General features: G+C 46.8%; 42 protein-coding genes and 1 pseudogene (1 of these 43 only partly in view). 20 read left to right on the plus strand and 23 right to left on the minus strand.

Translation table 11 applies throughout. The features are described from left to right. On the plus strand, positions 1-60 hold the 3' portion of the coding sequence (locus tag A1OO_RS17745; protein WP_016959826.1) for a hypothetical protein. The gene continues 723 nt to the left of window position 1, outside the view; 60 of the gene's 783 nt are visible here — the last part of the coding sequence; the start codon falls outside the window, past its left edge; the stop codon is at positions 58-60. Positions 61-113: 53 nt separating this feature from the next. Beyond that, on the plus strand, positions 114-794 hold the full coding sequence (locus A1OO_RS17750) for a flagellar brake protein (protein ID WP_016959827.1): 681 nt from the start codon (positions 114-116) through the stop codon (positions 792-794). A gap of 85 nt (positions 795-879) precedes the next feature. On the opposite strand, the gene hppD is transcribed toward A1OO_RS17750, so the two are convergent. The 3 genes from hppD to A1OO_RS17765 form a co-directional block, all read right to left on the minus strand. Further along, positions 880-1,983 (minus strand): 4-hydroxyphenylpyruvate dioxygenase, encoded by a 1,104-nt coding sequence (gene hppD / locus A1OO_RS17755; protein ID WP_017003885.1) that lies wholly within the window; start codon positions 1,981-1,983, stop codon positions 880-882. 188 nt (positions 1,984-2,171) lie between these two features. Continuing rightward, positions 2,172-2,531, minus strand: coding sequence for a DUF2750 domain-containing protein (locus A1OO_RS17760; RefSeq protein WP_016959829.1), 360 nt, complete (start codon positions 2,529-2,531; stop codon positions 2,172-2,174). A 113-nt stretch (positions 2,532-2,644) separates the two neighbouring features. After that, positions 2,645-3,547 carry a helix-turn-helix domain-containing protein gene (locus tag A1OO_RS17765; RefSeq protein ID WP_026023936.1) on the minus strand — a complete coding sequence of 301 codons (903 nt, stop codon included), beginning with the start codon at positions 3,545-3,547 and terminating at the stop codon, positions 2,645-2,647. Positions 3,548-3,735: 188 nt separating this feature from the next. On the opposite strand from A1OO_RS17765, the gene A1OO_RS17770 reads away from it, so the two are divergent. Continuing rightward, positions 3,736-4,635 carry a DMT family transporter gene (locus tag A1OO_RS17770; protein ID WP_016959831.1) on the plus strand — a complete coding sequence of 300 codons (900 nt, stop codon included), beginning with the start codon at positions 3,736-3,738 and terminating at the stop codon, positions 4,633-4,635. A 301-nt stretch (positions 4,636-4,936) separates the two neighbouring features. On the opposite strand, the gene A1OO_RS17775 is transcribed toward A1OO_RS17770, so the two are convergent. The 4 genes from A1OO_RS17775 to A1OO_RS17790 all read right to left on the minus strand — a co-directional run bounded on the left by A1OO_RS17775 (position 4,937) and on the right by A1OO_RS17790 (position 8,514). Next, positions 4,937-5,296, minus strand: coding sequence for a hypothetical protein (locus A1OO_RS17775; RefSeq protein WP_016959832.1), 360 nt, complete (start codon positions 5,294-5,296; stop codon positions 4,937-4,939). Positions 5,297-5,496: 200 nt separating this feature from the next. Next, positions 5,497-6,729: an ABC transporter substrate-binding protein gene (locus tag A1OO_RS17780; RefSeq protein WP_017003891.1), complete on the minus strand. Its 1,233-nt coding sequence runs from the start codon at positions 6,727-6,729 to the stop codon at positions 5,497-5,499. 31 nt (positions 6,730-6,760) lie between these two features. Continuing rightward, positions 6,761-7,612, minus strand: coding sequence for a carbohydrate ABC transporter permease (locus A1OO_RS17785; protein ID WP_016959834.1), 852 nt, complete (start codon positions 7,610-7,612; stop codon positions 6,761-6,763). Then, positions 7,612-8,514, minus strand: coding sequence for a carbohydrate ABC transporter permease (locus A1OO_RS17790; RefSeq protein ID WP_016959835.1), 903 nt, complete (start codon positions 8,512-8,514; stop codon positions 7,612-7,614). The genes A1OO_RS17785 and A1OO_RS17790 overlap by 1 nt, the downstream gene beginning before the upstream one ends. 235 nt (positions 8,515-8,749) lie before the next feature. Between A1OO_RS17790 and A1OO_RS17795 the strand changes: the two genes are divergently transcribed. The 8 genes from A1OO_RS17795 to modF all read left to right on the plus strand — a co-directional run bounded on the left by A1OO_RS17795 (position 8,750) and on the right by modF (position 22,592). After that, a complete protein-coding gene (locus A1OO_RS17795; RefSeq protein WP_017003893.1) occupies positions 8,750-9,877 on the plus strand; it encodes an ABC transporter ATP-binding protein in 1,128 nt (375 codons plus the stop codon). A 90-nt stretch (positions 9,878-9,967) separates the two neighbouring features. Then, positions 9,968-10,999 (plus strand): substrate-binding domain-containing protein, encoded by a 1,032-nt coding sequence (locus A1OO_RS17800; RefSeq protein WP_017003896.1) that lies wholly within the window; start codon positions 9,968-9,970, stop codon positions 10,997-10,999. A gap of 63 nt (positions 11,000-11,062) precedes the next feature. Beyond that, positions 11,063-13,207, plus strand: coding sequence for an alpha-galactosidase (locus A1OO_RS17805; RefSeq protein ID WP_017003898.1), 2,145 nt, complete (start codon positions 11,063-11,065; stop codon positions 13,205-13,207). A gap of 44 nt (positions 13,208-13,251) precedes the next feature. Continuing rightward, positions 13,252-16,365, plus strand: a complete 3,114-nt coding sequence (locus A1OO_RS17810) for a beta-galactosidase (RefSeq protein ID WP_026023937.1) — start codon at positions 13,252-13,254, stop codon at positions 16,363-16,365. Between the two features lie 172 nt (positions 16,366-16,537). Beyond that, the gene (locus tag A1OO_RS17815) at positions 16,538-16,801 is read left to right on the plus strand and encodes a glutaredoxin family protein (RefSeq protein ID WP_016959840.1); all 264 of its coding nucleotides are present in this window, start codon (positions 16,538-16,540) and stop codon (positions 16,799-16,801) included. A gap of 431 nt (positions 16,802-17,232) precedes the next feature. After that, the gene (locus A1OO_RS17820; protein ID WP_241819166.1) at positions 17,233-18,066 is read left to right on the plus strand and encodes a substrate-binding periplasmic protein; all 834 of its coding nucleotides are present in this window, start codon (positions 17,233-17,235) and stop codon (positions 18,064-18,066) included. A 10-nt stretch (positions 18,067-18,076) separates the two neighbouring features. Then, positions 18,077-20,140 carry an EAL domain-containing protein gene (locus A1OO_RS17825; protein ID WP_017003904.1) on the plus strand — a complete coding sequence of 688 codons (2,064 nt, stop codon included), beginning with the start codon at positions 18,077-18,079 and terminating at the stop codon, positions 20,138-20,140. A 997-nt stretch (positions 20,141-21,137) separates the two neighbouring features. Beyond that, positions 21,138-22,592 carry a molybdate ABC transporter ATP-binding protein ModF gene (gene modF / locus A1OO_RS17830; protein WP_017003906.1) on the plus strand — a complete coding sequence of 485 codons (1,455 nt, stop codon included), beginning with the start codon at positions 21,138-21,140 and terminating at the stop codon, positions 22,590-22,592. A gap of 18 nt (positions 22,593-22,610) precedes the next feature. On the opposite strand, the gene A1OO_RS17835 is transcribed toward modF, so the two are convergent. Together A1OO_RS17835 and A1OO_RS17840 are read right to left on the minus strand one after the other, a co-directional pair. Beyond that, positions 22,611-23,081 (minus strand): hypothetical protein, encoded by a 471-nt coding sequence (locus tag A1OO_RS17835; protein WP_017003909.1) that lies wholly within the window; start codon positions 23,079-23,081, stop codon positions 22,611-22,613. Between the two features lie 173 nt (positions 23,082-23,254). Then, positions 23,255-23,461 carry a hypothetical protein gene (locus A1OO_RS17840; RefSeq protein ID WP_016959846.1) on the minus strand — a complete coding sequence of 69 codons (207 nt, stop codon included), beginning with the start codon at positions 23,459-23,461 and terminating at the stop codon, positions 23,255-23,257. 470 nt (positions 23,462-23,931) lie between these two features. Here A1OO_RS17840 and yghU point away from each other — a divergent pair, with 470 nt between their 5' ends. Beyond that, positions 23,932-24,792, plus strand: a complete 861-nt coding sequence (yghU, locus tag A1OO_RS17845) for a glutathione-dependent disulfide-bond oxidoreductase (protein WP_017003911.1) — start codon at positions 23,932-23,934, stop codon at positions 24,790-24,792. Positions 24,793-24,906: 114 nt separating this feature from the next. Here the strand turns inward: yghU and A1OO_RS17850 are convergent, their stop codons facing one another. Next, positions 24,907-25,173, minus strand: a complete 267-nt coding sequence (locus A1OO_RS17850; protein WP_017003914.1) for a hypothetical protein — start codon at positions 25,171-25,173, stop codon at positions 24,907-24,909. A gap of 99 nt (positions 25,174-25,272) precedes the next feature. Here A1OO_RS17850 and A1OO_RS23635 point away from each other — a divergent pair, with 99 nt between their 5' ends. The 4 genes from A1OO_RS23635 to A1OO_RS17865 all read left to right on the plus strand — a co-directional run bounded on the left by A1OO_RS23635 (position 25,273) and on the right by A1OO_RS17865 (position 29,613). Continuing rightward, complete coding sequence (locus tag A1OO_RS23635) at positions 25,273-25,446, plus strand: hypothetical protein (RefSeq protein ID WP_198928792.1); 174 nt, start codon at positions 25,273-25,275, stop codon at positions 25,444-25,446. Between the two features lie 363 nt (positions 25,447-25,809). Then, positions 25,810-27,633, plus strand: coding sequence for an Lnb N-terminal periplasmic domain-containing protein (locus tag A1OO_RS17855; RefSeq protein WP_241819167.1), 1,824 nt, complete (start codon positions 25,810-25,812; stop codon positions 27,631-27,633). A gap of 5 nt (positions 27,634-27,638) precedes the next feature. Continuing rightward, the gene (locus A1OO_RS17860; RefSeq protein WP_016959850.1) at positions 27,639-28,082 is read left to right on the plus strand and encodes a DUF3015 family protein; all 444 of its coding nucleotides are present in this window, start codon (positions 27,639-27,641) and stop codon (positions 28,080-28,082) included. A gap of 226 nt (positions 28,083-28,308) precedes the next feature. Then, a complete protein-coding gene (locus A1OO_RS17865; RefSeq protein ID WP_017003918.1) occupies positions 28,309-29,613 on the plus strand; it encodes a hypothetical protein in 1,305 nt (434 codons plus the stop codon). 43 nt (positions 29,614-29,656) lie between these two features. On the opposite strand, the gene A1OO_RS17870 is transcribed toward A1OO_RS17865, so the two are convergent. Beyond that, positions 29,657-29,908 carry a VOC family protein gene (locus A1OO_RS17870; protein WP_017003920.1) on the minus strand — a complete coding sequence of 84 codons (252 nt, stop codon included), beginning with the start codon at positions 29,906-29,908 and terminating at the stop codon, positions 29,657-29,659. A gap of 151 nt (positions 29,909-30,059) precedes the next feature. Here A1OO_RS17870 and A1OO_RS17875 point away from each other — a divergent pair, with 151 nt between their 5' ends. Next, the gene (locus A1OO_RS17875; protein WP_017003922.1) at positions 30,060-30,518 is read left to right on the plus strand and encodes a RidA family protein; all 459 of its coding nucleotides are present in this window, start codon (positions 30,060-30,062) and stop codon (positions 30,516-30,518) included. A gap of 186 nt (positions 30,519-30,704) precedes the next feature. On the opposite strand, the gene A1OO_RS23640 is transcribed toward A1OO_RS17875, so the two are convergent. Further along, positions 30,705-30,875, minus strand: coding sequence for a hypothetical protein (locus A1OO_RS23640; RefSeq protein ID WP_017003924.1), 171 nt, complete (start codon positions 30,873-30,875; stop codon positions 30,705-30,707). 156 nt (positions 30,876-31,031) lie between these two features. Here A1OO_RS23640 and A1OO_RS17880 point away from each other — a divergent pair, with 156 nt between their 5' ends. Further along, entirely contained in the window at positions 31,032-31,904 is an 873-nt protein-coding gene (locus A1OO_RS17880; protein WP_241819169.1) for a helix-turn-helix transcriptional regulator, read from the plus strand. A 47-nt stretch (positions 31,905-31,951) separates the two neighbouring features. Here the strand turns inward: A1OO_RS17880 and A1OO_RS17885 are convergent, their stop codons facing one another. The 4 genes from A1OO_RS17885 to A1OO_RS17900 all read right to left on the minus strand — a co-directional run bounded on the left by A1OO_RS17885 (position 31,952) and on the right by A1OO_RS17900 (position 33,780). Further along, entirely contained in the window at positions 31,952-32,251 is a 300-nt protein-coding gene (locus A1OO_RS17885) for a type II toxin-antitoxin system RelE/ParE family toxin (RefSeq protein WP_017003928.1), read from the minus strand. Beyond that, on the minus strand, positions 32,239-32,496 hold the full coding sequence (locus tag A1OO_RS17890) for a type II toxin-antitoxin system Phd/YefM family antitoxin (RefSeq protein WP_016959857.1): 258 nt from the start codon (positions 32,494-32,496) through the stop codon (positions 32,239-32,241). The genes A1OO_RS17885 and A1OO_RS17890 overlap by 13 nt, the downstream gene beginning before the upstream one ends. A 147-nt stretch (positions 32,497-32,643) precedes the next feature. Next, entirely contained in the window at positions 32,644-33,297 is a 654-nt protein-coding gene (locus A1OO_RS17895) for a DUF4386 family protein (protein ID WP_016959858.1), read from the minus strand. Between the two features lie 108 nt (positions 33,298-33,405). Continuing rightward, on the minus strand, positions 33,406-33,780 hold the full coding sequence (locus tag A1OO_RS17900) for a VOC family protein (RefSeq protein WP_017003929.1): 375 nt from the start codon (positions 33,778-33,780) through the stop codon (positions 33,406-33,408). A 421-nt stretch (positions 33,781-34,201) separates the two neighbouring features. Between A1OO_RS17900 and A1OO_RS23840 the strand changes: the two are divergent. Further along, positions 34,202-35,163: pseudogene (locus A1OO_RS23840) on the plus strand (transposase). A 289-nt stretch (positions 35,164-35,452) separates the two neighbouring features. Here the strand turns inward: A1OO_RS23840 and A1OO_RS17910 are convergent. The 4 genes from A1OO_RS17910 to A1OO_RS23480 all read right to left on the minus strand — a co-directional run bounded on the left by A1OO_RS17910 (position 35,453) and on the right by A1OO_RS23480 (position 37,446). Further along, positions 35,453-36,175: a hypothetical protein gene (locus tag A1OO_RS17910; protein WP_017003937.1), complete on the minus strand. Its 723-nt coding sequence runs from the start codon at positions 36,173-36,175 to the stop codon at positions 35,453-35,455. A gap of 145 nt (positions 36,176-36,320) precedes the next feature. Beyond that, the gene (locus tag A1OO_RS23975; RefSeq protein WP_017003939.1) at positions 36,321-36,602 is read right to left on the minus strand and encodes a TonB family protein; all 282 of its coding nucleotides are present in this window, start codon (positions 36,600-36,602) and stop codon (positions 36,321-36,323) included. 121 nt (positions 36,603-36,723) lie between these two features. Next, the gene (locus A1OO_RS17920) at positions 36,724-37,215 is read right to left on the minus strand and encodes a rod shape-determining protein (RefSeq protein WP_035008647.1); all 492 of its coding nucleotides are present in this window, start codon (positions 37,213-37,215) and stop codon (positions 36,724-36,726) included. Positions 37,216-37,236: 21 nt separating this feature from the next. Continuing rightward, entirely contained in the window at positions 37,237-37,446 is a 210-nt protein-coding gene (locus A1OO_RS23480; RefSeq protein ID WP_017003943.1) for a hypothetical protein, read from the minus strand. A gap of 1,229 nt (positions 37,447-38,675) precedes the next feature. On the opposite strand from A1OO_RS23480, the gene A1OO_RS17935 reads away from it, so the two are divergent. Next, positions 38,676-39,638 (plus strand): TerC/Alx family metal homeostasis membrane protein, encoded by a 963-nt coding sequence (locus A1OO_RS17935; RefSeq protein ID WP_017003947.1) that lies wholly within the window; start codon positions 38,676-38,678, stop codon positions 39,636-39,638. A 139-nt stretch (positions 39,639-39,777) separates the two neighbouring features. Here the strand turns inward: A1OO_RS17935 and A1OO_RS17940 are convergent, their stop codons facing one another. The 3 genes from A1OO_RS17940 to A1OO_RS17950 all read right to left on the minus strand — a co-directional run. After that, positions 39,778-40,578 (minus strand): outer membrane lipoprotein-sorting protein, encoded by an 801-nt coding sequence (locus A1OO_RS17940; protein ID WP_241819170.1) that lies wholly within the window; start codon positions 40,576-40,578, stop codon positions 39,778-39,780. 1 nt (position 40,579) lies between these two features. Continuing rightward, a complete protein-coding gene (locus tag A1OO_RS17945) occupies positions 40,580-42,934 on the minus strand; it encodes an efflux RND transporter permease subunit (RefSeq protein ID WP_017003951.1) in 2,355 nt (784 codons plus the stop codon). Continuing rightward, positions 42,927-43,977 (minus strand): SDR family oxidoreductase (locus tag A1OO_RS17950; protein ID WP_035008648.1); only part of this gene is annotated, 1,051 nt, incomplete at its 5' end. The genes A1OO_RS17945 and A1OO_RS17950, both read right to left, overlap by 8 nt.

Below are 43,977 nucleotides of genomic sequence, written 5' to 3' on the forward strand. Positions count from 1 at the left end.
CGTCTAACGCAATTGGTTGAAAACAATGAGATCAGCATGATTGTAGACAAATATCAGTAGAGATATTCATGCACTGGTTTATCGCATAACCCAACAAGTAATGGAAAATGGCTATGCAATCACTAAAAACTGAGGGTTCCGATAGCTTCTACAAACTGATGGAGATCGGTGCCCGACTCAATATTGAGCTTTCTGATGATCCAAAGAAAATGCAGGTTGCTTCTCGGCTAGTGGGTTATCGAAAAGAGCAGTTTCTTTTGATTGACTGCCCAACGGGAAAAGACCCTTTTATCGAACGATTCTATATTCCCAACAACGAAATCATCGTTCGTGCTATCACGGATAGTGAATTTCGGGATGTCATCGCGTTTCGTTGTTTAGTCATGGGCGTCATACAAAAGCCCATCCGGCTGCTTATCGTTTCCATTCCTGAGAACATTGCACACCGACAAATCCGCCAAGAGCCCCGCATAGACACAAACATGTCTATTCGCATCCAAGGCGGTGAAGGTATCTTTAGCGGAAGAATGACTGACTATTCAGTGTCAGGGTGCTGCTTAGAAATCACTGCCGATGAGCATTTGCTGTTTGAAGATGAAACGTTAGAAATCATCATTGATTACGGTAGTGATTTGAGCGGTAAAATCAAAGGCACTGTTGTAGCAGTCAATAACGAGAAAGACCCACCCACGGCAGGTCTTCGGTTTGACGAAAGCGGCGCCTCACTGCGAAAAGAGTTTTTCTATCAACTGCTGTTTGATATCCGTAAAAACGACAAATCGCTGGACGTCTGACTAAGCACTTGCAAACAAATACCGTCCAACAGGCTGTCACTCTCGGCAAGAACGACTGCCTGGTTCGATCTCTATTATCTCGTCATCATCCTGCGTCCAACACGCCTCGACGTATCTGGTCCATTTCAATCGATTCAAACAATGCCTGAAAATTCCCTTCGCCAAACCCTTGGTTACCTTTGCGCTGAATAATTTCAAAGAACACAGGACCAATGACGGTATCGGTAAATATCTGTAACAGAATACCGGTACTCTCATTGCCATCAATCAATACACGCAGTTCGCGAAGTTGATTCAGGCTTTCATCGTGTCCTTCTACTCGCCCATTGACGTTCTCGTAATACGTATCGGGCGTATCCATAAAACGCATTCCACGCGAGCGCAAAGTGTGAACGGTTTGGTATATGTCGTCAGTGCTCAATGCGATATGTTGAATACCTTCGCCATTATAGGCATCAAGGTATTCCGCAATCTGCGATTTATCATCACTCGATTCGTTAATGGGGATACGGATTTTTCCACAAGGGGCGGTTAACGCGCGAGATTTCAATCCCGTCAGCTTCCCTTCGATATCAAAAAAGCGGATTTCTTTAAAATTGGCGATACGATCGTAAAAATCCGACCACACATCCATGTTACCTTTTTCGACATTGTGCGTGAGATGATCAATCACCTTCAACCCCGCATCCGCTGCCTTAAGCGTTTCCTGCCAATTAGGGTAGTAACTAAAATCAATGTCGTATATCTCACTGTCACCGTATCGATCGACAAGATAGAGATACGAACCGCCAATACCATGAATGGCTGGGATGTTCAGCTCCATCAAACCGATGCGAGGTTCACAAGCTTCTGCGCCTTGCTTCACCGCATAGCTCATTGCGTGGCTAGAATCATTGACCCGAAACGCCATGGCATTCACGCTGGCGCCATGTTGCTTCGCAAAACCTTCCGCTTGTGAATCATGTTCGCCGTTAACGATGAAATTGATGTCACCCTGACGATAAAGCCACACGTCTTTATGTTTGTGTTTGGCGATCTCCGCGAAGCCCATCAGCGAAAAAAGGGTTTTCAGATCGGCAATGCCTTTTGCATTGGGCGCCGTGTATTCAACAAACTCGAAGCCATCTGTCCCCATTGGATTGATTGTTGTCTCTGCCATCTTCATTCCTCCTGCCAAGCCATCAGCCATTGGCGTCCCTCTTAAATGCACCAAACCATGTGCAGACCCTCCCAAATCAATGATGCTGAGTCTGGGGTATGCCTTTAAAGGGATAGCAGTCTGTAAGCAGAAACAGCAACGCAAGCGTGCCTTCACAAGGAAGCACACTGTAAAGGAAGTTGTGTACAAGGAGATTGACAGTACGTGATGGCGCGCTGTTAATTGGGCAAGCTGACCTGTAAATATCGTGCAACCATTTCAGCGGCTTCAACTTCTTCTCCACAAAGATCAGCCCCCCAATCTGGCCCCAACATCACGGCATCTTTCGCGAGATCCACCAGCCATTCGTCAACAAATTCGGGAATGGTAATGGCCATTGGCGCAAAATCCTCCCACTCGTCAACACAATGAATGGCCGCCGCTTCTCTTGAAGACCAGAACGGCATGACATCAGTATCTTCATAAATGGATGAATCACAGATCACCCACCCTGTTTTACATTGTAAACCCCAGACCTCACCGTGATGGCGGGAATTGGCAACGAACCGCTCTACGGGTGTCGCTTCAATGGTTGTCATGCCCTTTCTCCTGATTTGCGCAAAGTCTTCTATGACGCCAACATATGGCAAGCTAACACTTCAATTTATGCAGTAGAAATGGGGCGTTGTGTATCAAGATTGAGGATTTGGTATTAGTGACCGCGGGCTTGCTCTCGACGGAACGCGGCAGGCGTAGCGCCCACTCTCAATTTGAATTGTTGAGAGAGGTGTTGTTGAGATGAAAAACCACATGCAGAGGCGACATCGACCAATGACAGGCTATTTTGGGTAAGCAAAATTTTCGCCAGTTCCACACGTCGAAACAGCACGTATTGATGCGGGGTACAGCCGAAACTGGTTTTGAACATACGAGCAAAATGGAATTCACTCAACTGCGTCAAGGTCGCCAAATCACTGAGCGAAAAAGACACGGATAAGCTTTCTTCTACATATTCAATCACTCGCCGCTGGTTTTGTGGCGACAAGCCCCCTGAAGCGACCGTAAGTTTCAACGGTTGATGACAATATTGTCTGACCATGTGTAGCAGCAACATTTGCTGTGCGTGAGACAACATGAGCCTGTCGGTGCTTTGCGACCAATCCAGTTTCAACATGGTTTGACGCACCAGTTGACTGACAAACGGATCATCAACAAAGGTACATTCTTTTAGCTCAATATGACGGCCTTCTTTATCGAACACCTGCTCAGCAAAGCGCTGCAGGTGCGCTTGCTCAAAATAGAAATGAAAGAAACGGAAAGGGTCAGAAAACGCCCAGTCGGAACGATGATCTTTCGGCATCAAACACAGCTTGTCTTCACCGCCATACAAATCACCTGCGCCTGAACATCGTTTGGTGTTTTGTCCACCCGCGACATAGAAACTCAGGGTGTGATGACCCGGTTTGTCATAGCTCGCGCTGCCGTGGCTGTTGCTCCACACCGCCGCCCCCATGCCATTGTCTAGCCAGATATCGCCATGCAGCTTTGCCGTATTCTCTCGCAATACGTTGTAAACACGCTGCCTTTTCATTCCCTGAGGTGAATCCTTGTCCATACCACTCCTACTCCTGTCTCTTTTCAATATATCCCGAGTGAGAGGTTGTGGGTACTAGGTGCAGGAGAAAAGCGCAAGAATCTATAAAATCAGCAGGAATATGAAAGTCAGCCGACAATCTTCGGAATAAGGTGTGGACATAAAAACAACAATGTCATCTGGCTAGTAAGAAAAAGGAGTAGTGGCACATGAATGCAATATTATATGCAGTAACTGTGTTTATTTGGGGGTCAACTTGGCTGGCTATCGCATATCAGATCGGCGACACACCTGTTGTCGTCTCTGTTGGCTGGCGCTTTGGGTTGGCATCCCTCGCCCTATTTTTCATATTAATAGCGCGTAACGCGCTGCCCAAATTAACCCGTGAAAACCACAAAATGGCAGCGCTGCTGGCCTTGTGTCTGTTTTCCAACAATTTTCTGTGCTTTTACGCCGCAACACAATACCTGCCCAGTGGGCTAAACGCCGTGGTGTTTTCACTTGCTCCCATCTTGAACGCATTGAATCTTTGGTGGCTTGATAAACGTCGCCCGACAGGCACCTTCGTCCAAGGCGCATTGATGGGTTTTACCGGGGTTGTCTTTCTTTTCGGCTCGCAGTTCTTAAATGCCGATATGGATATCACCATTTTCCTTGGCCTTGGCTTGTCTTTGGTGGGCACTTACTTCTTTTCGATGGGCAATTTGGTCTCAGCCCGCGCTCAGAAAAAAAACATGCCGCTGTTGCCGACCACGGCGTGGGCAATGGGATACGGCGCAATCTACCTATTTGCTATCGCACTGTTCATGGGGCATTCATTCGCCATTTCTACCACACCTTTGTACGTTTCTGCACTGGTCTATCTCGCGATTATTGGCTCTGTGGTTGGCTTCAACACCTACCTTGCCTTAGTCGGCCGCATAGGGGCGGCCAAAGCGGCTTACTGTACCGTGCTGTTCCCTTTGGTTGCCCTATCACTTTCCACCGTGTTTGAAGGCTACGAATGGACGTGGATGTCTGCCCTTGGCGTAATGTTAGTGATTGCCGGAAACCTTCGTGTGTTTGGCGTACCCGAACCCGTTAAGCGCTGGTATCTCGCGCACCGATAACGATTCCTTAATAATCTCACGTAGCTCGCACAGAGCGAGCTACTCCGCCGCAAGTTGAACCACCCACACAATGCAGACCAACACCGGCCATAACCAACTGGGTATACCGAGTGAAAATCGATTAATCGCGTGGGGATTTTGTTTATTATTGTTGTCCATGAGTTTGTCCTCGTACTGTTCACTAAGGACAATTAAACCCCATCAAATGGGCGCTAGCGAGGAAGACAAATGGCAATGTGGCGAGCAATGGTGGCGGAAATCTGGCAAAGCACTCAATCTAGCGCGTGTGGTGGTGTGATGACTACACCTTGAAATCGTAGCTGCGTTCGCCATTTTGCGGGGTAATGGTTTTTTCTACTTGTTGCAACAGTTGCTGCTGACCCTGGGTGTAGGCGGAATACTTCGCCATTTTAGCTTCTTGCTCGGCAACACGGTCAATCAAACCACGGTAATCACCGCGTTGTGGCGCGTCTTCTTGAGCGGCTTCTGCCTGCTTTTTCTCTTCACGCTCTTTACGCAAAACCTCAGCGCGTTCACTGATTGATTGTTCTTTCGCTGATGTCACACCGTCATTACGCGCAGCATTGGCATCTTCGCGTTCTTTCTGGCGAGATGTCATCAAGCTATTGGTCGAATAACTGGTGTTGATCAGGTTTGGCATTGCATTTCCCACTTTCTATGTTGCTGGCTATGTCGATGAATATCACCTGTCAGCATTCTTGCCAACGTACTCTTAACTCTAGTACAGCCCCCTCTTATACGAAGCGTTTTTCTGCTCAACATCACAAAAAAATAAGCAAGCATCAAATGAATGATGCTTGCTTATAGATATACAGAAGCGTTTAACTCTCTGAAATAATACTATTTAAACGTCCGTTGACGCGTTTTCTCTAACTTCTTCAAAATGGCATCAATGCGATCAGGGTGAACCATATATTGTTGGAACCCCTTCATTCCTTCTTTCGCCATCGCAGGGTCAGTATCGCGGTCATAAAACTGCGCTGTACCCTCAGCTTCACCCAGCATCACAACACCTGCATTAAGGTATTCATCATCTTTCGGCGTTGCTTTGTTGTTGGTGGGAATTTGCAGCATCGCTGCATTGATCATGGTCTGGATTTCAGGTTGAGCCACAAACGCGAGGAACTTACGCGCATCTTCTTTGTTTTTAGCTTTGCTTGGAATATGCAACGTATCCATTGGCGCATCTTCTGCCATTGGCACTGTCGAATCGATCACCGGGAATTGGAAGAAACCCATATTCGGACGCACTTCATCGGTGAAGTTCGCTGCCAAGAAATTACCCATCAGGTACATGGCCGCTTCGCCGTTGTAGAGGAAAGGTTGTGCTTCTTGCCAAGAATAAGACGCGTGATTTTTGAGGTAGTAACCCGGCTCAACCAGATCATTCCACTTCTCAAACACGGCTTTGACGCGCGGATCCGTGTAAGGGATTTTGCCGTCCATCAAGTCGATATGAAAATCGAGCCCGTTCACGCGCATGTTCAAGTAATCAAACCAGCCCGCTGCCGTCCAAAGGTACTTGGTACCAATGGTAAATGGCGTCACACCGTTGTCACTCAGTGTCTTCGATGCAGCAACCAGATCTTCCCACGTCTTCGGTACGGCAATACCGTATTTGTCGAACAAATCTTTACGGTAGTAGATACCCCATTGGTAATAGGTATAAGGCACGCCATATTGTTTGTCATTGATGGTCATGGCTGGGGCTGCACTGGCAAAATCTTCTTTCATGCCGTTGGCTGTCCAGATATCGCTGACATCTTCAAACAAACCGCGATCGACAAAGGTTTTCATGCGATTGCCTGCGTACCAGAACACCACATCCGGCGGAGAAGTCACCAGCCAGTTACGAATCGTTGTTTTGTAGGCTTCGTGATCATAAAGGTTATATTTCACCTCAATGTCAGGGTTTTCCTGCTCAAACTTGGCGATCACTTCTGCCCACGCTTTTTTCGGCGCCGGATCAGAGGCATCTGAATTAATCACCAGCGTCCCAGCCGCAACCGAGCCACTTAGCACAAGCAATAGGGAGCAAAGTGCGCCCAGCCCTTTTTTCGCAAGTGTTCTCATTTTCGTCTTCCTTATTGTCGTCAAACCGAGATCAGCCTTTTGTCGCGCCCAGCGTTAACCCGGCAATAAAATGTCGCTGCATGGTGAAAAACAAAGCCACAGGAGGAAGTGCGGCAATCACCGCCCCTGCAGACATGTACTGCCACGATGCTAACCACTGTCCTTGCAATGCATTCAGCCCTGCCGTAACTGGGCGAACCTCATCGCTTTGCACCAGCACTAACGCCCAGAAAAAGTCGTTCCATATAAAGGTAAAGACCAAAACGGACAAAGCGGCCAGTGCGGGCCTCACTAAAGGGAGAACCACATACCAAAAAATTCGCCACTCACTCACCCCTTCAACACGTGCCGCTTCAATGAGCGCATCCGGAATGCCGACGATGAAATTGCGCATAAATAAGGTGCAAAAACCCGCCTGAAAAGCAACATGGAAAAATATCAACGCCCAATGTGTGTCATACAGACCGAGGTCAATGGTGAGGTCGCGAACAGGGATCATTAGAATTTGGAAGGGGACAAAGTTACCGCCAATGAACAGGGCAAACAGCCACACATTGGCGCGAAATTTATACTTCGCCAACGCGAAACCCGCCAACGTAGAAAGCGCCACAGCACCCGCCACAGCAGGAATGCTGATCAGTAAACTGTTGAGCAGATAACGCCCCATTGGGGTGGCGATAAACACTTGAGTATAGTTTTCCACCAGTTGCAGCTCATCGGGCATGCCCCAGTAGTTGCCAGCATTAATGTCGGCAATCGATCGCACTGAGGTCATCAGCACGGCGGCAAGTGGGATCAACCACAAGCAAACCGCAACATACAGAGCGATACGATACGTCACGTTAGCGACCGCTCCTCGATTCTCTATCGGTCTTGGGAACATTAGCGCTCTCCTTTCAGCATGCGCCATAAGAACCAGGCGATATAAACAAGCATAATCAGAAACAGTACGACTGCGACCGCAGCGCCGTAGCCCATTCGATAGTTAAAAATAGATTCTTCATACATAAGGTATGCAAGGACTGTTGAGCTGCCCCAAGGGCCACCCGCTGTCATGGTCGCGACTAAATCGAACGAGCGCAGTGCGCCAATCACGGTGACGACGACGGCAATAAAGGTTGCCGGTTTCAGTTGTGGCACGACCACATACCAAAGCATCCGCCAGCCTTTCGCACCATCTAAGCGCGCGGCTTCTAGCTGTTCTGGGTCGAGGTTATTTAATCCCGTGAGATACAAGATCATGCAATAGGCAACTTGCGGCCAAAGACCGGCGGCGATAATGCCGTAAGTCACCAAATCTTCGTCAGCCAAGATGGAAACAGGATCAAAGCCCATTGCCACCATCATCTGCGTTAACAACCCGAATGATGGGTCATAGAACCACGCAAACACCAAACCGACGACCACTTGTGAAATAACAAAGGGAAAGAAAAACAATGCCTTGATGAGGCGAATACCTTTGACTTTCTGATTCAAAAACAACGCAATCAGTAAGCCAATAGGCGGAGCGAGCATGAACAGAACCATCCAAATGAAGTTGTTCACCAACGCCGTGTAGAAGGCATCAGAATCAAACAATTCGATGTAATTGCCCCATCCTACCCACGTTTTTTCGCCAAGGCCGTCCCACTCAAAAAAGCTCAACCAAACGCTTTGCATGATGGGATACAGCACATAGAGCGAGAAAATCACAATAGCGGGGGCGAGAAACAACCAAGGCGCTGCGATAAGCCGACTTCGCTTAGGCCTTACGGTAGGAGATGCAGTAGAGGAAAGCCCTGTCATAAGTACGTCCTGTCCGTTTATCCCTTGTTTTGAAAAAGGGAGAGAAAGCGCTGATACACCCTGAAACTTGTTGCTTTAATGTAAATGCACTGTTGTGTTTCAATTTAATCTAGTTTAAAAAATATCTCATGTAAACGTTTCCATTGCACAAAAAAAGCACTATTTTAATTAAAGGGTGAAGTGAACAACGAAATCTAAATTCATCAAAAGCAACTCGTAGCATAGGACTTGCAGCATGGCGGACATTACACTTAGAAACGTTATTAAGCGCTTCGGCAAAGTAGAAACAATTCACGGCATCGATCTGGATATCTCGGGCGGGGAGTTTGTGGTTTTTGTTGGGCCATCCGGCTGCGGCAAGTCGACGCTTCTGCGTTTGATCGCCGGATTGGAAACCATATCAGACGGAAAAATCTCCATTAACGGCGTCGAAGTCAACGACGTAGATCCTGCTGATCGCGGTGTGGCCATGGTGTTTCAATCCTACGCTTTGTACCCGCATATGACAGTGCGTGAAAACATGGGCTTTGGCTTGAAAATGAATGGCGTTGATAAAGATGACATCGCCAAACAGGTTGATCGCGCTGCGAAGACCTTGCAACTCGACCCTTTGCTCGATCGCAAACCAAAAGCGCTATCCGGTGGTCAGCGTCAACGCGTGGCCATTGGTCGAGCGATTGTTCGCGACCCTAAAGTGTTTTTGTTTGATGAACCCCTTTCCAACCTTGACGCCGAATTGCGCGTGGAGATGCGACTGCAAATTGCCAAGCTCCACCAAGAGCTCAAAAACACCATGGTGTATGTCACCCACGATCAAGTCGAAGCCATGACGCTCGCCGACAAAATCGTGGTGTTGAGAGACGGCAACATCGAACAAGTCGGTTCACCGCTTGCGCTTTACCACAACCCCGCCAACCTGTTTGTCGCTGGGTTTATTGGCTCACCAAGAATGAACTTTGTGTCTGGTACGGTTTCGGTCACTAATGGTTCAGAGGCGACCATCACCATGCCTGACGGCCAATCATTAACTGTGCCGGTGGCGAAACCTGTCAACGAAGGTGAAGCCGTTACCGTGGGGATCCGCCCCGAGCATATTCAGATTGGCAAAGGCCCCGGATTCAACGTTGAATTTCACAGTGAAGTGGTTGAACGACTCGGCAATAGCACCTATTTGTTTGGGCAATATAGCGGCGTAGATAGCTTCAAAGTACACATTCCTGGCGACAACGCGGTAAAAGCGTTCCAAACCGTATCCTTGCATTGCTCTCCAGCCGATATCCACCTGTTCGATAGCCATGAGCAAGCCTTAACGTTTCGTGAGCCAACGGTCACCAACAGCGCCAGCCTTGAATCTGATGAATAGATGAACAGCTGTAAACGATAAACCAGTCACTTATGGTGATGGCGCTAACCGAGATCCGTATTCTGGAGAGATCAACGATGAGCACAGCCTATGGCAACCATTAAAGATGTAGCCAAACATGCAGGTGTTTCTGTTGCCACGGTATCACGGGTACTCAATGGTTCACCGCAGACGCGACCAGATACGGTTTCACTGGTTAAACAGGCCATGGTGACATTGGGTTATCGCCCCAATGCAGCTGCCCGTACTTTGGTCAGTAAAAAAAGCCTCACCATTGGTGTTGTGGTGGCCGATGTGTCCGACCCCTTTTTTGGTACGCTGGTTAAACAGGTCGATACCATTGCGCATTATCGCGGGCATCAACTGTTGATTGGTAATGGTTATCACGATGCCGTACGAGAAAAACAAGCCATTGAATCGCTGATCCAGAACCAGGTTGGCGCACTAATCGTCCACAGCAAAGCACTGGACGACGACACCCTTCGCGCTTACGCACAAGAACTCCCCGCCATGGTGTTTATCAATCGTCTCATCGAAGGGTTAGACGATCGGTGCGTGTATCTTGATAACTATCGAGGTGCCTATTTGGCGACCGAACATCTTATCCAGCAAGGCCATCACCATATTGCCTACATTGGCTCAGACCATCACATTGAAGATACTCGGCAACGTCAACAGGGCTATCTTGACGCCTTAACCGTCCACCATTTGGAAAAACCAAATAACGGAGACGACACACAAAGCTCAATGGCTTTTGCCCCGCCCGACGAACAAGGCGGCGAAACCGCGATCAACGCACTGCTAAGCCGCAATCAAAAGGTCAGTGCCATCTTTTGTTACAACGACGGCATGGCGGTTGGGGTCATCACCGCACTGACCGATAAGGGTTATCACGTGCCGGAAGACGTGTCTGTGATTGGTTTTGATGACAGTCTTGTTGCTCGTTATTTACACCCAAAACTCTCTACCGTGCGCTACCCCATTGCAGAAATGGCAACGGAAGCCGCCGAAATTGCCATTTCGCGGTTACTGCACAGTGAAACGCCAGCCAAAAATGGTCGCTACCAACCTATATTGATAAAGCGAGATTCTGTTCGAAACGTGGATCGCTCAAAGCCTTAATGAATATTTCACAAGCAGTGGCGCAAACATCGAAAAAGTGCGCCCGCTCAAGGGATGACAAACATGGTGACAACCCCAACTTCATTAAATAAGACGCCAGCAGAGCGTTTCTTGCATCTGCAGTCTGCGAACAACAGTTTGATTGTCCAGCTTGAACCTGCCCCTGCCATTGTTTACTGGGGCAACAAATTTAGCCGTGAACAGCCGCTTTCAGCCGCCTTGTTTGACGCCCCCGTCGGACAAGCACGATTAGATAGCCACATCCCGTTGGCACTTTGCCCCGAACAAGGGCGCGGTGATTTCGGCAGCCCCGGTATTGAAGGCCACAGGAACGGGAAAGATTGGGCCCCCGTATTCGAACTGATCTCCGTTACCGAAAGCTTATCTTCTGCGCGTTTGACCATCTCTGATCCTCGCGCTTCGCTTGAGATCATGATTGAACTCGCCTTGGATGAAGACAGCGATGTGTTGACGCTTAAACAGCGATTAATCAACACAGGCAGCGCCGACTACACCGTGAATCGTTTTGCCTTGACCTTGCCGCTGGCAGAGACATTTTCAGACATCATCACCTTTCATGGTCGCTGGTCGCACGAATTTCAACTGCAGCGCACCCCACTCGAACACAGTGGATTTATTCAAGAAAATCGCCGTGGTCGCACCTCACACGAGTCTTTTCCTGGCATGATTGCGTTGCATCCCAACAGCAACGATCTCAGCGGTGACGTGATAGGCATGCACTTTGGCTGGAGCGGAAACCATCGCCTTCAAGCCCAAGTCAAAAGCGACGGACGCCGTTACTTGCAAGCTGAAGCGTTATTAGCCGCCGGCGAAGTGATACTCCCACCCGGAGAAGCCTTTGATACGCCCACCTTGTACGCCGTTTTCTCTGCTAATGGCTTAAACGGCATGATGCAAAAATTCCATCAATATGTACGTTCATCGCTGCTGCAATTCGCGCCATCTAGCGCTCGCCCGGTGCATTTCAACACATGGGAAGGTATCTACTTCGACCACCAGCCAAGGCGTATTATGGCAATGGCCGACGCAGTTGCACGTCTCGGCGTTGAGCGCTTTATTCTTGATGATGGTTGGTTTATTAACCGCGATAACGACACCCGCGCGCTCGGTGATTGGCAAGTCGACAAACGCAAATACCCAGATGGTCTTACGCCCATGATCGATCACATCAATCAGCTCGGGATGGAGTTTGGTTTGTGGGTGGAACCGGAAATGGTCAGCAAAGACTCCGAACTGTTCCGCAACCATCCTGATTGGATGCTAGGGCTTGATACATTGGGGTACACACAACCCTCAGGCCGCTATCAATTTGTGCTCGATTTGCAAAATCAGGACGCCTACCACTATCTCTTGTCGTCGCTCGATGCCCTGCTAACCGAACACAACATTGCTTATTTGAAGTGGGACATGAACCGTGAACTCGTGCAGGCAGGCCATGATTCTCGTCCAGCCTATCACTTACAGACACTCGCGCTTTATCAGCTCATCGATGACTTGAGAGCGCGTCACCCCTATGTGGAAATCGAATCCTGCGCATCTGGCGGGGGTCGCATTGACTATGAAGTGTTAAAGCGCACCCACCGATTTTGGACATCCGATTGCAACGATGCGCTTGAACGCCAACGTATTCAGCAGGGCATGCAACTGTTCTTCCCGCCAGAAGTGATGGGCAGTCACATTGGTCCGCGCCAAAGTCACACCACACGTCGTTGCCACGATATGTCACTTCGCGGTATCACCGCTTTGTTCGGTCATATGGGCGCAGAACTTGACCCCGTCGGGCTGGAAGACAACGAATTGCGCGCTTTTGCCCGCTATATAGGTTTACACAAGCAATACCGACCGTTACTGCATCATGGTAAATGCTTCAACCTGCCGTCACACGATCCCAACACCCGCATTTATGGCGTGATGGATGATTCCGTCACACTGCTCGCTGTCGCGCAACTTGCTATGCCGCAATACGCCCTTAGCGGACAACTTCGTTTACCTGTGTTGTGCGCGAACAAACGCTACCGTGTCGAAGTGCTCGATTCACCTGCCGCATTTTCCCACACCATGAAGCACAAGCCTGTCTGGATGGATAAACCATTGACGATTCAAGGTGATCAGCTGATCCAAATTGGACTAAGCTTGCCATTAATGGACCCGGAAAGTGCCATGCTGTTGTCCTTCACCTTGGTATGATTTTGAACACGAACCATGACGCATTAGATAAAGAGAAGCACAGTATGACCCGCTATACAGAGTTGATACGCCGTCGTCACTGGGAAAACCCATCGATCACTCACCTGAATCGGCTACCTGCCCATTGCCCGATGTCCTCCTACCCCAGCATAGAGGCCGCATTAGACGATCAAGGCAACGCCATTCCTGTCTCGCGAAACCGCCTATCACTGAACGGACAATGGAAATTTGCTCTGTTTGATATGCCTGAGTCTGTGCCACCGCTGTCTGTCTGCCGCGAGTTTGATGATTCAGAATGGCGAAACATGCCCGTGCCGTCGAATTGGCAACGTCAGGGAACAGACGACATTCCTATCTACACCAATGTGCAATATCCGTTTGAATCCATTCCTCCCATCGTGCCAGAGCACAACCCGACAGGGGTGTATCGCACCACGTTTTCGCTGGCAGAATCACGGCTAACATCTCAGGTTATTGTGTGTTTTGAAGGTGTCGGCGCTGCCTTTTATTTATGGTGCAACGGCCACTTTGTTGGCTACAGCCAAGACAGCCGTTTACCCGCAGAATTCGATTTAGGCCCACATGTCACCGCCGGAGAAAACCAACTTACCGCTGTCGTGCTGCGTTGGAGCGACGGCAGTTACCTTGAAGATCAGGACATGTGGTGGCTGAGTGGTATTTTTCGCGATGTCACTCTTCGGATAAAACCTTTAAATCAAATTGTCGATTTCGACGTTAACACTCGCCTTGACCCTACTCATCAAATCGGCATCTTGTCAGTCACCACCACCTTGCGTGGTATTCATGACCGGGTCGCTATTCAGCTGTTTGATGAGGGTGTTGATATTTCAGGCCCTGTCATATCACGCTGTGGCGAGCGCCCGATCGACGAGCGAGGCAGTTGGTCTAACCGCGTTGAGCATCAAATCACCATCTCCTGCCCTCGACTTTGGAGCGATGAAGATCCGCACCTGTATCGACTGGTTGTCACCTTACTGGACGAGAACGACGAGGCTATCGACATTGAAGCGTGTAACGTCGGCTTCCGTCAGGTTGAGATCATCAACGGGCAACTCACGATCAACGGACAACCTGCGCTTATTCGTGGCGTAAACCGTCATGAATTTCATCACGAACACGGCTACGTTCAACGCGTTGAAGACATCGAAAGCGACATCAAACTCATCAAGCAATACAACTTCAACGCTATACGGACTTCACACTACCCCAATCACCCCGCTTTTTATCAACTGTGTGATAAATACGGTTTGTACGTGGTCGACGAAGCCAATATCGAAACGCACGGCTTAGTGCCCATGTGCCAGTTGTCTGACAATACCGAATGGCTGGGTGCCTACATGGAGCGCATGACTCGCATGGTCGAGCGTGACAAAAACCACCCCTGCATTATTATCTGGTCGCTGGGCAATGAGTCCGGCGTTGGTACCAATCACCATGCCATGTACCAGTGGGTAAAACATCGCGATCCTAGTCGACCCGTGCAATATGAAGGTGGCGGTGCAAACACAAAAGCCACCGACATTGTGTGCCCTATGTATGCGCGAGTCGAACAAGATCAAGACAACATCACGTTGCCCAAGTGGGCATTGCCAAAATGGATCGGTTTACCGAACGAAGATCGGCCGTTGATCTTATGCGAATATGCCCACGCCATGGGAAACAGCCTTGGCAGTTTCGACAAATATTGGGATGCATTCCGACGCTACCCACGCCTACAAGGCGGTTTTATTTGGGATTGGGTCGATCAAGGCCTTTTGCGGAAAGATGATCAACGTTCAAATCAGAAACATGATCAAGAGCATTGGGCCTACGGCGGCGATTTTGGCGACACACCGAACGACAGGCAGTTCTGTATCAACGGACTCATGTTTCCAGACAGAACCCCTCATCCGTCCGCTTTTGAAGCCAAATACCATCAGCAACGCTTTGGCTACACGCTCAACAGCGCTTCGCCTCTTAGCGTTACCTTGCGCCATGAATACGTGTTTCATCCACCGGAAGCACTCTCCCTTCGTTGGACATTGCAAGAGAATGGCAAGCAGATCGCTTACGGGGAAGAGGCCCTCCACCTGCATCTTGGTGAAGACAGCCAACACACACTTTTAGAACACCTGCCCGATGCCAAGCCTGGCAAAGCCTACTTTGTAAATCTCGAGGTTGTACTGTCAGAACCAGAACCTTGGGCGGAAAAAGGCACTGTGATTGGTTGGTTTCAACTCGCCTTACCGGTTAATTCAAGCATACCGCTACCCGACATTTCACCAGACCGACTGCCAGAGGTGTTCGAAGATACCGATCATTGGACGATTCGCGGCGAGCATTTTGAGCTAGGGTTCGACAAACAAAGTGGGCATTTAGTGCAATGGCTCATTGATGGTGAAGAACAGTTACTCGATGCGCCCAAAGACAATTTCATTCGTCCACCTATCGACAATGATATCGGTGCGAGTGAAGCCGATAACCCCGACCCCCATGCTTGGCTCAATAAGTGGCAAGAGGCAGGGCTATTTTCGTTGCGTCATGAAAACCTATTTAACACCGTTGATGTCCTCAGCGACCAAATTCAGATCCGCTCTCATCATGGCTATTTTTCTGGCGACACGATGGTGATCACCACCCTTTGGCGCTATGAAGTGAATGTGTCTGGAGAAATATTGCTGACCGTTGACGTGAACGTCGCACCAGGTATGCCCGCGCTGCCTCGCGTTGGACTAGAACTTGCCTTGCCGCTCACCGATTCTGTCGCGTGGTTCGGGCGAGGACCATTTGAGAATTACCCTGACCGTAAATCAGCCGCTATGGTCAGCCGATACCTCGCCCATATTGATGACATGCACACCCCCTATATTTTTCCGTCGGAAAACGGACTGCGATGCGATGTACGCCAAATGGATATCGACAACCTGCGCATCCTGGGCTTATTCCATTTCTCGGTGAGCCGCTACAGCCAAGAGAGCCTCGCCGACGCCAAGCATCAACATGAATTGGTACAAGATGACCACTTGTATTTACGTATCGACGGCCATCATATGGGTGTAGGCGGGGACGACTCTTGGAGCCCCAGTGTGCACCCAGAGTACTTACTCAATGCGCTGCATTATCGATATTCGCTCACCCTGACCATGAAGCAGGAATAGTGTGAACGATTGGCATGAAAAGAAAGTGCTCGATGGCAGGTCTAAACATAGGCAAGATAAACGTTTGTACGACAAAACCGCAATGCCTTGAATGCGCCTTGATTATATCTTGATCGCTTCGAGGCACTCGGAGTCACCCACAAATTGCTCTATCAAACCTTAAGGAACAAGAATGCCAAACCTAAGCGCTCATAGCCTTTATCACAAAACCTTTTGCCCATACTGTGTCAAAGTACGTGCGGCACTGAAAATGATGAGCCTAGACGTTGACCTGGTTGATGTTGGCGCAGACAGAGAAGCGCACAACACACTGGTGACGCAAGGTGGACGAGGCATGGTGCCATGCCTTCGTATTGCCCATGATGATGGTTCAGTTGAATGGATGTATGAGTCAGACGACATCATCGACTACTTCAAAGAGAACTTTTCGAAGTAAGCCAATCCTCCAGCGCTACGTTCTCGTGGCGCTGATTGCTTCTTTTTCAATGTCACATCGTCATACTTTTATCTTTCTTATCTTTCTTATCTTTTTTGTCGCCTTTTTGGCTTCCTTTCTTTTTTCTCGCTGTCTTTTGTCTTCTATCTCTCGCCTTGTTATCTCACATTTCTATCTTCCCTCATCGACAAAATCTTGGATGCATAATCAATATTAAATGCCAGCAATGAAAGAAGTCTCAATATTGATTCCTCTGCCTTAATCGCTTTTATCGCGTCGTGAATTAAGTTTGTGGTATTTACCGAAAACGAGACAATTCAAAACGGGATGGATCTTTACTATTACGGGATACGAAAGCCAGCGAGCAAGATTTGACGCCATATTATCAAGACTTTGCTCGTCAAATTACGGGGACAGACAAGCTACCTTTTATGAGAATTTTTCTACTATCGCTAACGTTTTTAATTTCAACACTGGTGAACGGTGAACCCCATCCACTGCGTGTTGTGTCCGAAATACTGCCACCCTTTCAAACCATCAATGACGGCGGTGAGTTTCAGGGAAAAGCCGTTGATATGGTTAACGCCATTTTGGACAAAGCAGGCTATAACGAAGCCACCATTGCAGTGATGCCTTGGGCGCGTGCTTACAAAAAAGCACAGAAAGAAACGAATGTCGCCATTTTCTCTTTGGCCTATTCCGAAGAGCGTGCCGCGCTTTTCCACTGGGTTGGCGCATTGTATGCGTTAGAGCGATCCTCGTTAATCGGCCTAAAACGCCGTGACGATCTGAATGTACCGACCCTTGAAGAGGCCAAAAAATTTCGAGTTTGCTCAGAGCTTGACACGCACTCGTATCAATATCTAAAAAGCCTTGGCTACGAACCCAACAAGAATCTTTTATCCGTCAGAAGCGTGCTGTCGACTTATCGCACCGATAATGGCGGTATCGCACGTCCGGCTCTCAATCTCACGCTCCTCAACGCAAAAAAATGTGACTATGTGACAGGACTTTGGTCGATTTATGCCTACAGCGAAAATGCCGATCAGAGTCTGAAGCCATTTTTCTATCTCGGACAACCCAGCAAACCTTTGGTACTGCATTTGGCGATGAGCCTGAACTCTGATCAAGCAGTCATTGATAATCTGAAAACGGCATACAAAACCCTAAGAGAAAATGGCGAGCTCCATCGCATTTGCATCGGTAACGATTCAGCGAAACTCTACGAGCGTTCTTGTAAAGCGACCTTACCCACGTCCAAATAGGTGCAGAATAATGCAGAAAATATCGAACGCCAGCACACCGCTTCTCAGACGGTTTGTCACATCCGTGATGTTAGTAAGCATCATTGGCGGTACTCTATTGAGCGTCATTATTGCTTCAGTACAACTTAATCGACTCCATGATCAGAAAGAACAAACTGCGCGCTTGCGGATTGAAAACATCCTAGACAGTGCCGCTTATGCCGCATTCAACTTAGACTCGGCACAGGGCTATTCACTACTGAAGAGCTTTCAAAATGACACACTGTTTCATGGGATTGCGCTACTCGATAATTACAAAGATACCATTACGGATATAGTACCGCTCAACAGTTCCGCTGACGCGTCATGGACGGACGTTTTCTTATCAACGCCGCCGAATGGCGAAGTGACCTATCCTCTGATTTTCCAAATACACAGAGACAATCAATATGTCGATGAGCCCGTGGGCTACCTTATCGGCAACGTCAACTATCAAATAACGCATCGTGAATTTCTTCAACTGCTGTGGACCATCGGGCTATCGACGCTGGGCGAAGTGTTGCTGGTCGCGATCATTCTGACAATTTTCTTCCATAAACAGATAGGCCGCCCCCTCTCCAGCATTATCGAATCTATCGATGAAAGTGCCCGAATTGGTCAACAAAAAAACACCACTATCCAGAAAGTAAAAGGCCATGACCGCGACGAATTTGGTCGTTTGGTGGATGCCTACAACAACTCTGTCATGCAAGCGACGAGCTACATGACAGATCTAGAAGCCGCGAAATCCGAGTTGAAGTCACTGTCGGAAATTGACCCCCTAACCAATGTGGCAAACCGTCGCGCTCTTCTTGCTGAACTGACCAAGCGATGCGATCAAGCATTGCCATTCGCCGTCGTGTCACTCGATATTGACGACTTTGGCAGTTACAACGATGCCTACGGACACCAAACCGGCGATGCCCTTTTGGTGACCCTCGCCAACACGCTCAAAGAACATTTACCCAAAGGCACGCCGATTAGCCGAACAGGGGGCGATGAGTTTGTCTTTATTTTGCCAAACAAAAAGGACCATGACATTGTGCTGAAGCTTTTGAGTCCCCTGCTGACTATTTCACTGAGCGAGCAGTTACCCGGAGGCACACACCATATCTCTTGCTCATTGGGCGTCGCGTTCTTCCCCACTGATGGCCAAAACCCACGACAGCTTTCTCATGCCACTGACATCGCGTTATATGTCGCCAAAGACGCAGGCCGAAAATGCATTCGTTTCTATGACAAACAAGCAGATTTAGCCAGAACTCGGCAAGAAGCCGTCCGCAAAGCACTACAACAGACGATAGAAAACAAAGATTTCAATCTGCTTTACCAACCCAAGGTCAACATGAGAACAGGAAGCATCACTGGCTGTGAAGCCCTACTTCGACTGAACAATACAACACACACACATGTTGAAATCATTGAAGAGGCTGAACGAAACGGCTTGATAGTGGCACTGGGAAGAGAAGTGATGCATCGCGCTTTTTCTGACATGAGTCAAGTGCTCGATAAACTGCCAGAAGACTTTAGATTCAGCGTCAACGTATCCCCACGACAGCTTGTTTCCGAAGGCTTTATCGTTGATCTTTTGGCCACGGCGACAAAATACAATGTGCCGCTGCGATATCTGGATATTGAAATTACAGAGTCCACCCAGATGTTTGACACAGCATCGAGCAGCCAAACCCGTCAATGGCTCAAAAACGCAGGTGTGACAGTGACCTTGGACGATTTCGGCACTGGCTTTGCTTCGCTTGAATACTTGATGACTTATGGCTTTGACCAAATCAAAATCGACAAACACTTCACTCAGGCATTACCCATTGATGAAGACGCTAAAGCGATTTTCAATGTGGTGCAGTACCTTGCCGACAAGCTCAACATGGCGGTTGTCGCAGAGGGCGTGGAAACCCATGAGCAAGTAGCCTACTTACTCAACCAAGGTTTTGAGTGTGCGCAAGGCTACTTCTACTCAACCCCACTATCGGTTCGTGATTTGTTGTTGTTTCTCGTGAAACGCCAGCTTTCCAACCAAATATGTGTTGAACATACCTAATCAATGCTGTGTGAAGGAAAATTCAATTAAAATCATTTAGATAAAAAATAGTTACCACTCAGACTCTATGAAAACTACTGGCCTAGCACGTCTATGAGTATTAAATATTCCGACAGTTATGTTTCATTATATAAACACCATTACTTAATTGAGATAAATATAGCTTTTAAAAGTTCGCAAATTGAATAAAGATTAACCCATAGCAACGAGAGTTAATCACAAAGAAAAACGCTGGCGGAGAAATTGTCGTAACAGCTAACTGTATATGTTGTACCGATCATCTGTATTTTGTAGTAACAGTTAATCGGGTTTGTTGTTGCAGTTATCGGTATTATTTCTTCGCTGGCAACCTATTACGTAAGTGCGCACTTTTTTCGTGCATTTACTGGACGATAGCATCGCTATTCATGTTAAACGGAATTAACCATGAAATCTTTATTAAACAATCGCTTGTTCGATACGCATAAAAGTAATCTTTCCATCAATATCATTGACAGAAAGAAACTTTCACTTACTCATAAATAAGTAACATAGCGCGATTAAACCAGTAATGAATCGACTGATTCCATTCATTACCACAAAGAATTTACTGACATCATGTTGTACCTTGATGACATTTTGGTAAATCCACAGGGAAGTCCTTTGCAATAAGTGAAACATTTTTAATGCACTTTGCATTTAGGACAGGTAAGGGTTATTTCTATGCGGACTCTATCTTGCCTGTCCTTTTATTTTTCTCTCCCCCCTTTCATGTCATTTTCGCCACCGCTTCCCTGTCTTTTGTTTCTAGCCACGCCCAATCTCTTACATAAACCCTCTAATACACACTTTCAAACAATCCACTCTTCCTCGTCATGGCTTCTTTGTATGTTACGTCTGTTATGTTAGGACACTGGCACATAGCCATGGGCGCAGAGAATGTTTACTGTAGTCTGTATTGAGCAACACCTATTACTTAACGCAAAAAACAAAGCACTATAAAGGATGCACGTTAACCATGGAATTCAGGTTTGAACTCGTTCACGCAAGCGGCGCAACATCGACATTGAACATTGGCAGTTGGGTGATTGACGATCAGCAATCCTGGGCCGTTTTCAGCACAGAGGGCGACATTGGATCGCTGCTCGGCAGCTTACTATGTGACGAATTGCCATTTTCCGGCACGCTAGAAAAAGGCGCAGGCAACATTGCCCAAGTTTCGTTAGTCACGCAGCAGCGATTGCTGGATGACGAGATCGCCCACGACGATACTGATTTCCTGGACCGCATCGACACAGGCACCACGGTGTACGATCTGATCTACGCCAACAGCCTGAATAATAAAGCGCTGACGCAGCAACTGATCGACGATTTGGATCTCAATCATCTTGCAGACAGCGGCTTTCGGGTATTGTCGACCGGAGAAACCCGACGCGTGATGCTGGCGCGTGCACTGGCAACCCAACCTGATTTTCTGGTATTGGATAATCCTTTCAGCGGCCTAGATGTGGCGCATCGCGCGGCATTAGCACACTACCTCACAACCCTTTCCCAAACCGTGCCAATGATGGTGACATTTTCACGCGAAGAAGACATGCCAGAATGGGTCGACCACATTGCCCTGTTCAACCACGGCAAGCTAGAAGGCCTAATGGACAAGAACGCGTGGAACACTCATCCGGTGATCACGCAAATCAAGGCCCAATCGAAAGAACAAAGCGATGACATGATGACGTTGATTCGCCGTCATCAGCACAATTCTCCCTTTGAGAACCCCATCTTTGAACTCAAACACGGGCACGTGGAATACACCGCAAAAACCATTTTTACCGAGGTGAATTGGCGCATCGATAAAGGCCAACATTGGCAAGTGAAAGGCCCGAATGGTTGTGGCAAAAGTACCCTGCTCGGCATGATCTTTGGTGATCACCCGCAGTGCTACAGCAATGACATTCACATTTTCGGTAAGCAGCGTGGTTCTGGCGAAACCATCTGGGAAATCAAAAAACACATCGGCATGGTGTCGTCGGCCTTGCACCTGCAATATCGGGTTAATTGCAGCGCGTTAGAGGTGATTATTTCGGGTTTCTATGATTCTATCGGCCTGTACAACCAACCCACACGCAAAGAGCGAGAGCTTGCCAAAGAATGGCTGGATATCCTCCATATGGGCCAGTACGTCAAAACCCCGTTTCGCCAATTGGAATACGGCCAACAACGCTTGCTACTCATCGCCCGCGCCATTGTAAAACACCCCACCTTGCTGATCTTGGACGAACCCTACCAAGGCTTGGATTACCTCGGCCGCAGGCTCATGAAAAACACCTTGCAATTGATCGCCAAAGAAAACCTCAGCCAATTGCTCTATGTTTCACACTATCAGGATGATGAACTGGCAAGCATTCGAAACACGCTCACGTTTGTGTTTGATGAGGCGAGTAAGTGTTATCGGGCGAAGATTTCGGGGTGTTAATTGGCTTGATGAATAGGGCTACTCGTCCCACCAACAAAACTTGTTATCGTGGCTTGGTGATAAGGCCGACGCGATCCAAATACCGGGACCGCAAGCATAAGTGTCACCCGCTATTCGTTCTCTGCTCATCGTTTTTACATTGTCTTGTTCGAAATCAACCAGAACACTTAGATCCCCCATTGGGAGCTTGAGAGGGATGGGGATGACAACCGCCCAAACAACAATCCCTTTATAAAAGGTTTTGTAAGGATAAATCCATCGTTCTCCACCATGCGCATTTTTGGCGATCAACAAAGGCTCTCCCCATGCTTCTCTTATGCCCACTTTATTGCGCTGTTCATCCTTTAAGTACGGGTACTTTTCTTTCACGTCATTGTCGTGAAAGCCCCCATAAAAATCGTCGACTTTTTTATCTGTGTTATCCGTGATACCCACACAGCCATTCAAAAAAATCAGTCCAAAAAAGGCTAAGACTTTTGCAAAACTCAATGTATCTCTCCATATTCCGCGTTGATGACACGCCGAACTTTGTGACAAACAAAAATAATAAATTGTTCTATATTCAACAAGTTGAAACCTTAAGGTAATCATTTATAGAATATCTTTGTTTCTCTACATGGAATGCATCATCAATGCGAAACATGGCTAATGGTGTGAAATAACTAGCGTTTAAGCCTCGATTTCAATTCAGCTTTTTTTTCGTCTAACCAGCGAAGGAGTCTTGGCGCATTCATGGCAACCATACCAATGCCACACATCACCATAAGATAAACCCATGCCATCCAGCGAAAAGAATCAGGCGCGTCAGGGAGAACAATGAGGGCAATGACCCCCGCAGCCACTAACAGGCTTATAATGCGAAAAAACATGACTGAACACTCCGTGTTAGGTTGATATCACAAGCATACCGCGACATTCGAATTTCCAAGATTTTTAACGCGTCGAGGCATACATTGCTCGCGACACGCTTTGAATTCACTTGCAGGATCAAGATAAAACATCCACATCCAGTCTTGGGCGTCGGTGGTTATTCGCCAAGGGTAAGGCGCGACAGTAAACACAGAATCATTGAGGTGAGCGAGTTTGTTGATGGCATTTCCCGTTCGTCCAACCGTGTCGACTTCCTCTCCCTGCGATACCCAGCGACCTAACGTTGTATTATCACGCTTAAGTTTTGTTATTGAGGGAAAGCTAATGCTAGAGTGTGATTTGTCTGGAGATTAGAGAACTAGACCAGCACAACCTCAAAGTGCTCGTTCAACGAGAACTTCTCGGTAACCAAACCATACTTTGAGGCTCGTCGGTTAACTGGCCTATCATTGATGTTTAAGGAAAAACCATGAGCGATAACCAATATACACCGCCAAAAGTTTGGGCAAATGAAGCAAGCAGCGGTAACAAATTCGCGAACATTAACAGCCCTGTGTCAGGCGCAAGGTTTGATCGGGATTTACCTGTCGGTGAACATGGATTTCAGCTTTATTCGCTTGGCACCCCAAACGGTCAGAAAGTGACGATCATGTTCGAAGAGCTTTTAGCACTTGGTATTACAGAAGCGGAATATGATGCGTACCTGATAAACATTGGTGACTCAGAGCAATTCTCATCAGGGTTTGTCGGTGTAAACCCCAATTCAAAAATACCCGCACTGGTTGATAAAACTGGTACAGATCCTGTCAACGTGTTTGAGTCAGCGTCAATCCTGATGCACTTGGCAGAGAAGTTCGGTCAATTCCTGCCAGCAAGTGGCCCTGCAAGAACGCAAACCTTGAACTGGCTCTTCTGGGCGCAAGGTTCAGCGCCATTCCTTGGTGGTGGCTTTGGTCACTTCTATGCGTACGCCGATGTGAAACAAGAGTACCCCATCAATCGCTTTGCGATGGAAGCGAAGCGCCAGTTACATGTATTGGACAAGCAGCTTGCTAACAACACTTATATTTCTGGTGAAGAATACACGATTGCAGACATGGCTATTTGGCCTTGGTATGGCAGCCTCGTGCTTGGCCGCTTATACGATGCCGCTGAGTTCTTGGAAGCGAACACGTATACCAACGTGGTCCGTTGGGCAAAACAGTTAGATGCCCGTGAAGGTGTGCAACGTGGTCGTGTGGTCAATCGTTCGTTTGGTGAAGCGTGGGAACAAGTCCCTGAACGTCATTCCGCTGAAGACATTGATAAGGTGCTGAAACTGCGCCCGTAGTTTCTGTGGATTGACAGTGAAAGCGCACCCTCTAGGTGCGCTTTTTTCTGATCTAACGCTTAAATGACAGATAGAACCCTCACCTAAACACCGCGATCTCGGAGCAGCCGACGACTAAAGTTTAATGTCCAACTTGTTTCGCACATATGTTGGGATTGCCAGTTGCTCATCAAGGTCATTGAACGCCGCTTGCTTAGGCATGGATTCGACGATTGTCGCGAGTTCTTCGAAACTGATGCCAACGACTCTGCATGCTGTCATTAGGCCATTTATGAAGCACTTTTTCTCACGCTTTTTTCGATCCTCACTGGTGGGAATGGAAGCGTAAGCTTCACACTCTTTTGATAACAGCGTTAACAACTCCATTTTTTGCGAAACCATACTTTTCTCTGATGATTAATAGGTGTTCGACTCATTATCAAACAATATAAACATCAATGCCAAGACATTGATCTAGTTGAAGATATTGGGAATGAGAGAGTGCTGAGGTCACTCTTGTCTTCTTTTGACCATGCATCGATGGTGAAAGTCTCACTGTTTTCAGCTGTGCTGTCGTTCACAGTAGAAATAGCGATGCGCACTGACGATGCATTCTGGCAAGGTAATTTCAATCAGCGTCGAGGAAATGGCGGCTGTTCCCGTTGTTCCATCTGAGTAGAGCAATGAGACGGTTAGGTCCAGCTACATGCTCTGCGGTAGCGGTAGATTTCAAGTTAGTCGGGTTCATATAGGCAAGCTGGTATAGCGAGCTTTTGCTGCCATGCATATCAAGCCCCATAACGAGTAAAATGAACAAGCTGCATATTACCCTCAATGGGCTTTCTACGATCCTACCCTAGATGGGTCAGTACTCTGCCTTGGGTATGAAGCGAAAATATAGCTATTTTGACGACAAATTTAGTAAAAAAATGTGTGATAACAGCGTTAAAACCTCGAAAAAACATGCGTGTTGTGTTTTACTCAGGAGAAATCTGCCGAACGAATAAGAAGCAGCATATCAAGCAATATTTTGTATATATGAGTCTCATTGCGTTACATTTTCTTGCCTCTTTCACAGCCAGTGCAGATGGCCGTGAACCTCGTCATATCTTTAACCTCCACAAAAATCCGACATGGCAAAATCTTCTACATCATGAACCCAGCTGGTTCGGCTCAGAAAGCCTGATAAACAGTGCTGATTTCTTTCTATCACCTGATGGAAAATACAATGCAGCAGCGGAACTTTCCGCGACGTTAGACGCCTTCACGTTAGAGCCTCAAACACAGTGCCGCTTTCCCGCTAGAAAAATGTGGCTTGAGCAGGTATTGCCCAACATCCCTTTCCCAAAGGTCGATTGCCGCGAATACGAAACGTATATGCAGGCATTCTCCGCAGAAAGCGTCAGTTTGGTTTATGCCAGTGGTTATCTCGGCAATCCCGCCTCTATGTACGGGCACGTATTACTCAAGTTTAACAGCGCTCAAAATCACGAGTTTCTCGACAATACATTCAATTATGGCGCTCGTGTACCGGATGAAGATAACAAGCTTGTTTATATCTACAAGGGCATTACTGGCGGCTATTTAGGCCAGTTTTCTAACCAGAAATACCATCACCAAAACCTCACATACAACGAATCTGAGCTGAGAGACTTGTGGGAGTATCGGCTACGCCTTTCACAGCAAAAGGTTAACTTCTTGCTTGCCCATCTCTGGGAGTTGGAAAATAGCAGCATGACGTACTATTTCTTCACAGAAAACTGTGCGTATCAGCTAGCTAAAGTTTTAGAGATGGTGATGGAGAAACCATTGATCGCCGAGGGAAAACTCTGGGTAATGCCATTCGATATTGTCATGATGTTGAACAAACCCCAAACAAACGCATTTGTTGATGACGTTATCTATCACAAATCACGCCAAGAGCAACTCTATCAGCGCTTTGCTCAACTCAATGAAGACCAGCAGGAAACGATCGCTCGTATCGTTGACACTCCGACATCAGAGATTCAACAGCAATTTGATGATCATTCACACAATGAAGTCATACAGATCGTCGATACGCTCTATGACTATTACGCATTTATCGATGTAAAAAATGAGGGTCTCAACGATGTTCAAACGGCAAAACTCAAGGCACTCCTAGCGTTACGGTTTAGCCTGCCTGCATCAGAAACTGAGTGGATTGAACCCAAACAAACGCCACCTCACAACGCCCAGAATACGACAATGCTTCAAGCTTCAGCAATCTACAACGAGGCGTTTGGAGAAGCATTGGCACTTAGGTTCCGCGCCAACTATTACGACCTGTTAAACATGAATTCCGCAAGGATTCCAGACTCAGCCCTGAATACCTTTGACCTGACATTTCTCTATACCAAAGAGGATGATTCGGTTCGACTACGAGAGTTTACTCTCATCGATATTATCAACTTAAATGTCTCCCAAACTGGGCTACCTGGTGATAGTCAATTGGCTTGGGGGATATCCGCTGGCTACAAGCCCACGGCACTAAATTGTATAAATTGTTCAGATACCTCATTCGAAGGCTTTGTCGGTAAAAGCTGGAAAACCTTTGACAGTCTCGTTAGCCATTTGGCGTTAGCGGGAGATGTACAAATTAATTCACTAAAAGATATCAATCTGTTTAGCGGACCAGAAATTGGGGGAGTCTTAACCGTGACTCCTTATTGGGTTACCTCAATGAAATTAGGCGGTTATTTTAATATAAACAAAAAATGGCAATACAATAATCATTTAGCGTGGGAACAACGTTTCTTTGATCATCAAGCTTTTGATCTCAGAACCACTGTTCGTTATGACGAAGGATTTGAGTATGCCGCTAACTTATCTATTTATTGGTGAATAATATGAAAAAAATTGCGCTATTAGCTGTCGCTGCTGCTTTTATGTCGGGTAATGTTGCTGCCGAGGACAAAGAAGGAATTAACCCTTGGACACAATGTGGTATTGGAGCAATGATTTTTAACGATATTCCTGCTGCTGCAGGTATCTCAAACGTTATCTGGGATTTGGGTACAACGGCTGTATCGTCTAATATCTCTTCGCAAGGAACATGTGAAGGTAGCGAAGTGAAAGCTGCCATGTTCATCCAGAACAACTTTGACCAAATGATGGAAGACACCTCTAAAGGTTCTGGCGAACACATTAATGCTATGTTGGAAATTCTAGAAGTAGAAGCCGCGAACCAAGAAGGCGTAATCACGTCTGTTCGTGCCAATGTTGCAGGTCAACTCGCAGTTGACGAGGTAACACCTCAGTCATACTACAATGCTGTTGTAGCAAGCCTGTAGTCGCATTCAGCAGGGAGCCTTTGTTCCCTGCTTGCTCTCATCCACGTGGGGTTACCTACACGCTGCGTGCTTTTCTTGTTTTTGGCGGTTGAACCATCGCCATTTTCTGAGCATTTCTTCATCATTATGCTTTTACAGCAAATTGTCAGCCTTTAGCTTTTGTTTTTTCTCCTTCCTTGCCCCATGATGCCCCACTTTTATTGCCGGAATACAGCGTGGAGCAGTCGTGAAATCGGGCTTAGATATTCAATTACGTGATGCATTTGATTCGTTTTTTAGAGCACTAAAAACAACCCATGAAAAGTACTTTGAAACGTCAATCCGTCTCGTGTCATTACAAGAATGGGCATACCTTGGCGTTCGAATGGGAGCAGAAGCTCCCCAGCGAACAAGCAAAGAAAGTTGGGTTGTGCTGCCAAATAAAGACGATGACGCTGCGGCAAAAAAGCGTTTTTATTGCACAGCGAAAGATGAAGACGTTTGGGCGATCAACATGGCAGGGAAAGGGCGAAGAATCGCACTTGCCCGCCGAAATTCACATGATGCCATGGCGATTTTGGACCAAGATGCATTTATTGGTCACGTCATTTGGGATACGCCGCTAGGCGTTGCTGGTCAAGGTGTGTTGCCCGTGAATCGGATGGTGTTAGAGATGGGCGGCGAAGAGCGCGTCTTTCATATTTGCGGTATGCGTGATGAGAAAGGCAACCTATCGATTCATGTAAACGGCCATGAAAAACTGGGATTGACGGCTTCTCGTTACATTGACAAAACCCTACATGGCGTTGGTGAAATCTGCTCACAAGCTAAGATCGGCATACAACCTCTTTCAGACTCCCCGCTGAACAACTCGCCGTTTTTAGCCCTTGTCGAGTCGCAGCAAGACGATGATGTGCTGTTCAAGCAATTTCCCTTTCTCTCGCCGCTAACGTTTCAAAAGGTAAGAAATGAAATCGCCAAGTCTCGGCATCTCGTTCAAACCGCGATGAAAAAAGCCGTGTCAGCAAAACGCGTCATGCTGTTGGCCGTTCCAAGCGCATTGGCCGTGTCTGTGTCTCTATTTTTCATGTTTAATCTGATATTAAGCAACGGAACATCGGCAGGTGTTCTTTCAGCGATCGAGCCATTCATGGACGCTTTCATTGGCGCGAAGCAATCCATACTGCAGCACTACTTCGCGCTGTGGGGGAATGTGACGTATGCCTTCGCGGGATTAGGGGTCATCGTTATAACAGTCTCTGAACTTGTCGATTACGGCGCCAACAAGTGTAAGAAGCAGGGCATGTTATTCCCCATCGTCGCGAAACTGACTTACTACTGTTTTGTCGCCATCTTTTTGATTGATCTTTTGTTACTCATCATGAGTGCAGCGAATCCAAATATCATCACAGTGGCATTGGCGTTTGCTATGTATCTCTTGCCCGTCACGGTTTATATCAGCTTCCAGTTTTTAAAGAAGAAAGCGGAGAGCAAGGTGTTGACACCCTTGAAAGTATTTACCTGGTTTTCTGTAGATAAACCTTTGCGGTAGCAGACATGAAAAGCGCACTTTAAGTGCGCTTTTTTCACCCTGCCTAGATCATGGAACTCAACCCAAACAAGTTACCTTCGGTATCCATGCACACACAGACGAAGCCAAACTCACCAATCGACATTTTAGGTTTAATCACCTGACCGCCAGCCGCTTCAACACGAGATTCTTCGACGGCACAATCTTCAACGCCAAAATAAACGATAGTGCCGCCAGTCACAGGGCTAGCGTTTTCGCGTTTAACCAATGCGCCGCCAGCGCCATAGTGCTCCATGTCAGTTTTGAAGGCTTTCATCTCAACGCTGCTGTTGCATCCAAACCCTGCCTTATTTCGTCTCACTTCCAGCTATCTCATTTTTTCACTTGGTGATAGCTGTCATTCTTGCGTCGGTTTTTACACGCTTAATCCGCGACGCGCATCGATAGTCAAACGTAAGGAAACTAAAATGCGACATCTCTTCATCTTACTCACGGTCGGTCTCAGCGTTCTCACTGTTCAACCTGTATTGGCAAAACAGCATGAAGGTATCGAGTTTCTTAACTCCGGCGCCGTGCTGCCTAAGACACTTCCTTTTTCAGAGGCCGTCAGGGTGGATAAAACCCTTTATCTGTCGGGACAGATCGGCATTTTGCCGGGCACACTCACCTTAGCGCCGGGTGGCATAGAAGCGGAATCAAAACAGACGATGGAAAACATCAAAACGTCGCTTAGCGCTAACGGCTATGCCATGAGCGATCTGGTGAAATGCACCGTCCTACTGGCAGACATGTCTGAATGGCAGACGTTCAACGGCATCTACAAAACGTATTTTTCTAAACGATACCCAGCGCGAAGTGCAATCGGTGCCAATGGGTTGGCGTTAGGGGCAAAAGTGGAAGTGGAATGTATCGCAGCGGTTGATTGATACAGTGAACGTTATCAAGTGACCGTCACGGTAATTTGCTAGGTGTTGTACCCCCACGCAAAAGGAGCAACACCTAGCATCGCGCCAGTAAACGCGCCCATCGGGTCGCTATTAAAGCAGTGATACTCCGAACTATCCCCATAGGTGTGATTAGCTCTCGTCGAATCGGATGCGTTGAATTTGACTCTACGCGTCTTGTTTTTCTTGTTGGTACAACGCACTTTTCAATGCACTCTCGTTGCTAAAACCGACACTTGTCCAACCCAGCCCATATTCTTTTCCATAGAACCCTGTGAGGTCTTTAAGCCAGTATTCTTTACTTTTTTCAATCAGTTGAATGATATTTTTAAGCATCATTTCGCCTCGTTTTAGTGGGAGTAACAACACTATAGCGAGATGAAAAAAGCAGATTGATACGATGACGGCAGGTACTGGTACTTTTGCCGCAACTTAGTTTTTCTCGTCTGAAAGACTGTTAAAATTGGCCAGTAGCAATAAGGCCGAGTGATCACCGTGAGACATAAGAAAACCGCATTAGAAAAGCCACCAAGACGTGAAGGTTTTTCATGGCGCTATAGAAAGATAAAGCAAGTACAAAAGCCGACACTCTGGCACTGTCATGAAGAGTACGAGCTTGCTCTGCACCGAAATTTTGTTGGAACGGCTGCGGTATCGCACCATGAATCTCCCGTCGCTCACAACCATCTTATGTTGATAGGGCCTAATCTGCCCCATGCCGTGACATCAAAAGACATTGAAGGACAGCAATGTGAAACTCATGTGGTTTGGTTTCGCGAGTCGTGGATTAAACAATTGATGGCTAGCTGTGAGGAACTGAGAAACCTCACCCCATTGCTTGAGCGCTCCAAGCTCTGCATTGAATTCTCGGAACGAACGGCAGAAGACGTCTTTCAGCTTTTAGATGATTGCCCCAACACCAGCCCAATCGACCAGTTAGCGACCTTTCTTCAAGTGTTGTCTGTATTGGCGCAAGACAGCCAAAGTAAAACGCTGCTGCCGACCGCTTTGGGTCAAACCAAAATCGATGATGCAGAACGCGCCAAGATAGAGAAAATCTGTGATTACTTGGCACGTAATATGGCAAAACCCATCACTCTCGCCGATCTCGGCAGGGCATTTCACGCCAGCGATAGCAGCATTCAACGCCTCTTTACCGATCACTTTGGTGAAAGCTTTTCATCGTATTTGAAAAAGCTTCGCTTAGGACATGCGTGCAGTGAATTGCAAATGACAACCAAGCCTATCGGGTTAATCGCAGAGAGCGTTGGGTACAGAAACCTGTCGAACTTTAATCGTCAATTTAAGCAGTACAAGCAACTGACCCCGAGAAAATATAGAGGGCAGTTTAAGCGGGGAGCGTCATAGCCAAAGAAAACAGAGGTTGGAAGCGAAGCTCAAGGTCTGCATCTGCATTACTTACTCAAAAGAAACTTACGCAGTTCACGCTCTTCACGCATGACATACAAGATAAATACAGTCTCAGCTTCTTGTTTATAAAATACTCGGCAAGGGCTGACGACCACTTCACGATAATTCAACTGTGGCAGTTCAGGGGGAATTCGACCCGATTCAGGGAAAGTTTCTAGGCGTTCTACTTTATCAAAAACGGACTGAACAACTAGCTTTGCAGCAGGAAGCTTGTCAAGCGCGATGTATTCAGCAATATCGTTAAGATCGGAAAGCGCCGAATCAGTCCAGACTACTTGAGCCATTTTGACATCTTGTCCTTGGCATCTGAATGTGCGGTTACCTTTCCTTCAGTAACAGCTCTTTCGCCACGAGCGATACCTTCCAATAGCGCAAGGCGATTTTGCATGAACTCGTAATCTTCAACATCCACCAGATAAGCAGAGGGTTTGCCATGCTCAGTGATGAGTACAGGCTCTTTGCTATCGTGCAGTTCCGACAAGATTTTGGTCGCTTGGCGTTTCAACGACGTTACCAGTTCTACTTTCATCTGTGTTACCTCGAAGATATACTCAAAGTGATACTATTCTATCACTTTGAGTATGGCAAGGTTGGGAGATTTTTAAGTGCCTGTCCCCTCTAACCCATTTTAAACACTGAAAAGAACTGACGGATAACACCTCATTCAGCCTACGCGTTAGCGGTCGATTGCATTGTCTTGGCGTAGCAAACATATACCCAACCAAATAAACCAGCCAATTTGGGCAACACCGAATATTTCGGTAAATATTTCGTCGGGATAAACTGTAGTAATACCCGCTATGCCTACAAGCAAACCAAGATAATTTAGATTTCGCGAAAACTCCCCAGCTTGTAAGGCAACTACACTAAGTAATAAAACCCAAAGCCCCCCAACCAACTCATTTCCACCGCCGAGACTTTCTGTAATCAAAGAAACTATTGACCATATATCAAACGCTTTTTGTGGGTTTGCATCCATTAGATCGATTGCATGATCAAGACCAATCGTTGAGATCATGCCACTCGCAATCACTAAGCCTACCCAGATAACACCAAATAGGGAGCCAATTGCGAGTGCTGGGTCTTTTGTAGCTTTTAGCTTTTCGTGTAAACCGATAACCAGCACCGCAAGGAAAACGCCGAATATTACATACATTAGGAAATAGATGATTGAAAATATTTGTTGGTTTTCTGCAAGGTAAGCCATTTTTTCTGTTGGGCTACCAGTGGATGGGTATGACCAAAAAGCACCGAAGTATATAAAAGCAAGAATATAGATAAAAGCTTCAGAAATAGCTGAAACTCCAGCCAGTTTTTGCAGGTTTCTCATTCGACTAAATTCCGGTTTCTGCTAATGCTAACGTCGCGCTTTGCGGTGATTTTGGTGGCACAAAGTGCCGGAAAAATTATCCGACAACAGCGCCTTGATTAACTGCAATTACTCGGATTCCCAAGGGGAACATATATCAATGAGGCAGCCGTTTGGGTCTTTTACCAGAAAACGGCGTTGACCGTAAAACTCGTTACGGGGTGCTTGCAAAATCGATAGTCCCATATTTAGTGCTTTCTCATAAGTCGCATCAACATCGCTTACTACAAAGGTGACGTACATACCTGTTGGAGAATTTTGATACTCTTTCGGTACAAGCTCATGATCCCACTGAATAATTCCGTATTCAACTTCTGAATCTTCTGGCACGCAAAGTTGTATATACCAATCGCTTTCGTACTTTATTTTTAAACCTAAAAGATTTGCATAGAAATCTTTGCTTTCCTGTAGGTCATTAGAACATATATTCGTTAATATTTTCATCCGACTCCCTTTGTACATTTAACGCCCGCTTCTAGCTGACCCCCTCAAAATCTCTTTTCTAAACAATGAGAAGGGCGCACATCGACCCTTTTGAACTAATGAATTTCGCCAAAAAACACATTCCACCAAAAGGAATGAACGATGCGCGATATTCAAATTCTACAAGATACTCTACAAAGTCAGTGTCCCACTATTCATAAAAAGCGGCTTCACTTTCTGATACTTGCAACTAAATCCTCACTTGATGCAGAACAAATAGGACGCATGTAGAACAAATAGGACACACACTTTAAGAAAAGCTTTAATTTGTCAATTTCATACGATAGTGCTTCAAGGCTCAAAGGCAGGTCTCCAAGATGAATGCCGCGTTGCTGAACGATATGATCCCCGTATTGTTCAACGACTCGTCACTTATATCTCAATGACTAAAGCTCGCTCATCCCTCATTAGTATTGACGCTACGCCTTACTATCACTGCGTCTCGCGTTGTGTGCGTCGTTCATTCCTTTGTGGATATGATGAACTTGCTCAGCAAAACTATGAACATCGTCGTGGTTGGATTGAAGAACGGCTACTCGCGCTAGCAGGCGCATTTTGTATTGATATTTGTGCCTATGCCATCATGAGCAATCACTATCATGTGGTGCTCCATATTAATGCAGACAAATCTAAACAGTTGACAGCACATGACGTTGCCGAGCGTTGGTTGGCTTTTCATCAAGGTCCAACATTGATTCACCGTTTTCTGGCGCAAGATACACTCACCGACTCAGAAAATGAGCGTTGCCATACGGTGATTGAAACGTGGCGTGAGCATTAATGTCGATTAGTTGGTTCATGCGTCTACTGAATCAACACATCGCGTCTGAAGCCAACCGAGAAGACAAATGCACAGGTCATTTCTGGGAGGGACGGTTCAAAAGCCAAGCGTTACTCGATGAAAAAGCCCTTGCGGCGGCGATGGCCTATGTGGATTTAAACCCTGTTAGGGCTGCGATTGCAGCCACACCAGAAACGTCCGATTTCACGAGTATCAAAGCGCGAATTAACGCCATTGAAAATGAGAAAACTGCCACAAAAGGATTGTTCCCCTTTGTTGGAAACCCGAGAGAAAACATGTCAGAGGGCATCCCTTTTCGGTTGATGGATTATCTAGAACTTGTCGATTGGACAGGTCGCCAATGCCGAGAGGATAAGCGTGGTCAAATTGATAGCAGAACGCCTCCAATACTCAACCGCTTAGGGTTTGATTCCGCTGAATGGCTTGATGCCTACAAACATGCTGAAAAAGGAACTCTCATTGGCACAGAGTCATCCATTAAGCGCGCTTTATCTTTACTCGGGAGAAAGCGACTTTGTGGATTTCGACTCCCAGCCAGCTAGAATCGCCAAAACCACTCCCGATTTTTGAATGACCACCTTACTGGTGGTTTTCGCCTTCCTGCAAAACACCCATTCCCAGTAATTTCAGCGGGTTCTTCTACTTTCCTGCCTAAAACCTAGGGGAGAAGTGTTATTTGGGCACAATGGTAGAAAGACAAGTGATGTGGTTTTCTGCCATTTTAAGGATGTGTGTCCCGTTAGTTCGCGCAAACTGTTTGAAACGGCCAAATCACCGCTTTTAGAAAAATGCGCCACGAGTAAGCGTCCCGTTCATGCTTCTGTTAAATACCTAAAACCCAACACCTATGCTTTCCCATGACTTTTCCCAGCCTTCGTAAGCCGTTATATAAATTAATAATTCTCGGTGTTCACGCTCAAACATCTCTTGATTTGGTTCAGTTACTTCTGTCTTTGCCTTTTTTGCCAATAGGTACAAAAACAGTGCACGCTTTTCAAAAGTACGCCAAGTTGTTATAGCTACCCATTTATGTTCATCCAAAGGGCAATCAACCTTTAAGCTTGCTGATGATTCATCTATAAGGAACAAATAAGATTTGTACACAAAACCAGCACCTTGCAGCAGTCTACATGCATCAATAATGTCATCTAAAATATCGAATGTGTCTGAGTTTCTAAGTGCTTTTGATAGCTCGGATTTAACACTGGTGTTGAGACTAACATTTAAATATTTTTCAATGGGTTCAACACTTGAGGCCGATTGTAGGTTAAAACGTTCAAAAGTTTCTTTAATACTCGCGATATTAGTATCAAAAGCTCTTTGCACAGATTGGAGGTCTATAGCTCTCTTTTGTTCAGCTAACTGCTCTCGAATCCCCAAATAGGCAAGAAACGCGAACACAGGACCAAGTGTTCCACCAATGTAAGAACCAAAATTAGCCCACTCACTCTGCTTACTTGAGAAGGCAGGTATTTCGACAACATTAAATTGAACAAAGTAGAGCGCTAAAACAACAAAGGACAAAAGCCCAATTAAAGCCCAATATTTTTTCATATAGATTGTTACTCACTTACGACTTGGTATTTAACGTTCGAATAATGGGCGTTTACTAACACAAACTGATTGAAACACCTAAATCACGGCGTTTCTATGAAAATTGCGCCACGAGTAAACGTCCCTGTTTATTTGCTTGTTAGCTTTACTTTTCCGCAGTATCAAATTCTAACTTAACTCGCTGACCTAACCTTTTTGATGGAAGTTCGTTGACTATATAAGGCGAATATTTCCATTTACGCAATGCTTCAATTGCTAAAACGTCATGCCTTGAATCTGGAATTGATTCAATGACTTGAATATTCTCGGGCGAGCCACTTTCATCAATATCGAATGTAAGTAAAACGTAGTGTTGCTGTGAAGCGGCTGAATTACTCTGACAACCAACTAAAAGTAACACTAGAACGAGAAAACAGCTCCGTATCATATCCCTACTATCCGTTCTGCCAAGTAATGCTAACGCCTTACTAATGGGCGCATAAATGCTTGGCTAAAATTAGCGACGAAGGAGCGCAAGCCAAGCGTTTTGCGTCCTTTTGAGTAACTTGTTAAGTGGCTGATACTCTTGACTTTACTGTATCAAAATCTTCAACATTAGTATTGATTTTGGATCCTAAATATACAACTACTTCACGAGCACCAGCTCCAATAGCTAATTCTCTCAGAACTCTTTCTTCTATATCTGTCAGTCCACCATCGGTTTTTTCTAATTGATGCACAATGACGCGAGGTGAAGGTTTAATTTTTGATTTATGCAATGTGTACATACCATGCTGCAATATCTTTTCAGCACACATAAAGTCGGCAACAAATGATCTATTGTGTTTAAAGGGGTTAAGTACCCGAACATTCGGAGAAGAAAGAGATTTAGCTTCCGATCCAATTGCTTTTACTATTTCACCTTTTTTAGTGCTTTCTATAGCAATGTAAGGCTCAGTTTCAAAAGACAAGTTGGAAGAAAAAACTTTGATAGAAAGTTTGTTTTCACTTAATTCAAAAAGTAAATCATGTGAAAAAAGGCTTCTTATAAATGTAAACAAAACTCTGGGCCTCCGAGCCACTTAACGTCGTTTTAAGGGGCGAAAAACATTAGCTTCACGCAAATAAGCCACCTTAAATGCCATAAGTTGATATAACAAAATTTGCGGGAATGTTTTGCGTCCGCCTTCAAAACCTTTGTTATAAAGCTGCAACCCAAGCTGTTTGAATAGCCGAGCCTCGCCATTTTCTTTTGCAAGCAGCCTCTGGGGTGCTTGGTCTGTTCTGATCATTGATGGCTTGTTTGCAACACTTTCAATGGCGGGCGGCGATCCAACAACAAACCGCTTTTTTGTTGAGAAAACCAACGTGGTTTGTGGTTCAGATTTGCTGCTTACATGTAAGTATAATTACAGCGTATAACGTCGTTTTAAGGGGCGAAAAACATTAGCTTCACGCAAAAATACCACCTTAGACGCCATAAGTTGATATAACAAAATTTGCGGAGATGTTTTGCGTCCGCCTTCAAAACCTTTGTTATAAAGCTGCCACCCAAGCTGTTTGACTAGCCACACCTCGCCTTTTGCCTTTGCAAGCAGCCCTTGGGATGCTTGGTCTTTTCTGGCCATTGATGGCTTGTTTGCAACACTTTCAATGGTGAGCGGCGATCCAAAACCAAACCGCTTTTTTGTTGAGAAAACCACTGTGGTTTGGCGCTCAAAGTCGCTGCTTACATGTAAGTAAAATTACAGCGTATAACAGTGTATTAGACCCAAAAATGGTGTGTTTAAACACACCATTTAGTCCAATAACAACAAACTGCTATTCTACCATCAAGCGTAACGTTATGTTTTATAAAACTAAGATCCGAGTTCCAAAAGTTACACTGTTAAAGAAAGACAAATCGGTGTAATTGAAGATTATGCACCGTCACCATCAGGGCTGCGTATCTAACCAGTACTTAAAACACGACAGATACGCTATCGGTCATTAGCTGAGAAGAGCCGCTGAGACATGGGAAATTCAGTGGCGCGGAATTTTGATGAGTTTCTACTCTCGCTCAAAAAGGGGCATAAACGAGCTAGATTCTAACCCTTTTCGACGGCAGCACGTTTCCAACCCTAGACTTCAGTGCTTCAAGCGAAACCTGCAAAGAACAGCATGAAGCAGATCTAGGTGTATCTTGAACCATAGTAAATGCAACAGCATTGCCTTTCACTTCATAAACAATCCGACAGAAGGAAGTGTCACTGGCTCACGTCCTCTCAATCTGCAATTATATTAATCTAAGCCACATATTCTTGTTTCCAATTGCCTTAAAAAGCACTATCATCGCGCCGTTTTGGGGAGTAGTCATTCCGTCGCACTGTCGTCATCACGTAGCTTCCGCTACCGGCACGCGAGAACATAGCCATGCTGTGTTTTGACGAGACCAACGCCATTTATTCGCTTATTTTGCTTATAGCTGCGCGGTTGGTTAGGTATTCCCGTACCCCTATTTCCTCCGCGCACCGGAGGTGTCATGTTCCTAAGTGAACTTTTTTCAGGCTATGAAGGCCTATTAGTTCTTACCTTGTTGATGCTTGGCATCGACTTATTGATCACACGTGGAAAAATCAGTTTTCGCAGCGCAGTAATGTGGAGTGTGTTCTGGTTCTCTCTTGCGTTTGCTTTCGCGGGTGCTATTTATCTATTTTGGCCCCACATGGCGCCAACCAGTGAACTGACAAACGGTGAAGCCGCGACCTCGTTTATCACCGGTTATCTGCTGGAGAAATCTCTCAGCGTCGATAACTTGTTTGTATTTGCCCTGATCTTTGCGCAATTCAAAGTGCCAGAAAATCACGTCCCTCGCATCTTGATGCTAGGTATCGTCGGTGCATTAGTGCTGCGTGGCCTTATGATTTCACTGGGCGCTCCGCTTATCGCACAATTCCACGTCGTGCTTTACCTGTTCGGTTTCTTCTTGATCTGGACGGGCGTACAAATGTGGCGTCAGCATGGCGAAGAAAACGAATCGTTTTCTGACAGCTTTGCGGTAAGACTGGTGAAACGCTTCTTGCGCGTGAGTCCTGATTACGACGGCAACAAGCTGTTTACTCGCGATACGCTCGGCATTTTGGCAACCCCAATGCTGGTGGTTGTGATGGTGATTGCGATGACAGACGTGATGTTCGCGCTTGATTCCATTCCGGCCATCTTTGCGGTAACGCAAGAGCCGTACTTGGTGCTAGCGGCTAACGTGTTTGCTTTGCTTGGCTTGCGCTCGCTGTATTTCGTGCTTGGCGGCATGCTGAACAAGTTCGCGTATCTACACCATACGTTGGCGTTTATGCTGTGCTTTATTGGTACGAAAATGCTGTTGATTGAAACGCCATTTGCTATCGCGACGCCTGTGTCGCTGGGTGTGATTTTGGCGTCGTTGACAATCGGTATCGGTGCGTCAATTTGGAAGCAACGTCAGCTCGAGAAAGTCGCTCTCTAACCATTCTTAACCCACGTGGCCTTGACGTTCTCTCGGCAACGTCTGTTAAAAAAAAGTCGAAATACGATTAAAGAAAACGGGCTCATTACTGAGCCCGTTTCATTTCCTTTTTTCCAAGCCTGAAACTCCCCTCTTTCACTTATCTCGACAAGGCCTGCAAACGTTGGCTTCTAAAATCGTTCTTATTCAATGGTTCACCAAATTGGTAATTCGACCAAACCATGACGGTTCTTCTGCCGTTAAGTTCATTGGTCATATCCAAATTGAGCGGTCGCCAGCGACCCTTGTCGGGCAAGGTATAGTCAGACAACAGTAACGTTTTTTCATGGACACCACGGCGATTATGGAAGATGACTTTTTGAGCTCGGTTGTGTTCCGTGTCCACCCAAATCACTCGCTTGCTGTATCCGGAATTTTCATTCATTGGATAGCTTTCGATGACTTCGCAGGTCAGTTCGCTGTCAGGGCATGGCTCTGTTTTGAGCCATTTATAGGTATACTCATCCAATTCCTGTTTGGCGAGATCCTCATAGGAAAATTCTGACGAGACAAACTTGCCAGAGACATTCGAACTGGAAATACGTTTGGTACGCGACGCGGCGGGCAAATAAAGCCACTGGTGATCATCGTCAGGCTCAGTTCTGGCATGAGTGAGCAATGCAATGCCTCGCATGTCGCCAGGTGACTCAAACACCAGTACATTGTATTCACTCGGCGTGTTACCCAGATCTTCAAGCGTTAGGCTACGAAACGACCGCTTAACCTCGCGATTACCGAGATATAAGATCATTTCGCCATCAGCACTTGAGGTGCCATAACCGCTATAGGACTGATCCATCTTCTCCGCTATTTCCCTTCCCTTCTCGGCATCATTGGCCAATAGATTGGGAGACATTAGGAGCAGCGTCACCGAAAGCATCAAGGGGGTAAACCTACGCATATCAAACCTCCTGTACAGTGTGTTGTCGCAACATGCGGTCTGCTGTGATCAGCAGTGCGGGAACAAACAGAAAATCGTACAGCAGCGCGGTGATCACCACACCCAATGCTAACAAACCAAGATTGGCATTAATGGCAAAGCTAGACGTTGCCATTACCGCAAAGCCCAACGCAATGACAAGGGTGGTAACCATAAGTGCCAGCCCTATGCCTGAATAAACATCCACAACGGCCTGTTCAACAGCGTTCCCCTGCCGTCGCGAGTCTTGATATTTGGTAAGAATGTAGACGGTATCATCCACAACGATACCCATGACCATTGCACCAACAACAGAGACAGCGAGATTAATCTCACCCACAAAGTAACCCCAAATGCCAAGCACAATGAGGATCGGCAGCAAGTTCGGCACTAAGCTAAATAGCCCCATTGTCCAAGACCGCCAAGCGAGTGAAAGTAAGATTGAAATGGTGACAATGGTTGTGAGGTTACCCAAAAGCATCGACACACTGTTGCGCTCTGACACATACGCAAAGGCCAATGATAGGCCAGTGCCTGCCTGACCCGAGAGGAGTGGCGCATTTTGTTGCATCCAATCCTCTGCCGCCTGCTCAATAGCGATAGTGTCAGCAGATGAAAGGTTGTCCGTCATGATCGACAACCTAGACGAGGCATAATCCGGCGTAACGCGATCACTCAGGCTATGCCCATAAGGCGCTGATATTTCGTAGGTTGTTAGAAGTTGAGAACTAAGATACGGGTCGTCTGGCAGCTCGGCTGACGGTGTATTGTTAAACGCCTGATGCAACCGCGCTAGGTGGTCTGGCAAGGCTATCACGGCATTCACATGTGGCTGCTCTCGAAGCCAATCAGCAAACGCGGCCACTTGTCTTAAGTAATCCGGATCAGCCACTGTTTTGCCTTCAGGCGCATCGAAGGAATACTCGATTAGCCCCATTCCGCCCCAATGATCTTGAACCAAGTCAGTCTGAACACGGAAACTGTTTCTGTCATCAAAGTACTTTACAAAATTGTCATTGAACGTGATGAGCTGCAAGCCCAGTAGTGCGGTCACCGCTAAGGTTGAAAACACAAACAGAATCCAGCTGGCATTGTTGCACACACGCTTGGCCATCTTCCCAAAATGAATCTTAGGCAGTGCTGGCAATGGTTTTGTGCGGCGACGTAGCCATGCGAGTAAAACGAGTGGTGTCAACGTCAGGTTGACCACAAGGCTCGTTAACACCCCGAGCGCGGCAATGGTGCCGAGTTCACCAAACGGTTCGACATCTGAAAAGTTAAGGCTCATAAACCCAACAAACGTCGTTAAGTTAGTCAACGACAGTGGGACCACGTTGTAAGCCATAGCCGCAAGCACCACTTTATGCGGATCAACCTTAGGCATCACGTGTCGTAGTTGGTAGGTTTTCGCAATAATGTGGACAGCATTCGCGACCGCCAACACCAATATAATCAGCGGTGCTGCGCCCGACGCGGTATTTAACTGGAACCCCATCCATGCCACCGCACCCACAGCGCCAAGAATACTCAGCAGGATCACCATCAGCACAGTCAGCGAAGGAATCAACGCACGGAACAAGGCACCAATGAGTATCAACACCAGCAATATCATCGCGGGAACCAAAGAGCCAGAATCCGCATCGCTTGCTTCATTCAGGGCATAGTCGAGCATGACCAGTCCGGTGAGGTAAATCTGGTAGTCAGGGTATCGCTCTAGATACGCAGCCTGAAGCTCACGGGCATGAAGAGCCACGGTTTTCACAGCCTGTAAATCGTCACTCGACATGGCGACAGTCAAAAACACCGTTGCAGCATTGCCATCTTTGGCAATCAGATTTCCTACCACATCTGGGCGTTGTTCAAAAAAACGTGCCAGCGTTTGTTGCGTCTCGGGGCTTTGTTCTTCGCCAGATAAAATGAGGTCATAGACAATCATGCCGCCGCCATCCGCATCGGCGATGGGATCGATAAAGTTCACCAGTGATGTCACTTTGCGGGCGTAAGGCGACAACCAAAGTTCATCCGTCAGTTCACGTATCAATGTCAGTGTTTTTGGGCTGGTAGTTGACTCACCTTCCGGCGGAACCAACACAAACATGACATTTTCATCTTTGGAGTAATTCGCCTCAAGCTCATCCAGTGCAATTTTTTCTGGTGAACCGACAGCGAGAAAAACCCGAGCGGAATTATTAACCTCCAGTTTAGCGAGACCTCCCGCCAACAAAAATATCGCGCCCAACACGACAATCAAGGTGGTTTTGGTATGAGAAAGCACGTATGAAACCAAGCAAATTAGCCGTTTTTCAATGCCCAGTGGCTTATTTTTGTGCTCACTCATTAAACACCCGTCCTTTTTTCTCGTCATACAATGTCATGAATTGCTTTTGGCAGATTCGAATACTGGGTAGTAATGCGTCAGAAAAAGACACACCATCTGCTTTCATGGCATTGATGGCGGAGCGGTCGAACGTCCAATTTCGACTCGCTATTTCGAGGTTGGTACGACAAAACGCATTGAAAGCACGAACACGCGGAGAAAGACCCTGATAATCGAGCGAATCATTATCTGGTGCCCATTCCAATGTGTTGGGTTGACCGATTTCGTCAAACAATAGTGACCACAAATCTTTCATGGTGGGCGCTTGTGATGAATCAGACACCACATTAATGATCTTGCCTTTGAACGGCTGGGACAATGCGTAACGCATGACAGAGATGAACGCGTCTTGATGGACAAAGTTCATCTGGGCATCAGGACAGGCAAGGCGCATCAAATCAATATTGTTTGGCAGTAAACGTTTTGCGCCATCCCAAAGCTGATAGATGCCGTAGCGCTTTCCTGCATAGCTCCCTGTTCGACTGTCGCCTATCACCACCGAAGGGCGGATGATGAGATAATCTAACCCAGACTCTGACACCAAGCGTTCGGCTTTGCGCTTTGTGCGGGTATACATGGTGGGGTCATCGCCCTCGTCACCATAAATCCGCTCTTCAATAAAGCCATCACTGACTGCGGGCGCAAAAGCGGTCGAAATGTATACATGCCTGTCTATTCCTTTCGCTTTAGACTGCTCAAGTATCCAGCCCGTGAGCGCCACATTGACTGCATTGAGGTTTTCTTCGTTGAAGTATTCCACGGATCCGATGCAATTTATCACGGTATCAACACCTTCGATCTCTGGTGAGTCAAAGAGGTCATCGTTAAAGCAAACGGTGTCGAACAGGGCAGCAATCTCTTCATCACTCAAAGGCAGTATTGCCCCTGAGGCTTCAAGCGTTTCACGCGCAAGTTTGACAATGTCAGCTTGCAGTTCATCAAACGTCGCCGGATCTCGGGACGCAATCACAATTTGGTGTCTGGCATCCATCAATATGGCGGGC

The sequence above is a fragment of the Enterovibrio norvegicus FF-33 genome, from assembly GCF_000286835.2.
Taxonomy (GTDB): domain Bacteria; phylum Pseudomonadota; class Gammaproteobacteria; order Enterobacterales; family Vibrionaceae; genus Enterovibrio; species Enterovibrio norvegicus_A.

Bases quoted from the DNA above. Each gene is read 5' to 3' on its own strand.
- A1OO_RS17750 (WP_016959827.1), top strand. From the start codon at position 114: ATGCAATCACTAAAAACTGAGGGTTCCGATAGCTTCTACAAACTGATG.
- hppD (WP_017003885.1), bottom strand. From the start codon at position 1,983: ATGGCTGATGGCTTGGCAGGAGGAATGAAGATGGCAGAGACAACAATC.
- A1OO_RS17760 (WP_016959829.1), bottom strand. From the start codon at position 2,531: ATGACAACCATTGAAGCGACACCCGTAGAGCGGTTCGTTGCCAATTCC.
- A1OO_RS17765 (WP_026023936.1), bottom strand. From the start codon at position 3,547: ATGGACAAGGATTCACCTCAGGGAATGAAAAGGCAGCGTGTTTACAAC.
- A1OO_RS17770 (WP_016959831.1), top strand. From the start codon at position 3,736: ATGAATGCAATATTATATGCAGTAACTGTGTTTATTTGGGGGTCAACT.
- A1OO_RS17775 (WP_016959832.1), bottom strand. From the start codon at position 5,296: ATGCCAAACCTGATCAACACCAGTTATTCGACCAATAGCTTGATGACA.
- A1OO_RS17780 (WP_017003891.1), bottom strand. From the start codon at position 6,729: ATGAGAACACTTGCGAAAAAAGGGCTGGGCGCACTTTGCTCCCTATTG.
- A1OO_RS17785 (WP_016959834.1), bottom strand. From the start codon at position 7,612: ATGTTCCCAAGACCGATAGAGAATCGAGGAGCGGTCGCTAACGTGACG.
- A1OO_RS17790 (WP_016959835.1), bottom strand. From the start codon at position 8,514: ATGACAGGGCTTTCCTCTACTGCATCTCCTACCGTAAGGCCTAAGCGA.
- A1OO_RS17795 (WP_017003893.1), top strand. From the start codon at position 8,750: ATGGCGGACATTACACTTAGAAACGTTATTAAGCGCTTCGGCAAAGTA.
- A1OO_RS17800 (WP_017003896.1), top strand. From the start codon at position 9,968: ATGGCAACCATTAAAGATGTAGCCAAACATGCAGGTGTTTCTGTTGCC.
- A1OO_RS17805 (WP_017003898.1), top strand. From the start codon at position 11,063: ATGGTGACAACCCCAACTTCATTAAATAAGACGCCAGCAGAGCGTTTC.
- A1OO_RS17810 (WP_026023937.1), top strand. From the start codon at position 13,252: ATGACCCGCTATACAGAGTTGATACGCCGTCGTCACTGGGAAAACCCA.
- A1OO_RS17815 (WP_016959840.1), top strand. From the start codon at position 16,538: ATGCCAAACCTAAGCGCTCATAGCCTTTATCACAAAACCTTTTGCCCA.
- A1OO_RS17820 (WP_241819166.1), top strand. From the start codon at position 17,233: ATGAGAATTTTTCTACTATCGCTAACGTTTTTAATTTCAACACTGGTG.
- A1OO_RS17825 (WP_017003904.1), top strand. From the start codon at position 18,077: ATGCAGAAAATATCGAACGCCAGCACACCGCTTCTCAGACGGTTTGTC.
- modF (WP_017003906.1), top strand. From the start codon at position 21,138: ATGGAATTCAGGTTTGAACTCGTTCACGCAAGCGGCGCAACATCGACA.
- A1OO_RS17840 (WP_016959846.1), bottom strand. From the start codon at position 23,461: ATGTTTTTTCGCATTATAAGCCTGTTAGTGGCTGCGGGGGTCATTGCC.
- yghU (WP_017003911.1), top strand. From the start codon at position 23,932: ATGAGCGATAACCAATATACACCGCCAAAAGTTTGGGCAAATGAAGCA.
- A1OO_RS17850 (WP_017003914.1), bottom strand. From the start codon at position 25,173: ATGGTTTCGCAAAAAATGGAGTTGTTAACGCTGTTATCAAAAGAGTGT.
- A1OO_RS17855 (WP_241819167.1), top strand. From the start codon at position 25,810: ATGAGTCTCATTGCGTTACATTTTCTTGCCTCTTTCACAGCCAGTGCA.
- A1OO_RS17860 (WP_016959850.1), top strand. From the start codon at position 27,639: ATGAAAAAAATTGCGCTATTAGCTGTCGCTGCTGCTTTTATGTCGGGT.
- A1OO_RS17870 (WP_017003920.1), bottom strand. From the start codon at position 29,908: ATGAAAGCCTTCAAAACTGACATGGAGCACTATGGCGCTGGCGGCGCA.
- A1OO_RS17875 (WP_017003922.1), top strand. From the start codon at position 30,060: ATGCGACATCTCTTCATCTTACTCACGGTCGGTCTCAGCGTTCTCACT.
- A1OO_RS23640 (WP_017003924.1), bottom strand. From the start codon at position 30,875: ATGATGCTTAAAAATATCATTCAACTGATTGAAAAAAGTAAAGAATAC.
- A1OO_RS17885 (WP_017003928.1), bottom strand. From the start codon at position 32,251: ATGGCTCAAGTAGTCTGGACTGATTCGGCGCTTTCCGATCTTAACGAT.
- A1OO_RS17890 (WP_016959857.1), bottom strand. From the start codon at position 32,496: ATGAAAGTAGAACTGGTAACGTCGTTGAAACGCCAAGCGACCAAAATC.
- A1OO_RS17895 (WP_016959858.1), bottom strand. From the start codon at position 33,297: ATGAGAAACCTGCAAAAACTGGCTGGAGTTTCAGCTATTTCTGAAGCT.
- A1OO_RS17900 (WP_017003929.1), bottom strand. From the start codon at position 33,780: ATGAAAATATTAACGAATATATGTTCTAATGACCTACAGGAAAGCAAA.
- A1OO_RS17910 (WP_017003937.1), bottom strand. From the start codon at position 36,175: ATGAAAAAATATTGGGCTTTAATTGGGCTTTTGTCCTTTGTTGTTTTA.
- A1OO_RS23975 (WP_017003939.1), bottom strand. From the start codon at position 36,602: ATGATACGGAGCTGTTTTCTCGTTCTAGTGTTACTTTTAGTTGGTTGT.
- A1OO_RS23480 (WP_017003943.1), bottom strand. From the start codon at position 37,446: ATGATCAGAACAGACCAAGCACCCCAGAGGCTGCTTGCAAAAGAAAAT.
- A1OO_RS17935 (WP_017003947.1), top strand. From the start codon at position 38,676: ATGTTCCTAAGTGAACTTTTTTCAGGCTATGAAGGCCTATTAGTTCTT.
- A1OO_RS17940 (WP_241819170.1), bottom strand. From the start codon at position 40,578: ATGCGTAGGTTTACCCCCTTGATGCTTTCGGTGACGCTGCTCCTAATG.
- A1OO_RS17945 (WP_017003951.1), bottom strand. From the start codon at position 42,934: ATGAGTGAGCACAAAAATAAGCCACTGGGCATTGAAAAACGGCTAATT.